Annotated in this window: 49 protein-coding genes, 1 tRNA gene and 1 pseudogene (1 of these 51 running past the window's edge); 23 read left to right on the top strand and 28 right to left on the bottom strand. The window is 56.4% G+C overall.

Annotated features, from left to right (window positions below):
• Both COA65_07165 and COA65_07160 read right to left on the bottom strand, forming a co-directional pair.
• Positions 1-118: the 5' end (the start) of a nuclease gene (locus COA65_07165; protein PCJ58939.1), read on the bottom strand. 398 nt of this gene lie to the left of the window's left edge; only the first 118 of its 516 coding nucleotides appear in the window; the start codon lies at positions 116-118; its stop codon lies beyond the left edge, outside the window.
• Positions 119-309: 191 nt separating this feature from the next.
• Entirely contained in the window at positions 310-504 is a 195-nt protein-coding gene (locus COA65_07160; protein PCJ58938.1) for a DUF1674 domain-containing protein, read from the bottom strand.
• Positions 505-558: 54 nt separating this feature from the next.
• Here COA65_07160 and COA65_07155 point away from each other — a divergent pair, with 54 nt between their 5' ends.
• From COA65_07155 to purH, 9 genes are all read left to right on the top strand, one after another.
• The gene (locus COA65_07155) at positions 559-1,860 is read left to right on the top strand and encodes an MFS transporter (protein ID PCJ58937.1); all 1,302 of its coding nucleotides are present in this window, start codon (positions 559-561) and stop codon (positions 1,858-1,860) included.
• A 79-nt stretch (positions 1,861-1,939) separates the two neighbouring features.
• Positions 1,940-2,626: a ribulose-phosphate 3-epimerase gene (locus tag COA65_07150; protein ID PCJ58936.1), complete on the top strand. Its 687-nt coding sequence runs from the start codon at positions 1,940-1,942 to the stop codon at positions 2,624-2,626.
• Positions 2,604-4,331, top strand: a complete 1,728-nt coding sequence (locus COA65_07145) for a hypothetical protein (GenBank protein ID PCJ58935.1) — start codon at positions 2,604-2,606, stop codon at positions 4,329-4,331. The genes COA65_07150 and COA65_07145 overlap by 23 nt, the downstream gene beginning before the upstream one ends.
• A complete protein-coding gene (locus COA65_07140; GenBank protein ID PCJ58934.1) occupies positions 4,331-5,152 on the top strand; it encodes a hypothetical protein in 822 nt (273 codons plus the stop codon). The genes COA65_07145 and COA65_07140 overlap by 1 nt, the downstream gene beginning before the upstream one ends.
• Complete coding sequence (locus COA65_07135; GenBank protein ID PCJ58933.1) at positions 5,149-6,375, top strand: hypothetical protein; 1,227 nt, start codon at positions 5,149-5,151, stop codon at positions 6,373-6,375. Before COA65_07140 ends, COA65_07135 begins: the two co-directional genes overlap by 4 nt.
• A 72-nt stretch (positions 6,376-6,447) precedes the next feature.
• Positions 6,448-7,461 (top strand): hypothetical protein, encoded by a 1,014-nt coding sequence (locus COA65_07130; GenBank protein ID PCJ58932.1) that lies wholly within the window; start codon positions 6,448-6,450, stop codon positions 7,459-7,461.
• The gene (locus COA65_07125) at positions 7,461-8,426 is read left to right on the top strand and encodes a hypothetical protein (protein ID PCJ58931.1); all 966 of its coding nucleotides are present in this window, start codon (positions 7,461-7,463) and stop codon (positions 8,424-8,426) included. Before COA65_07130 ends, COA65_07125 begins: the two co-directional genes overlap by 1 nt.
• 75 nt (positions 8,427-8,501) lie before the next feature.
• Positions 8,502-10,445, top strand: coding sequence for a nucleotide sugar dehydratase (locus tag COA65_07120; protein ID PCJ58930.1), 1,944 nt, complete (start codon positions 8,502-8,504; stop codon positions 10,443-10,445).
• 81 nt (positions 10,446-10,526) lie between these two features.
• On the top strand, positions 10,527-12,113 hold the full coding sequence (gene purH, locus COA65_07115) for a bifunctional phosphoribosylaminoimidazolecarboxamide formyltransferase/inosine monophosphate cyclohydrolase (GenBank protein PCJ58929.1): 1,587 nt from the start codon (positions 10,527-10,529) through the stop codon (positions 12,111-12,113).
• Positions 12,114-12,146: 33 nt separating this feature from the next.
• Here purH and COA65_07110 read toward each other — a convergent pair whose 3' ends face one another.
• On the bottom strand, positions 12,147-16,988 hold the full coding sequence (locus COA65_07110) for an NAD-glutamate dehydrogenase (GenBank protein PCJ58928.1): 4,842 nt from the start codon (positions 16,986-16,988) through the stop codon (positions 12,147-12,149).
• 242 nt (positions 16,989-17,230) lie between these two features.
• Here COA65_07110 and COA65_07105 point away from each other — a divergent pair, with 242 nt between their 5' ends.
• From COA65_07105 to COA65_07090, 4 genes are read left to right on the top strand one after another with little or no spacing between them, the layout of a single operon-like run.
• Entirely contained in the window at positions 17,231-18,412 is a 1,182-nt protein-coding gene (locus COA65_07105; GenBank protein PCJ58955.1) for a branched-chain amino acid ABC transporter substrate-binding protein, read from the top strand.
• Positions 18,413-18,416: 4 nt separating this feature from the next.
• On the top strand, positions 18,417-19,391 hold the full coding sequence (locus COA65_07100) for a hypothetical protein (protein PCJ58927.1): 975 nt from the start codon (positions 18,417-18,419) through the stop codon (positions 19,389-19,391).
• Position 19,392: 1 nt separating this feature from the next.
• The gene (locus COA65_07095; protein PCJ58926.1) at positions 19,393-20,142 is read left to right on the top strand and encodes an ABC transporter ATP-binding protein; all 750 of its coding nucleotides are present in this window, start codon (positions 19,393-19,395) and stop codon (positions 20,140-20,142) included.
• A complete protein-coding gene (locus COA65_07090; protein PCJ58925.1) occupies positions 20,139-20,942 on the top strand; it encodes a multidrug ABC transporter permease in 804 nt (267 codons plus the stop codon). The genes COA65_07095 and COA65_07090 overlap by 4 nt, the downstream gene beginning before the upstream one ends.
• On the opposite strand, the gene COA65_07085 is transcribed toward COA65_07090, so the two are convergent.
• From COA65_07085 to COA65_07075, 3 genes are read right to left on the bottom strand one after another with little or no spacing between them, the layout of a single operon-like run.
• Entirely contained in the window at positions 20,939-21,679 is a 741-nt protein-coding gene (locus COA65_07085) for an ABC transporter (GenBank protein ID PCJ58924.1), read from the bottom strand. The two genes, COA65_07090 and COA65_07085, sit on opposite strands and share 4 nt — an antisense overlap.
• On the bottom strand, positions 21,667-22,416 hold the full coding sequence (locus tag COA65_07080; protein ID PCJ58923.1) for an ABC transporter permease: 750 nt from the start codon (positions 22,414-22,416) through the stop codon (positions 21,667-21,669). Before COA65_07080 ends, COA65_07085 begins: the two co-directional genes overlap by 13 nt.
• 3 nt (positions 22,417-22,419) lie before the next feature.
• Positions 22,420-23,547, bottom strand: a complete 1,128-nt coding sequence (locus COA65_07075) for an ABC transporter substrate-binding protein (protein ID PCJ58922.1) — start codon at positions 23,545-23,547, stop codon at positions 22,420-22,422.
• Between COA65_07075 and pqqA the strand changes: the two genes are divergently transcribed.
• The 6 genes from pqqA (at position 23,360) to COA65_07045 (ending at position 27,246) form a co-directional block, all read left to right on the top strand.
• Positions 23,360-23,671, top strand: a complete 312-nt coding sequence (gene pqqA / locus COA65_07070; GenBank protein PCJ58954.1) for a pyrroloquinoline quinone precursor peptide PqqA — start codon at positions 23,360-23,362, stop codon at positions 23,669-23,671. The two genes, COA65_07075 and pqqA, sit on opposite strands and share 188 nt — an antisense overlap.
• Before the next feature lie 59 nt (positions 23,672-23,730).
• Entirely contained in the window at positions 23,731-24,663 is a 933-nt protein-coding gene (locus tag COA65_07065; protein PCJ58921.1) for a pyrroloquinoline quinone biosynthesis protein PqqB, read from the top strand.
• Positions 24,660-25,412 carry a pyrroloquinoline quinone biosynthesis protein C gene (locus COA65_07060; GenBank protein ID PCJ58920.1) on the top strand — a complete coding sequence of 251 codons (753 nt, stop codon included), beginning with the start codon at positions 24,660-24,662 and terminating at the stop codon, positions 25,410-25,412. The genes COA65_07065 and COA65_07060 overlap by 4 nt, the downstream gene beginning before the upstream one ends.
• A complete protein-coding gene (pqqD, locus tag COA65_07055) occupies positions 25,409-25,696 on the top strand; it encodes a pyrroloquinoline quinone biosynthesis peptide chaperone PqqD (GenBank protein ID PCJ58919.1) in 288 nt (95 codons plus the stop codon). The genes COA65_07060 and pqqD overlap by 4 nt, the downstream gene beginning before the upstream one ends.
• Entirely contained in the window at positions 25,693-26,781 is a 1,089-nt protein-coding gene (locus COA65_07050; protein PCJ58918.1) for a pyrroloquinoline quinone biosynthesis protein PqqE, read from the top strand. Before pqqD ends, COA65_07050 begins: the two co-directional genes overlap by 4 nt.
• A gap of 81 nt (positions 26,782-26,862) precedes the next feature.
• Entirely contained in the window at positions 26,863-27,246 is a 384-nt protein-coding gene (locus COA65_07045) for a cytochrome c family protein (protein ID PCJ58917.1), read from the top strand.
• A 96-nt stretch (positions 27,247-27,342) separates the two neighbouring features.
• On the opposite strand, the gene COA65_07040 is transcribed toward COA65_07045, so the two are convergent.
• Positions 27,343-28,041, bottom strand: coding sequence for a hypothetical protein (locus COA65_07040; GenBank protein PCJ58953.1), 699 nt, complete (start codon positions 28,039-28,041; stop codon positions 27,343-27,345).
• A gap of 329 nt (positions 28,042-28,370) precedes the next feature.
• Here COA65_07040 and COA65_07035 point away from each other — a divergent pair, with 329 nt between their 5' ends.
• On the top strand, positions 28,371-29,390 hold the full coding sequence (locus tag COA65_07035) for a hypothetical protein (GenBank protein PCJ58916.1): 1,020 nt from the start codon (positions 28,371-28,373) through the stop codon (positions 29,388-29,390).
• A 465-nt stretch (positions 29,391-29,855) separates the two neighbouring features.
• Here COA65_07035 and COA65_07030 read toward each other — a convergent pair whose 3' ends face one another.
• Positions 29,856-31,130 carry a hypothetical protein gene (locus COA65_07030; protein PCJ58915.1) on the bottom strand — a complete coding sequence of 425 codons (1,275 nt, stop codon included), beginning with the start codon at positions 31,128-31,130 and terminating at the stop codon, positions 29,856-29,858.
• A 172-nt stretch (positions 31,131-31,302) separates the two neighbouring features.
• Here COA65_07030 and COA65_07025 point away from each other — a divergent pair, with 172 nt between their 5' ends.
• Positions 31,303-31,872, top strand: coding sequence for a hypothetical protein (locus COA65_07025; protein ID PCJ58914.1), 570 nt, complete (start codon positions 31,303-31,305; stop codon positions 31,870-31,872).
• Positions 31,872-33,452, top strand: coding sequence for a GMC family oxidoreductase (locus COA65_07020; GenBank protein ID PCJ58913.1), 1,581 nt, complete (start codon positions 31,872-31,874; stop codon positions 33,450-33,452). The genes COA65_07025 and COA65_07020 overlap by 1 nt, the downstream gene beginning before the upstream one ends.
• A gap of 21 nt (positions 33,453-33,473) precedes the next feature.
• Here the strand turns inward: COA65_07020 and COA65_07015 are convergent, their stop codons facing one another.
• The 10 genes and pseudogenes from COA65_07015 to COA65_06970 form a co-directional block, all read right to left on the bottom strand.
• Entirely contained in the window at positions 33,474-34,484 is a 1,011-nt protein-coding gene (locus COA65_07015) for a hypothetical protein (protein ID PCJ58952.1), read from the bottom strand.
• 119 nt (positions 34,485-34,603) lie between these two features.
• On the bottom strand, positions 34,604-35,149 hold the full coding sequence (locus COA65_07010; protein ID PCJ58951.1) for a hypothetical protein: 546 nt from the start codon (positions 35,147-35,149) through the stop codon (positions 34,604-34,606).
• Positions 35,150-35,209: 60 nt separating this feature from the next.
• Positions 35,210-35,311: pseudogene (locus tag COA65_07005) on the bottom strand (cytochrome C peroxidase).
• Positions 35,312-35,701: 390 nt separating this feature from the next.
• A complete protein-coding gene (locus tag COA65_07000) occupies positions 35,702-36,859 on the bottom strand; it encodes a methyltransferase (protein PCJ58950.1) in 1,158 nt (385 codons plus the stop codon).
• 404 nt (positions 36,860-37,263) lie between these two features.
• Complete coding sequence (locus COA65_06995; protein ID PCJ58949.1) at positions 37,264-37,473, bottom strand: cold-shock protein; 210 nt, start codon at positions 37,471-37,473, stop codon at positions 37,264-37,266.
• A 303-nt stretch (positions 37,474-37,776) separates the two neighbouring features.
• On the bottom strand, positions 37,777-40,194 hold the full coding sequence (fadE, locus tag COA65_06990) for an acyl-CoA dehydrogenase (GenBank protein ID PCJ58912.1): 2,418 nt from the start codon (positions 40,192-40,194) through the stop codon (positions 37,777-37,779).
• A gap of 63 nt (positions 40,195-40,257) precedes the next feature.
• Positions 40,258-42,585, bottom strand: coding sequence for a 3-hydroxyacyl-CoA dehydrogenase (locus COA65_06985; GenBank protein ID PCJ58911.1), 2,328 nt, complete (start codon positions 42,583-42,585; stop codon positions 40,258-40,260).
• Positions 42,582-43,721, bottom strand: a complete 1,140-nt coding sequence (locus tag COA65_06980; protein ID PCJ58910.1) for an acetyl-CoA C-acyltransferase — start codon at positions 43,719-43,721, stop codon at positions 42,582-42,584. The genes COA65_06985 and COA65_06980 overlap by 4 nt, the downstream gene beginning before the upstream one ends.
• An 18-nt stretch (positions 43,722-43,739) precedes the next feature.
• Complete coding sequence (locus tag COA65_06975; GenBank protein PCJ58909.1) at positions 43,740-45,422, bottom strand: dicarboxylate--CoA ligase PimA; 1,683 nt, start codon at positions 45,420-45,422, stop codon at positions 43,740-43,742.
• Between the two features lie 135 nt (positions 45,423-45,557).
• Positions 45,558-47,867, bottom strand: a complete 2,310-nt coding sequence (locus COA65_06970; protein ID PCJ58908.1) for an alpha/beta hydrolase — start codon at positions 47,865-47,867, stop codon at positions 45,558-45,560.
• Between the two features lie 150 nt (positions 47,868-48,017).
• On the opposite strand from COA65_06970, the gene COA65_06965 reads away from it, so the two are divergent.
• Entirely contained in the window at positions 48,018-48,446 is a 429-nt protein-coding gene (locus COA65_06965) for a histidine kinase (GenBank protein ID PCJ58907.1), read from the top strand.
• An 82-nt stretch (positions 48,447-48,528) separates the two neighbouring features.
• On the opposite strand, the gene COA65_06960 is transcribed toward COA65_06965, so the two are convergent.
• From COA65_06960 to COA65_06915, 10 genes are all read right to left on the bottom strand, one after another.
• Complete coding sequence (locus tag COA65_06960; GenBank protein PCJ58948.1) at positions 48,529-49,797, bottom strand: DEAD/DEAH box helicase; 1,269 nt, start codon at positions 49,795-49,797, stop codon at positions 48,529-48,531.
• A 316-nt stretch (positions 49,798-50,113) separates the two neighbouring features.
• On the bottom strand, positions 50,114-50,395 hold the full coding sequence (locus COA65_06955; GenBank protein ID PCJ58906.1) for a transcriptional regulator: 282 nt from the start codon (positions 50,393-50,395) through the stop codon (positions 50,114-50,116).
• 1 nt (position 50,396) lies between these two features.
• Positions 50,397-50,717, bottom strand: coding sequence for a hypothetical protein (locus COA65_06950; GenBank protein ID PCJ58905.1), 321 nt, complete (start codon positions 50,715-50,717; stop codon positions 50,397-50,399).
• 206 nt (positions 50,718-50,923) lie between these two features.
• Positions 50,924-51,559, bottom strand: coding sequence for a hypothetical protein (locus COA65_06945; protein ID PCJ58904.1), 636 nt, complete (start codon positions 51,557-51,559; stop codon positions 50,924-50,926).
• 241 nt (positions 51,560-51,800) lie between these two features.
• A tRNA-Lys gene (locus tag COA65_06940) sits at positions 51,801-51,876 on the bottom strand.
• An 85-nt stretch (positions 51,877-51,961) separates the two neighbouring features.
• Positions 51,962-53,113: a rod shape-determining protein RodA gene (locus COA65_06935; GenBank protein PCJ58903.1), complete on the bottom strand. Its 1,152-nt coding sequence runs from the start codon at positions 53,111-53,113 to the stop codon at positions 51,962-51,964.
• On the bottom strand, positions 53,110-54,984 hold the full coding sequence (mrdA, locus tag COA65_06930; GenBank protein PCJ58902.1) for a penicillin-binding protein 2: 1,875 nt from the start codon (positions 54,982-54,984) through the stop codon (positions 53,110-53,112). The genes COA65_06935 and mrdA overlap by 4 nt, the downstream gene beginning before the upstream one ends.
• Entirely contained in the window at positions 54,984-55,496 is a 513-nt protein-coding gene (mreD, locus tag COA65_06925) for a rod shape-determining protein MreD (GenBank protein PCJ58901.1), read from the bottom strand. The genes mrdA and mreD overlap by 1 nt, the downstream gene beginning before the upstream one ends.
• A complete protein-coding gene (gene mreC / locus COA65_06920) occupies positions 55,496-56,389 on the bottom strand; it encodes a rod shape-determining protein MreC (protein ID PCJ58900.1) in 894 nt (297 codons plus the stop codon). Before mreC ends, mreD begins: the two co-directional genes overlap by 1 nt.
• 58 nt (positions 56,390-56,447) lie before the next feature.
• Complete coding sequence (locus COA65_06915; protein PCJ58899.1) at positions 56,448-57,491, bottom strand: rod shape-determining protein; 1,044 nt, start codon at positions 57,489-57,491, stop codon at positions 56,448-56,450.
• Positions 57,492-57,671 lie beyond the last annotated feature (180 nt).

Below are 57,671 nucleotides of genomic sequence, written 5' to 3'. Positions count from 1 at the left end.
CCGCCAGCGGACCGGGAAGGACGTCCGCCGCCAGCACCGGAAAAAACCCAGGCGGGAATCCACCAAGCCCGAAGGCCAGAAGGAACAAAAAAAAGAACCGCCGAAAAGCCGCGCCCATTTGTCGTGCCTATAGCCATGCAATGCACCTTGGACATTCGCACGTTACGGTTGTTTTTCACGCATGCGCGCGCATGAAAACAACCCTTACGCGAACAACTTCTCACGAGAACATGCACCAAGAACAGGTACAAAACAAGAACTTTAGGCTTAAAATCTTAATAAGGGAATAAAGGCCTATACCCTGCCGGCCTAGAAATCCGAGCAGCGGCCATTGCGTTCCCAGTCGCCATAGCGGGTCGGCTCTGGACCCTTCGGCCCGCCGATTTCCTTAATTACATCGTCCTTCGCCGGGGAAACGACCGCCGCCTGATCTTTCACGGCCTCTTTTTCCCCTTGGGAGGAGGCACCAGTCTTGGAAGAAGACGTATCGGGGCTTGCGGTCATGGGAAAGCTCTGAAAAAGATGGCGACCTGTAACTTAGCATGATCGGTCCTGCCCATGAGCACTTTTCCAAACTCGCGACAATGCGCCATTGAACTTCTTGGTGCCGTGCTTGCACGAAAAACGCCCCTCGAAGAGGGCTTCGCGAGCCATGGTGGCATTGCAGCGCTTGAACCCCGAGACCGGGCCTTTGTTCGCAACCTTGTCGGCACGACTCTTCGCCATCTTGGCGAAATCAACACCCTGATCGACCACGCACTCGAAAAACCATTGCCGCACAAAGCAAGGCCGGTGCAACACCTGTTGCAGATCGGCATCACGCAGCTTTGTTTTCTAGACACACCTCCCCATGCCACCGTCGATCAAAGCGTCACCCTTCTCCACGCCACGCCGCTTGCCTCTTACAAGGGACTGGTAAACGCCGTGCTTCGCCGCCTGACGCGCGAGGGAAAGGACTTGCTCGACAGCCTCGATGCCCCACGCCTGAACACGCCGGCATGGCTTTGGAAATCCTGGGAGCGTGCTTACGGAAAGACAACCTGCCGGGCCATCGCCAGCGCCCATCTTCAGGAAGCACCCCTGGATCTTAGCTTCCGAAAGGGAATGGAGGACCAGGCCGAAGCGCTTGGCGCGACACCCCTGCCGACGGGAAGCTTCCGGCTGTACACCCATGGCCGCGTAGATGCGCTGGCCGGCTACGCAGAAGGAAGCTGGTGGGTGCAGGATGGCGCGGCGGCAATCCCGGCAAAACTTCTTGGCGATGTGCACGGCGCGACTGTCCTGGACCTTTGCGCGGCACCCGGTGGCAAGGCGGCCCAACTCGCCGACCGTGGCGCACATGTTCTTGCCGTGGATCGTTCACGTTCCCGCCTTGTGCGCGTTCACGAAAATTTTTCCCGCCTTCATCTAAACCTTGAAACGATCGCAGCAGATGCGACCACCTGGCGGCCAGAAAATCCAGCCGCCTTTGTCCTTCTCGACCCGCCCTGTAGCGGGACCGGAACCCTCCGGCGCCACCCCGACATTGCCTGGCAGAAAACACCCGCCGACGTTAAAAAATTATGCGCCCTCCAGGCCCGGCTGCTGAAAGCCGCCGCCGCGATGACCGCACCCGGCGGCCTTCTCGTTTACGCGGTCTGTTCCCTTGAACCGCAAGAAGGTGTGGAACAGATCGACGCCCTGCTGGCGGGGGGTGCCCCATTCACGCGTGTGCCGATTGCCGCCGGGGAAGTTGGAGACAGACGCGAATTGCTCACGCCCCAGGGCGATTTGCGCACCCTCCCCTCACATTTCAAAGCGCTGGGCGGTCTCGACGGATTCTACGCCGTCCGCCTTCGAAAAGACCGCAAAACGCCGTAACATGCGGTTCGCATCCCCGGCCATTCCGACCTTGCCGCTGCGTCTTGCGAGCGCCCCTGGAAGCTGTTAGGAAAATGGCATGCAACACCCCACGCGGATCGCCCCATCCATCCTCTCCGCCGATTTCGCAAAATTAGGCGAGGAAATTCGGGCAATCGACGCGGCGGGGGCCGATTGCATCCACATCGACATCATGGACGGCCATTTTGTCCCGAACCTTACCATTGGCCCGGCGGTCGTGGCGGCATTGCGCCCGCATACGGATTTGCCTTTCGATGTCCACCTGATGATCCGCCCCGCCGATCCCTATATTGCGGCCTTTACCGAAGCGGGTGCCGACATCATCACCGTCCACCCCGAATCGGGACCGCACCTCCACCGGACCCTTCAACTGATTAAATCCTTTGGCAAGAAAGCCGGCGTCGCCTTAAATCCAGGCACCCCCATCGCAGCCATGGAAAATGTCTTTGAGGAAATCGACCTGGTGCTTGTCATGGCCGTGAACCCGGGGTTCGGCGGACAGGCCTTCCTTCGCTCGCAATTGAAAAAAATCCGTGATCTTCGGGAGAATATCGATGCCATTGGCCGCGATATTGCCCTTGAAGTCGATGGCGGTATCAATGTTGAAACCGCCGCCGAAGCCATCGCGGCGGGAGCCGATCTTCTCGTCGCCGGAACCGCCACCTTTAAGGGCGGACCCGACCATTACGCCACAAACATTCAGCTCCTGCGGAATGGGTCCGATGTCGCCTCCAGACGGATTTGAAGAAACCACCATTGAGCGGACGGCACGCTATACGCACACGGGTTCGGGGAAGCCGGTTTTCAACGGCACGTTCCATCGTTTCCTCCAAAGAATTCTGGGCAGCGTTGACCGCCTTCTTTACGGGAACCCCCTCTATTTTATTTTTCTGACAGGCAGAACACCAAGGCGACTAAACGGGATTCCGCCAGACCCATGGCCAGGCGACCGGGAACGCGGTGAAGCCATCCTGCAAAACACCTTCCCCTTCCTGGGCACCACGATCCGGGCCAAAACCAATCTCTGGAACAGGGATGATGTGGACACACGCTGGCTGGCCGAACTTCATGGCTTTGCCTGGCTTCGCGACCTGCGCACGATCGGCACTGACACCGCACGCCGCAGGGCACGCGACCTCGTCCTCGACTGGATCGCGCACAACCGTTTCTGGCATCCAACCAGCTGGCGGGCGGACGTGCTTGGCACACGCATGGCCGCCTGGGCAGGGCATGGTGATTTTCTCTGCGCCGGCGCACCCGACAGCTTTCGTGCAATTTTTCTGACTTCCTTTGCGCGCCAGGCACGGCATCTCCACCGCGTAGCTCCCGGGCACCTGCAGGGACCCTCCCTCTTCGCCGTTGCAAAAGGGCTGATCTACGCCGGAGCGGTTTCGGCAAAACACGAATTTGCCCTTCAAAACGGCCTGCAGCTTCTTGAAAAAGAGCTGCCCAGACAGATCTATCCAGATGGCGGGCACATTCTTCGAAGCCCCGAGGTCCAGCTTGCGGTCCTTCGCGACCTTGCGGAGATCCGCGCCCTTCTCATGGCTACCCATCGCGAGGTACCTGACATATTGCAATCGGCAACGGACCGCATGGGCGTCATGTTGCGTTTCTTTCGCCACGGCGATGGCGGGCTGGCGCTGTTCAATGGCACTTGCGAAGGCGAAAGCTGGTTGATCGACATGGTGCTGGGGCGTGCCGACGCCCAGGGCAGCCCCCCGGAAAGCACGCCTTATGCCGGTTTCGAACGCCTGGTTGCCGGGCGCACGCTTCTTCTCTTCGACGTCGGCGTGCCAGAGCCGGCCCCGCCCGGAACCCAGCAAACCCACGCTGGAACCCTTTCCTTCGAGATGAGCTGCGGCAAGGAGCGCCTCGTCGTAAATGGCGGCGCCTATGTTGGAAATAAAGATGCCTGGCGTGACCCCATCCGTTCAACCGCTGCCCATTCGACCGTAACGATCGACGATAAAAATTCATCCGAGATTCTCTCCGATGGCAGAATCGGACGGCGGCCCCACCGCGCAACCTGTTGCCGGGATGAAAAAGATGGCAACATCTGGATTGAAACAAGCCATGACGGCTATCAGGCGCTCTTTGGCCGCACACACCATCGGCGGCTTTACCTCTCGGCGAATGGAGAGGATTTTCGCGGCGAAGATTGTCTGGAAGGAGAAAAGGGATCAAAATTTGACATCCGCTTTCTCTTGCACCCAAATGTTTCCGCTTCACTGGCACGGGATGGCGTTACCGTTCTCCTGCGCCTTCCCAAAGGTGGTGGCTGGAAATTTCAGGCAGTTGGCGGCGTGATAAATCTCGAAAAAAATGTCTATCTCGGCGACGCGCGTGAAATGCATCACAGCGAACAGATCGTCGTCAGCGCCCCCCTGGAAAGCAATGCCGTCCGGGTGAAGTGGACGTTCAAGCGCATTCCTGCGCGCGCAGCCTGATGCGAGGCCGTCCCTTGTCGTCAAACAGCACCATCCAGACAAAGCTTGGCACGCGCATGCGGTCATGGATGGCAACAGCCCGCGTGATTTCCAGAAATCTTCGCCAGTATAAATTCGAACCCGAAGTCGCCTTTTTAAAGGACATGATCCGGTCAGAGGATATCTGCCTCCATGTCGGTGCCAGCGATGGCAGGCATAGCCTGATCATGGCCCGCCTGGCAGAGCGCGGGCATGTCTACTGTTTCGAACCCTCAAGCTACAGCTTTGAAATTTTAAGGCGCGTGCTCGCCTTTCATCGGCTTGGAAATGTAAGCTGCTTTCACGTTGCCGTCATGGATTGCCCGGGTGAGGTCAAGCTCGTCGTGCCGGTGAAGACAAGCGGTCGTCTTGGACATTCTTTTGGCCACGTGACCGAGGACGGGAACGAAGAAAACACCACGTCCTTTCCTGGCGTTCAGGCAAAAGACATGATAGCGGAATCCACGCAAGCGATCACCCTCGACTCCTTTTGCGAACGCAACGGAATCGAAAAAATCGATTTTCTACGGTGCGACGTCGAAGGTGCGGAATACAAGGTTCTGAACGGAGGTAAAAAAATAATTGACCGCGACCTTCCAAATGCCCTCATCGAAATCCATCCCCACGCCCTTGAAAAAAATTTCAACGCATCGAAGGAAGCGGTTTTTGATTTTTTCCTGTCACGCGGCTATGAAGCCTATTGCCTGAAAGACGGGAAGCCGCAACGCGTCGATGCCGTCATAGACGAGCCGTGGCGCGATTATTTCTTTCTTCACCCTTCCCGAGGGGCGCGGTTGTCATGAAACTGCAGGATCTGCACAACGGACATCTGTTGGCAATTTCGGCCTTTTTGCTTCCAACCCTTGCCGTCTATCTATCCGGCTTCTTGACGCCGCTTCTGATTTTAATGGCCTTGGCAATTCTCGGCCTTTCGTTCCGTCCGAACGCCAGGCGTTTGAAAATCTCATGGATTGGCGCGGCTTTTTTCGGCGCAATCGCCCTCTGGGGGGTTGTCACCGCTTTTTGGTCCGTCGCGCCGGAAAGAAGCCTCAGCCAGGCGTTCGACCTTATCAGTCTGGGTGCCTGCGGGATGGTACTGCTGGCCGGGGCCCGCGATCTCAAGCCTCATGAACGCAGCCTCCTTGGCCCTGCCCTGCTGGCCGGCATGGGGATTGCTACCCTGTTCATCGCCATCGAGGTCGTGACGGATCTCGCCACCTATCATCTATATAGTTCATCCTGGGGGATCGGCACCCCAGACAACACAATTTTCAATCGCTGGACCACGGTGTTTGCGCTGCTTGTCTGGCCGGTCCTGCTGTGGATCGACCCAAGGCATCGGTTCCGGATTGCGGCAGCGATTTTCGTCTTGTCCCTTGTGGTTCTCGCGCAGCTTGAAAACGCCGCGTCGCTGCTTGCCCTTCTACTTGGAATGCTTGTTTTCCTTCCATCCCTGCGTTTTCCAAAGCGGATCGCCATCGCGCTCATTTGTCTCACCATGGCGGGGACGGCCCTGGCGCCGTGGCTTCCACCACTGCTGCCGGATCCCAAGAAAATATGGGTAACGATGCCCAATCTTCCAACCTCGGCCATCCATCGAATATATATCTGGCGTTTCGTCGCCGAGCGCGTCGAGGAAAGGCCCCTTCTGGGATGGGGTCTCGACACATCGCGAAACATCCCTGACCGTACGCGACTTATCCAGAACGTCGGTGAAGGTAGTGATATTCTGCCCCTGCACCCACATAACGCCGCCATGCAATGGTGGCTGGAAACCGGGTTGGTTGGCGCTGTTATCTGCGGCCTCTTCATGGTCTGGCTGTTTGTGATGGTCTTGCGACGGCGAATGGCGCGCTATTCAAATGCTGTTTTCAATGGTGCCATGGTTACAGGCATTGTTGCCGCCTCCCTCAGCTACGGCATCTGGCAGGCATGGTGGATTACGACGCTTTTCTTTGTTGCCGCCATTCTTCTGGGCATTGCCGGGGAAGGGGATGCCACCCCCTCGCCAAAATCGGCACCCTAGGAAAACTCAAGCTTTCACCGCCACCGAACTTGCTTTTGCAGAAGGCCCGGCGGGCGAGCTATAACCCGTAGCATGGAATGGATTTTATACCTCCTGGCAGGAGGCGCCGCCGTGCTGGCCTCCTGGGCCAGCACGGGCCTTGCCCACCGGCTGCTGCGTCGCCATGCCATTCTCGACCACCCGAATCCGCGCAGCAGCCATGTCCTGCCCACCCCGCGCGGCGGTGGCCTTGGCGTCATGCTGGCCCTGCTGCCGATTTGGGGAATCCTTTTCACTTTTTTTCCATCCGATCCCGGCGTAACGCTTGAACGATGGGTTCTACTTGGCGCTGCCGGCTTTTTGGCGGTGATTTCCTGGGTCGATGACCTTCGCGGGCTGCCCCCCATCCCCCGCCTGTTGTGTCAGGCCATCGCCGTTGCCGCCGTGCTTTTCAGCCTGCCGAGCAACGCCGAAACCTTTCAGGGAATCTTGCCCCCGCTTCTCGACCGGATTGCCACCGGGCTTCTATGGGTCTGGTTTTTAAATCTCTTTAATTTTATGGACGGCATCGACGGCATCGCCGGCGTGGAAACTGCAAGTCTGGGGTTTGGCGTGGCGCTGGTGGCCCTGCTTGGCAGCCTGTCGCCGGATCTTTGTTATCTAGGGATCACCATCGCTGCGGTGGCGCTTGGCTTCCTGGCGTGGAATTGGCCCCCGGCGAAGATTTTTCTCGGCGATGTCGGCAGCATCCCGCTTGGCTTCCTGCTTGGCTGGCTGCTGCTTTCTCTAGCCACCGCAGGCCACTGGGCCGCCGCCCTGATTCTGCCGCTCTACTATCTCGCGGATTCGACCCTGACCCTGATCCGCCGCCTGTTCTCAGGCAAGCGCATCTGGGAAGCCCATGCCAGCCACTTTTATCAATTGGCAAGCCGCCGGGGACTTGGTCACGTTGGCGTCGTGCGAATTGTCCTGGCGACGAATGTCGGACTTCTCGGGCTTGCCGTTCTGGCTTCCACCGGCCGACCGTGGTTTTCCCTCATCGTCGCCATTCTGCTGGTCGCAATGGTGCTTGGAATTCTCCAAAATCCCTTTCGGGAAAAAAACTGATGCGCGTTTTGGTAACCGGCGCAAACGGAATGATCGGGCATGTGCTTTGCCCGGCTCTCGCCCTGGACGGGCATCAAGTTGTTGCGGCCATGCGCCGCCCGCAATCCCTTAACCCATCGGCCCCGGACCCAGCGATCTCGGTTCAGAAAATCACGGACATCGGCCCGGAAACGTCCTGGACAGCCCTGTTGAAGGGAGCCGACGCGGTCGTACACCTCGCCGCGCGCGTCCACATGCTGCGCGACCCTGCCCCAGACCCATTGGCCGCGCACCGAAGGGTGAACGTCGAAGGCACAAAGCGCCTGGCCGAACAGGCCGTTGCGGCCAGAGTCCGGCGCTTTGTTTTCCTAAGCAGCGTTAAGGTCCACGGGAAAGGCCCACAGCCATATCGGGAACAGGACGTTCCTCTGCCGGAAGACCCTTATGGCGTTTCAAAATTAGAGGCGGAAGAAGCCCTGCGCAAAATCACACACAACACAGGCGTCGAGCTTGTTATCCTTCGCCCACCTCTGGTTTACGGACCCGGCGTGAAAGGAAATTTTCGTCAATTGCTTCGCCTCTGCGAACTTGGCCTGCCCCTTCCATTCGGCAATATTTTTAACCGCCGCAGCCTGATTGGCACCGACAATCTTGCAAGCGCCATAGGCCGCTGCCTTACCCATCCGAAAGCGCCAGGAGAAACTTTCCTGGTTAGCGATGGTGAGGATGTCTCAACACCCGATCTGGCCAGAGCAATCGCCAAAAAAATGAAGAAGCGAATCGTCATGGCACCGATCCCCCCGGCACTGCTGGAGGCCATGCTTTGGCTGATCGGAAAAGGCGGCATGACGCGCCGCCTGCTGGGCTCCCTTACCCTGGATGGCCGCCATATTCACGACATTCTTAACTGGTACCCACCGCATTCCCTCGACGACGGCCTGCAAAAAACCGTCGCCTGGTATCAAAACCAGAGAAAATCCGAATAATAAAGACAATCTCCCGGGTGCGACACCGCACCCACCAGTATGCTTTCCCTAGCCATCTGTCATAGATTGAGAAACATGGCTGATTTTTTCCGACGCATTGGACATCCCTGGATCGCCTTCGCCCATGACACCTTCATGGCGGCGGCATCATTCCTGATTTCGCTCTATTTGCGGCTCGGCGATGGCGCGTTTAGCTACGCACGGGAATTTCTGCTTGAGGGAATGGCGATCTTCACTGTCGTTTCCGCAGGCGTGTTTTTGTCGATGCGGCTCTACCGCGGAATCTGGCGCTATGCATCGCTTGACGATCTCGTTGCAATTACGCGCGCCGTCACGCTTGTGATCCTGATTTTCACGCCGCTCATGTTCATGCTCACACGCCTTGATGCCTTGCCGCGGTCGATTCTTCTAATCAACTGGTTCGTGCTCATGGCTCTTCTTGGAGGGCCCCGCTTTCTCTACCGCCTGATCAAGGATCGGCGTTTTGATCGTTTTCTGGAACGAGATGGTTACCGTCGCGTGCCTGTTCTTCTTGTTGGAACCGGCGAGGGAACGGAAATGTTTATCCGCGCGACCGACCACGAAGCGGGTGCCGCCTATCGCGTCGTCGGCATTGTCGATGAGAAGGGAACCCGGGTCGGGCGAAACATTCGCGGCGTCCCCATTCTAGGCACACCGGAAAATTTGCCCGAGACTGTCGAACGGCTGACACGCCGGGGAGAACGACCGCAGCGCCTGATCCTTACACGACAAAACCTTGATGGCGCGAGAATCAGCGAGATTCTCAACATCGCCGATGGCCTTGGCATGCCCCTTTCGAGGCTTCCAAGACTGACGGATTTCCAGCGGAGCGACGCCAAAAGCCTTGATATCCGCCCCATCGCAATCGACGATTTGCTGGGCCGTCCGCAAACCGTTCTGGATCAGGATGCCATGCGCAAGATGATCGCTGGCCGGCGCATCCTGATTACCGGGGCCGGCGGCACCATCGGTTCCGAGCTTGTCCGTCAGATTTCCGATTACGCGCCGACGCATTTAACCCTGTTCGACAATTGTGAGTTCAACCTCTACCAGATCGATGGGCAGCTTGCGGAGCGCCATGGCAAGATTTCACGAAGCGCGCGCCTTGGCGACGTGCGCGATTCCAGCCGTCTGGCGAGCGTCCTTGCCCGCGAGACCCCGGATCTTGTTTTTCACGCCGCGGCCCTGAAACACGTTCCCATGGTGGAAGAAAACCCGGTCGAAGGTGTGCTGACAAACGCCATCGGCACCCGCAACGTTGCCGATGCCTGCCAAAAGGCAGGGGTTACCGCGATGGTCATGATTTCCACCGATAAGGCGGTAAACCCGACAAATGTCATGGGCGCAACGAAACGACTGGCAGAAAGTTACTGCCAGTCCCTCGATCTTGCCGCCGCAAATTGTGGCAATGGCACGCGCTTTGTGACCGTTCGTTTTGGCAACGTGCTGGGCTCCACCGGTTCCGTTGTTCCGCTCTTCCAGAACCAGCTGCGCCGGGGAGGCCCGCTAACCGTTACCCACCCTGAAATAAGCCGCTATTTCATGACCGTTCGCGAAGCGGTCGCATTGGTACTGCAGGCGTCTGTCCTGGGCACAAAGGGCGAAAAACATGGTGGCATTTTCGTCCTTGATATGGGCAAGCCGATTTTCATCCTGGATCTGGCCAAACAGATGATTCGCCTGGCCGGCCTGCAGCCGGAAAAGGATATTGCCATCGAATTTACCGGCCTTCGACCGGGTGAGAAACTGCATGAAGAACTTTTCCACGCCTCAGAAAAGCTCGTGGAAACGCCCTGCAAAGGCATCCTGCTTGCCGCACCGCGAACGGCGGATCACGAAATTCTTGGCCGTGCCTTCAACGAACTTGCCGGGCTCTGCCAGGCCCGAAAATCGGACGACGTAAAGGCGTTCCTCAACAAGCTCGTTCCAGAGTTCAAGGAACAAAAGCCCTTGCCGGAACCGGCCTTAAACGCCGTTACGCGCGAATCCGCATCCTGAGTGGTTGCCGCCAGAAATCCGCTCAGGCACACTCGCCTCCCACAGCCACCCAAGCCCAACCGCATCGGAGTAGAATATACCATGCCTGATCCCCGCCTTACCCCCATCCGTCGGGCACTGATTTCCGTTTCCGACAAGAGCGGACTGGAAGAATTCGGACGTTTTCTTAACGATTTTGGCGTCGAAATCCTCTCCACCGGCGGCTCGGCGAAAAAATTACGGGACGCGGGCATTCCGGTTACCGAGGTTTCGGATCACACCGGTTTCCCGGAAATTCTTGATGGCCGGGTGAAGACCCTGCATCCGCTTATTCATGGCGGGCTTCTTGGACGCCGCGACGATCCTGCCCACATCGCCGCGATGAAAAAACACGGCATCGCACCAATCGACCTTTTGGTCGTCAATCTCTACCCGTTTGAGGAGACGATTGCGAAGGACGCTTCCTTTGACGACTGCATTGAAAACATCGACATCGGCGGACCGGCGCTGCTTCGCGCGGCATCGAAAAATCATGCCTTCGTCACCGTCATCACCGACGCGGTGGATTATGCGGCGGTCATGGCAGAAATGACGGAGACGAAAGGCGCCACAACGCTGGCGCTGCGCCGCCGCCTGGCCGCGACCGCCTATCAGCGAACCGCCGCCTATGATTCCGCCATCGGCAACTGGTTCGGGAACGTGCTGTCTGAAGATTTCCCTCGACGGGTCACTTTCTCGGGCGAGCTGCGCCAGACGCTCCGTTATGGCGAAAACCCACATCAGCAAGCCGCCTTTTATGTCAATGGTGCCCCACGACCCGGCGTCGCAACGGCAAAACAGATTCAAGGCAAGGAACTCAGCTACAACAATCTGAACGACACGGATGCCGCCTTCGAGCTTGTCGCCGAATTCAACGTCCCCGCCATCGCCATCATCAAACACGCGAACCCCTGCGGCGTTGCCACGGCCGAAAACCTTAAAACGGCCTGGGACCTGGCGCTGCGCTGCGATCCCGTGAGCGCCTTTGGCGGCATCATCGCCACCAACCGCACTCTGGATGCGGCAACGGCCGAGGAAATCGTAAAACTCTTCATGGAAGTCGTCATCGCACCGGACATAGACGAAGAAGCCCGCGAAATCCTAAAGGCAAAAAAAAACCTGCGCGTTCTTCTCACCACGGACATGCCGGACCCAACCGAAGCAGGCTTTGCGTTTCGTGATCTTGCAAACGGCTTTTTGCTTCAAGGCCGCGACAATGGCCAAATTGACGAGAAGGACATCACGGTGGTGACAAAACGCCAACCGACGGAAAAGGAACTTGCCGACCTTCTTTTCGCCTTTACGATCGCCAAGCATGTCAAATCCAATGCCATTGTCTATACGAAGGATCTGGCGACCGTTGGCATCGGCGCAGGCCAGATGAGCCGCATCGATTCATCGCGCATCGCCGCCCACAAGGCGTCCGAGGCCGCACGGATAGCCGGGATGAAAGAAAGTCTGGCACAAGGCTCCGTCGTGGCATCCGACGCCTTTTTCCCCTTTGCGGACGGCCTGCTGGCGGCAGCCGAAGCAGGCGCCACCGCCGTCATCCAGCCTGGGGGCTCCATCCGTGACAAAGAAGTGATTGCGGCAGCCGACGAACAGGGGCTGGCCATGGTGTTCACGGGCATGCGCCACTTCCGCCACTAAGCGCAGACCCACGTAGCGATGGCGGGGGCCGGCTTATGCCTGAATGAGAGAGCGCATCTGGCGATTGGCGACCGTCAGCATCGCAAGGTCAAAGCTGTGCAGCGCACTTGCCGAGTGAATTTCATTTAACATCTGGCGCGTTCGTTCAACAGCGATCTTGTTAGCCAAAATCCATGAATCGAGAATGCCATCAAGGCGCGCCGCACCCTTCGCTGCCCGAACAATCCGACATGTAAGCGCCGCCTGTTGCCCGGATAGATCGTCCAAGATCGCCTCAATGGCCGTCTTCTGCCAATGGCTTTCCGGCAAAATCTGTCGCCCCTCGACACGTAGCCAATCAAGGCCGAAAACAACACCAACCTTGAAATAAAGCGTGCCAATCTCCTCGACGCTATGACTGGAACTCTGCGCCTCCACAACCACATCGAAGGCCGGAGCCAAATAATCCATGCTGGCCACTGCCGCCGCCAGTTTTCTCGGAACCCCCGCCGATACATAACGCGCCTCGCGTTTCTTGACCTCGTTGCGCTGTGCCTCCGGCAAAATCTTTCCAAGCGATGTCGTAAATTCACTAACGCCAGCGCTAAATTTTTTCAGATGGGCCGCAATTGCCAGAGACCGATCGCCATTTCGGAGGAACCAGAACGTCGCCTGCTCAACCAGCCGACCAATATCACCGAACATTTCCGTCTGTGTGCACACTGCAACCTTGTTATCAAGCGTCTCAACGCCCTCCCACAAATCAGAAAGGCCAAAGGCTTCGCGCACAACCAGATAGGCGTACGCAATGTTTTCCAGCGGCATGCCGGTGTTTTCAGCTAATTGCGCAACCATGGCGCCGCCCATGCGGCTTATGAGGCCATTTGCAACCTGCGTGGCGATAATCTCGCGGCGCAACCGATGGTTTGCGATCTGTCGTGCAAAACCAGCACAAAGCGGCGCCGGGAAATAGCGAGTGAAATCGGCGGCAAGGAAGGGATCGTCTGGTATGTCCGACTCGAGAAGTGCGCTGTACAGCCAATTCTTCACATAGGAAATAAGAACGGAAATTTCCGGACGTGTCAGCCCCTGCCGCGCCATAAGCCGCTCTTCGATAACGGCATCGCTTGGCAGAAACTCGATCTCTCGATCCAGCAGGCCTTTGTCCTCCAACGTTCGAATCAACGCCGCCTGACCGTCAAGAAAGTCCGACGCGCGCGAAGCAACATAGGTGATGGCTTGGGTGTGCAAATAATTGTCCCGAAGAACCAAATTCGAAACGTCCTTCGTCATCCGCACCAAAAGGGCATTTCGCTTTTGTTCCGTCAGTTTTCCGGACGCGACCACCTCGTTCAGAAGAATCTTGATGTTTACCTCGTGGTCGGAGCAATTCACGCCAGCGGAATTATCGACCGAATCCGCATTAAGATGCCCGCCCTCCAGGGCATATTCGACTCGCCCAAATTGCGTGATGCCAAGATTCGCGCCTTCACCAATAACCTTGCAACGCAGTTCCGTCGCATCCACACGAATCGCGTCATTTGCCCGATCGCCGGCATCAAGGCTGCTTTCACTGGACGCCTTTACATAGGTGCCGATACCACCAAGCCAAAGCAAATCAGCCTCTGCGCGCAAAAGATAGCGCATAAGATCGTTCGGCGTAATGCGTACCGAGGGAATCGCGAACCGCTTTTGAATTTCCGGGGAAAGCTTGACCGATTTTGCTGCGCGATCAAAGATCCCACCCCCCTTCGAGATTAGTTTTGCGTTGTAATCCGTCCAGCTGGAACGTGGCATTTTGAAAAGCCGCTTGCGTTCCAGAAAGCTCGTAGCCGGATCCGGGTCTGGATCAATAAAGATGTGTTGATGGTTAAACGCGGCGAGAAGACAGATGTGCCGGGAAAGCAGCATGCCATTGCCAAACACATCGCCGGACATGTCGCCCACACCCAAAACGGTAAAATCCGTTTTTTGAATATCGACACCGAGTTCCCGGAAGTGACGCTTGACGGATTCCCACGCGCCACGTGCAGTAATGCCCATCTTCTTATGATCGTACCCCTGGGACCCGCCCGACGCGAAGGCATCCCCAAGCCAGAAACCATAATCTTTCGAAATAGCGTTCGCGATATCCGAAAACGTGGCCGTTCCCTTGTCAGCGGCGACCACAAGATAGGGGTCGGCCTCATCCTTGCAGATCGTATCCAGCGGCTGGACGGCCTGGTTGCCATCAAGATTGTCCGTAAGGTCCAGCATGCCGCGAATGAGCATTTGATAACAGGCGATGACTTCGGCCATCAACGCCTCGCGCCCACCCTCCGCCGGCGGGCGCTTGACAACAAAGCCCCCCTTCGCACCAACCGGCACGATAACCGCGTTCTTCACCATCTGAGCTTTCATCAGACCCAAAATCTCGGTTCGAAAATCCTCACGCCGGTCTGACCAGCGAATGCCACCACGGGCGATGCGCCCCCCCCGCAGGTGAACGCCCTCCATGCGTGGTGAATAGACGAAAATTTCGAACATGGGCCGCGGCAGCGGCAACCTCTTGATGAGACGGCTGGCAAATTTGAAGGAAAGGTAAGGTTTTGGCTGCCCTTCCCCGTCTTGCTGAAAATAATTCGTCCGCAGGGTCGATTCGACAAGATTGTAAAACCGGCGAAGGATTCGGTCCTGATCCAGGTTCGGAACTTTCTCCAATGCCGCCTCAATCGCGTTGCGCAGCTTCACGACGCGCACTTCCGCACGATGCCGGTTTCGAGGGTCGAATCGCGCCGCAAACAAATCCATAATCAGCCGCGCAATGGACGCATTGCCTGCCAGGGTTTCCCCCATATAAGCGAGGCTGAACGGAACGCCAATCTGACGAAGAAATTTCCGAAAGGCACGTAAAACGACGACCTCCCGCGACGTCAGCCCGGCAATCAGGACCAGGCGATTGAAGACGTCATCCTCAACGCGGCCTTTCCAGACGTCCAGAAAGGCTTCTTCAAAATTTTCCTTGATGTCATCGAGTGGAATGTCGATCCCACCCTCCGTTACCATGTGAAAATCATGGATGAAAACGGGCGCGCCTCCCTTTGGTGAAATTTCGAACGGCACTTCGCCAATCACGCGAAGTCCCATATTTTCAAGCATGGGCAGCGCATCCGAAAGCGGCACGGGCTTGCCATAATTGTAAATCTTGAACCGGAGCGCGTTGCTTGCGGAGCCTTCCTTTCGGTAAAGGCTCAGAGCAATTTCCTTGTTTTCAAGAACGTCTGAAATTTTTTCGATGTCGTCGATTGCTGCGCACGCATCAAAATGCTCACGATAGGAGGGCGGAAAGCCCTTCCCATATTTCCGAAGCAGGCTTAAGCCCTGGGATTCCCCTTCTACTTCGATCAACGCATCGCGAAGGTCCTCCTCCCAGGACCTGGCGATCACGATCAACTGCTTCTCAATCGCGGCATCGCTAAGTTTCAGCGCCTTGCCAGGCGTTATGCGGATGAGAAAGCGAAGACGCGCAAGTACCGAATCGCCGACTTTTGTGTAGTAGTCGGTTGTCTCACCACCATAAGATTCTTCGAGAACCTTCTCGATGCGCTCGCGCAATTCCGTGTTGTAGATATCGCGTGGCAGATAAACAAGGCAGGAAACAAACCGTTGAAATGGATCGTGACGGCAGAAAAGCGCCACATGCTTGCGTTCCTGAAGCGCCAAAATGCCCATGCTGATACGGGAAAGATCAGCTTCCGATATCTGAAACAGCTCGTCGCGTGGAAAATTCTCCAGAATATGGAGCAACGCCTTGCCACTATGGCTTGCTGGAAGAAACCCGGCGCGCGCAAGGGTGGCTGCGACTTTGTGGCGAAGAATAGGGATTTCCCTAGGGCTGCGGCTATAGGCGGTCGAGGTGTAAAGCCCAAGAAAGCGCCTTTCCCCCGTCACATTGCCATTCGCATCAAAAATGCGGATGCCAATATATTCCATATGCGCAAGCCGATGGACCGTGGAAAGCGCCGTCGTCTTCGTAACAATCAACAGGCTGTCTTTGCGGTCCACGCTTGCCGTTTTCAACGGCGCAGGCGACTTACTTCCGGCAATAAATTTCGGTGACGGTTTTCGTAAAATGCCAAGCCCGGATTTTGCCACCGGTTTCAGATACGCCTTGTTGCCCTTTTTCTCCAAATGGTATTCGCGATAGCCAAGAAAGGTAAAATGGTCGTCAAGAAGCCACCGGAAGAAGGCCACGTCTTCGGCGACCGCCTCCATCGGAAGCGGCGGCGGCGTTTTATCGGTTTCGCTAATGATTGCGTGCATCTGGCTCCGCAATGGTGCCCAGTCCTGAACGGCAAGCCGCACGTCTTCCAAAACACTCTCCAAGCCCGCCTGGAGGGTGCTTATGAAATCCGGGTTCATTTGCTGATCGACCTCGATATGCATGAACGATTCGCGGCACGCCTTGTCACCACCATCCTTAAGGCCGTCAATACGAGAGAGTTTCCCGCCCGGCGTACGCAGAACGTCAAAAACGGGGTGAACAATATGATGAACGGTTAAGCCATTCCGGTTCAGCTCCGCCGTCACGGAATCCACAAGAAACGGCATATCGTTGTTTATGATTTCGATGACAGTATGGGAAGATTCCCAGCCATCCTGCTTCACACTGGGGTTGAAAATCCGGATGCCGATCTTTCCAGACGCACGAAGTTGCCCGAGGCTCCAAACTGAAAGCGCCGCACAAGCAAGGGCGCCTGTCGAACAAGCGGCCATATCCGCCAACAAAACGTCCCCATAATAGAGACGAATAAACCTCGCAAGAGAGGCGTCTTTTCCGCCGCATTTTTTCTTTGCAGCAGCACGCACAACGGCATTAATCAAAGCCGTCTGTTTGCGCGGTGATTTTTTTGACATGTTCTTTTCTCCCTGCGAGACAGGAGGATCCCACCTGCGTAGGCTATCCCAGTCTGTACCTATTCCCAAAGACTCCCTTCCATGTCGTGCCAAGGGAGGTCTAATCTGAGAACAGAGATACCTTGACGGAAAAAGGATCTTTTCGACAATCCGATCATCCGGAGGAAGTCCTGATAAAACGTAAAAAAATTACGGCGTGGTTGCCTGGGATATTTTTGCATCGCCAACGCTGGCTGGCCGTCATGGTGTTTGCACTGCTGCCCCTGGGAATCGTCGAAAACCGGGCATTTTCCGGGGAAGTGGCGACGCCCACGTTGCGCGTCGCCTTTCTCGCCATGAAGAACACCGCCGGGCCGGCGCGTTCGAATCTTGAGGCGGAACCCGGCGATCTTGGGCTTCAGGGCGCGCAATTGGCAATCGGCGACAACGGCACGACAGGAAAATTCCTGAACCAGGCCTTTCATCTTGAAGCTGTTATCCTGCCAGCGGATGGCGATGCGACTGCCGCGTTGCGCAAGCTTATCGCCACCGGCCTTCGCCACATTGTCACCCGGCTTCCAACCGACAGCCTTCTTGCGCTGGCCGATTTACCCGAGGCCAGGGATGTTCTTTTTTACAACGCAGGCGCCCCGGATGATTCGTTGCGAAATCAGGCATGTCGGCCCAACCTTCTGCACATCCTGCCAAGCCGCGCCATGTTGGCCGATGCGCTTGCGCAATATCTTGTTCGCAAACGCTGGTCACGATGGTTTCTTGTGGTTGGCCCCAGGGAAGCGGACCGGGATTTTGCCAGCGCTGTGCGCCGAGCCGCCAAACGCTTTGGCGGCCGCATCGTGGAAGAGAAGGATTGGACCTACACCCATGATGCCCGACGGACGGCAATGGCCGAAGTACCGCTGTTCACGCAAAACGTGAATTACGATGTTTTGATTCTTGCCGATGAACGCGGGGATTTCGGCGAATATTTTGCCTACCGCACCTGGGAAGCGCGGCCGGTTGCCGGCACGCAAGGATTGCGCCCGACGGCCTGGCACTGGACCCATGAACAATGGGGCGCCTCCCAGCTTCAGCGGCGCTTTCAAAAGGCTGCCGGACGCGCGATGCGTGCAGAAGATTATGCGGCATGGCTTGCCGTCCGCGCCATCGGCGAAGCGGCGACGCGGACGGGTACAACGGATCTTGCGCCCCTTCGAAGCTATCTTTTAGGGCCTGATTTTTCCCTCCAGGGGTTCAAAGGGCAAAAGCTGACCTTCCGTCACTGGAACCGGCAATTGCGCCAGCCGATCCTGCTTGCGGCCCCAAAAGCCCTCGTCGCATCGGCACCCCAGGCGGGCTTTCTGCATCCGAAAACCACCCTCGATACGCTAGGCTATGATGAACCGGAAAGCGGTTGTACGGCTTCATACCTAGGGGAAGGAAAATAGAGGCATGGACAGGCGGAAAATTTTAAGACATGCGATCCTTGCTTTCATCCTTGCCATTCCAAACGGCGCCTTGGCAACAACCGTTTACGTTTCCAATGAAAAGGACAACACAATCGTCCTTCTTGATGGCGAAACCGGCGCATTAAAAAAAACCATTCCGGTGGGCCGCCGTCCCCGTGGAATTGTCCTAAGCCTTGATAAAAAGTCGCTTTATATCTGTGCCAGCGACGACGATATAATCCAGGTGCTTGACCTGGAAACGGCAAAGGTGACCCATACGCTTCCTTCCGGAGACGATCCGGAAACCTTCGCCCTTCATCCGAATGGCCGGGTTCTTTATGTCTCGAATGAAGACGACAACCTTGTCACCGTGATCGACGTGAATACGCGTAAAATCCTTACCGAAATTCCGGTCGGCGTCGAACCGGAAGGGGTGGGAACAAGCCCGGACGGAAAATGGGCCGTTGTCACGTCTGAAACCACAAACATGACCCACTGGATCGACACCGCCACGAACACCCTTGTCAAAAACGTGCTTGTCGACAGCCGTCCCAGATACGTCGCCTTCACCCCAGATGCCAAAGAGGCGTGGGTTTCCGCCGAGATCGGCGGCAATGTGAACATCATCGACAGCACATCGCATGAAATCACGCATCGCATTGCCTTTGCCATCTCCGGTATCGAAAGCGCGAAGATTCAGCCGGTCGGCATCGCCCATATGAAAGACGGCCCATGGGCGTTTGTCGCGCTCGGCCCGGCGAACCACGTCGCCGTCATCAACCGCAAGACCTATGCGGTTGAAAAATATCTTCTTGTCGGCAGCCGGGTCTGGAACCTCGCTTTTTCACCCGATGGGAAACGGCTTTACACGACGAACGGCGTCAGCAACGACGTCTCCATCATCGACGTGGCCGCCCTGAAAGTTGAAAAATCCGTCGCCACGGGCCGCTTTCCCTGGGGGGTTGCTGTTGGGCCATAGCATGCACGACGCCGCCACGCCCGCGCTTCAAATAGACGGGGTAAGTTTTCGCTATGGTGCGAAGACCTCCTTAAGCAATATTTGTTTCACGATCGCGCCGGGGAGATTCACCGTGCTTCTAGGGCCGAACGGCGCCGGAAAGACGACCCTTTTTTCCCTCATCACCCGTCTCTATGCCTCGAATCAGGGGCGCATTTCCGTTGCTGGCTTTGACCTTCAAAAAACACCCCTGCCCGCAATGGCCGAAATGGGCGTCGTTTTTCAGCAGCCGACACTCGACCTTGATTTAAGCGTGCTTCAGAACCTTCGCTACCACGCCGCCCTTCGCGGCATGGGGAAAAAGGATGCCGTTCAACGGATTGAAACCGAACTGCGGCGTTTTGACATGGATGAACGGAAACAGGAGAAAGTCCGCGCCCTAAATGGCGGACATCGGCGACGGGTTGAGATCGCGCGCGCCCTTCTTCACCGGCCACGCCTTCTGCTGCTGGACGAACCGACAATTGGCCTGGACGTGCCAACACGCCTGGCCATTGTCAATCACATCCACGGGCTGTGCAAAACGGAAGGCATTGCTGTGCTTTGGGCAACGCATCTTATCGATGAAGTTGCCCCCGACGACCACATTGTCCTGCTGGATTCGGGCCGCGTTCGCGCGCAAGGCACAACCGCCGACATCCTGCAGACGGCAGAAGCGACAACCCTTGGCGACGCGTTCACAAAACTGACGGCGAAGGACGCCCCATCATGAACGCCATGCATTATCTACGTGGGTTTCTGGGCATTCTCACCCGCGAGGCGCTGCGGTTTCTACAACAACGCGAACGGTTCCTGGCCGCCCTTGTGCGCCCGCTGATCTGGTTGCTGGTTTTTGCAGCCGGCTTTCGCGCGGCGCTTGGGATTGCGATCATGGCGCCTTATGAAACCTACATTCCCTATGAGGTCTATATCCTTCCCGGCCTCATCGGCATGATCCAGCTTTTCAACGGCATGCAAAGTTCGCTCTCCATGGTCTATGACCGGGAGATGGGAAGCATGCGCACCCTGCTTGTAAGCCCCCTTCCCCGCTGGTACCTGCTAATCTGCAAGCTGGCAGCGGGCACCTTTGTTTCCATCCTGCAAGTCTATGCCTTTCTTGGAATCGTCTTTCTGTTCGGTATCGAGACGCCGCTTCTTGGCTATTTCACAATCCTGCCCGCGCTCATTCTTTCCGGCCTCATGCTCGGCGCGCTAGGGTTGTTGTTTTCTTCGGTCATTCACCAGCTTGAAAATTTCGCCGGCATCATGAATTTCGTTATTTTCCCAATGTTCTTTCTGTCCTCGGCGCTTTACCCACTTTGGAAAATGCGGGAATCAAGCGTGCTGCTTTATGAAATCTGCCGCTTTAACCCCTTTACCCATGTTGTCGAGATGATCCGTTTCGCCCTTTATGGCGATTTTAACCCCTGGGCGATTGCCATCACCCTGGGCTGCTTTGCATTGTTCATGGGCATGGCCGTCCTTGGCTACGACCCGGCACGGGGTATGATGCAACGAAAAGGCGGCGTTTAAGGTTTTTCCAGCAACTGGAGTCGCTGGCGAAATTCCGCCAGCACCTCGGCCGTCCGCTCGTCTCGCGGCACCGCAATCGGCACATCGGCAAGAAGCGTTGCCGGACTGTCTGAAAGAACAAGCACGCGATCGGCAAGCACGATCGCTTCATCCAAATCATGGGTGACGAACAGAACCGTTGTCGGACGCGCGCCCCATATATCCAGCAAAAGCCGGCGAAGCCGTTCCGCCGTTGGCCTGTCGAGGGAAACAAACGGTTCGTCCATTAGAAGCAAATCCGGCGCGATGGCAAGGGCGCGCACGATCGCGGCACGGCGCTGCTGGCCAAGGGAAAGCTTCTCCGGATACGCGTTCCGAAATTCCGTCAACCCGGCCTCGGCAAGCAGTTTTTCCACAAAGCCATCTTTTGGGGCCGGCTCCTTCAGGACAAGGCAGACATTCTCGAACACCGTCCGCCAAGGCAGAAGGCGCGGCGTTTGGAAGACGTAGCCGATATTCGGCATCGCCTTTTCGGCCATCCCCTCACGCGCAATGTTGCCCTCATAATCCGCATCCAGCCCGGCGACCAGGTTCAAAAGCGTCGTCTTGCCGCAACCAGACGGACCGACAATCGCAAGAAATTCCCCCTTCTTGGCGGAAAAGCAAATTTTACCCAGGACCTGCCGCCGACCCTCTCCAGACATGTCCGGGAAATACTTTTTGCGAAGGTCAACCTGCATTCCGCTCATCGCCGCCACCGCATGGCCCGACGGTCAAGGGGGCGTAAAATCACAGCTTCGATTACCAGCACGACAGCAACAAAGGCAAGCGTGTAAGCAAGGATCGAGGCCACATCGAACAGTTGAAAATAAAGATGCAGTTGAAAGCCGACCCCATTGCTGCGTCCAAGCAATTCAACGACCAGAACAATTTTCCAGATCAGCGCCAACCCCGAACGGGCGGATGCCAGAAAATAAGGGGAAAGTTGCGGCAGCACGACATGACGAAAGGTCCGAAGGGAGCCCAGGCGGAAACTGCGCGCCATTTCAAGACAGTCCCGGTCAAGCGCGCGCGATCCTTCCCGAAGCGTCACGGCCACGTTTGGAATCTTGTTCACCGCGACAGCCAAGATCGCAGCGGATTCAACCAGCCCAAACCAGACATACGCCAACAGGATAACGACCAGTGCGGGAATGTTCAGAAACAGAACCAGCCAGGAGTCGAACAGCCGGTCAAGCAATCGGGATCTTCCCATGGCAATGCCGATGGCCGACCCGATCGTCATCGCCAGAACAAAACTTGCCGCCACGCGCCCAAGGGTGATGCCGATGTGGTGGGGGATTTCGCCACTTTGAAACCCGTCATACAGCACGGCAAATACAATTTCCGGCGGTGGCAGAAGGCGGCTGTCAACGACCACCGCCCCGTATTTCCAGAGGAGAAGAAGGAGGAGGAAGGAAACAATTCTCGGCCACATCTCTTTTAGGAAACCCATGGGTTAAAAACGGTCCTCCGCCCAGAAGGTTCCCGGTGCCAGGCGGGTTTGCCCACCGGTCAATGGCGTCCCAGCCACCCCCGAAAGAACGCCGAAAAGGGCTTCGGCGGCGTGACGTTCCTCCTCGCCCCAATGTTCGAGAAGCCCCCGCCGGTAGGCGTCGCGTACCGTGTGAAGCTGGGTTGCGCCGTCCGTGCGCGTAAGGGGGGCAAGACGTTCCCATTCGGCATCCGAGTGACGAAGGATGGCCTTGGCCTCACGCGATGCCGCAAGAAAGCCCCGCAGCGCATCGCGGCGCGACTCTGCCCAGGCGGACGAAAAAACATAGCCCAAAAATGGAACACGCCGGGAAACGCCCAGGCGCCTTGCCACCTCTGCCGTGTCGATCATGCGACGAAACCCGATCGTCTGAAGCATGGCTGCGTCCTGCCAATAGGTCAGCACCGCGTCCAGACGCCCGGTCTGCATTTCCATCCGCAAAAGCGGCGGGGCCGCAAAGACAATTTCCATTTCATCGGCAAGGCGCAGGCCCTCTTCCTTTGCCGCCAGGGCTTGGAGAAGCAGCCAGTTCTTGTTGATCGGCCCACCGGCAACGCCAATGCGCAAGCCCGCAAGGTCCCCCAGCGTCCGCGTCTTGGAAGCCGCCGGAACCATGAGCGCACCGGCCCAGGCGCCATAGGGCGCGAACGTTACGTCCGAGCCGGATTGGCGAATCCGCGAAACCCAAAGCCAATCGGCAAGAATGACATCCACCCCACCGGCCTGAAGGGCAACCTTCAGGGCCTGGGTACTGGCAAGCGGAACAATGTCCAGAGAAAACCCGTGTTTGCGATCCAGCCTGTGATGGGCAATGACATCAAATTCCCAGGCAACGGAGCCGAATTTCAAAGCCCCAATCCGGATCGACTGAGCCAGACTCGGCTGAGCCAGACTCGGCTGAGCCATGGCGGGCGGAGCATGCGTCACGGCAGGCAGCAAGAACAGGGCAGCCGCCAGGGTCATGCCCACCTGCCATCGAATGCTTCGTCGTCGCAACACCCCGGCATCCCTTCTTCGTTTTTCGCCGCCTTCAAACCACCGGCTTCGATTAAACCCTTGCCTGATAGCAGACGGAGAGGCCATACTTTGCATGGAAAGACCAGTTTCGAAAAGAAAACAAGGTTCAATGGATATGCGGAAGCAGTGGAAAAAGCCTCGGATTCAAGTAATCCGCATCGGCCTTGAGATCAATGCCTACGCCTGCTCCGAAGGCTAATCTCCACTTTTTTTAGTCACCACCCACGATAAAAATCATCCCACAACGGGAGAAACCGGTTGTTGCAGATTCTTGTCCTGGGATCGGCGGCCGGCGGCGGCCTTCCCCAGTGGAATTGCGGTTGCCATGTCTGCCAGCGCGCGCGCGCAAAAGACCCAATGGTCCGCCCAAGAACCCAGTCTTCCCTTGCCGTACGGGCAGATGACGGGCCATGGTTCCTACTGAACGCATCGCCCGATCTGCGCCAGCAATTAAACGAAACCCCCGCCCTTCATCCCCCCGAGAAACACCGCAGCAGCCCGATTGGTGGCGTCGTGGTGACCAATGCCGACATCGACCACATTGCCGGTCTTTTAAATTTGCGGGAAAGCCAGCCGCTTAGCCTTTACGCGACGGGACGGGTCCAAGACACACTGAATGCGAACCGTATTTTTCACGCCCTGAACGAGAAATTTGTGCAACGGCGAAAATTCACGCTCAACACGCCAACGCGCCTTGAAACGGCCGACGGTGCCGCCTCGGGCATTACAGTCGAAGCCTTCACCGTTCCTGGGAAAGTAGCGCTTTATCTGGAAGACCCGACGGCAGGCCCCAATTTCGGCAGCGTGCCAGAAGATACGATTGCCCTTCGGGTGGCATCGGCGACCGGCAATTCCCATTTCTATTACATACCTGGCTGTGCTGCCTTCCCCGACGAACTGGCGCAACGTCTTCGCGGCGCCCCGCTGGTCTTGTTCGATGGCACCCTTTGGCAGGACGATGAAATGATCACCTCCGGCGTCGGGGTGAAAACGGGAAACCGCATGGGGCATATGAGCATCTCGGGCGAAGCGGGTACGTTGGCAGCCTTCCGGACGCTGGGCGTCAAACGGAAAGTCTTTATTCACCTGAACAACACGAACCCCGTTTTGATGGATGATTCACCGGAACAAAAATGCGTCACCGATGCCGATTGGGAAGTCGCCTATGACGGAATGGAAATTCGACTATGAAAAACGCGCCGGACAATGCGCTGTTAACGCCGGACGCGCTTGAATCCGAATTGCGGGCAATCGGTCGCGAACGCTATCACGACCGGCACCCTTTCCACGCCCTTCTCCACGGCGGCAAGCTGCGAAAGGGGCAGGTGCAGGCATGGGCGCTTAACCGCTATTGCTATCAGGCGCATATCCCGATCAAGGACAGCACGCTGCTTGCGCGCATGACGGACCCGGCCCTGCGACAAATCTGGCGCGTACGCATCGAAGATCATGACGGAACCCCGGAACGCGAAGGAGGCATCGCGCGCTGGCTGAAACTGACGGACGGCCTTGGCCTTCCCCGAAGCGATGTCATCGCCATGAAAGGTGTGCTGCCGGCCACGCGGTTTGCCGTCGAGGCCTATGTGCATTTTGTTGGCGAACGTCCGCTTCTCGAAGGGATTGCGTCGTCGCTAACGGAACTTTTTGCGCCGAAAATTCATCGTGAACGGATTTCTGGCATGCTGGAGCATTACGATTTCATCGATGAAGCGACGCTTTCCTATTTCCGTGGGCGGCTTGATCAGGCGACGCGGGACGCCGATTTTGCTCTTGATTATATGAAGCGCGAAGCCAGAACGGTCGCAGCCCAACAACGCGTCCTCCAGGCGCTCTATTTCAAATGCAATATGTTGTGGGCACAACTGGACGCGCTGATGCACGCCTATGTCGAACCTGGCCACATTCCGCCCGGTGCCTTTCAACCGGAAGACACCCCATGAAGGCACGCTGCATCCTCGACAGCGAAGCCCTGCCGCGACTGGCACCCCATGTGCGGTTTCGCTTCGATGAAACGCGCGCGCGATGGGTTGTGCTGTCACCGGAACGGCTTCTCATACCCGATGCGATCGCCGTCGAAGTCCTGAAGCTTTGCGATGGAAAGACCTCCATCGCCGCGATGATCACCGCCCTTGCCGAACGTTACCAAGCCCCCCACGAAACGATCGAAGCGGATGTTCTGGAACTTCTGCAAGACCTGACGGATCAGAGAATCCTTACCCTATGAGCACGCCGGCACCGCCCCTGGCCCTCCTTGCAGAGCTTACCCACCGATGCCCCCTGCAATGCCCGTATTGTTCGAACCCATTGGCCCTTGAAGGCGCGGAGAACGAACTTTCGACAGAAGAATGGTGCCGGGTTCTGGACGAGGCGGCGGCACTTGGCACCTATCAGGTCCACTTTTCCGGGGGCGAGCCCGCCACGCGCAAAGACCTTTGCCAGCTTGTCCGCCATGCAAACGCTGCCGGGCTTTATACGAATTTGATCACGTCCGGCATTCCCCTCGACGCGGCAAAGATCAAGGCCCTTGCACATGCCGGCCTTGAACATGTCCAGCTAAGCCTTCAGGGCAGCGTCGCCGAGGCCGCCGACCGAATTGCCAACATGAAGGGCGCGCACGCAAAAAAACTGATCATCGCAAGACTTGTCCATCAGGCCGGGCTTGCCCTTACGATCAATTGCGTCTTTCACCGTCAGAATCTGGAGCATCTCGACGCGATGATCGACCTGGCCGTTGAACTTGGCGCCGGGCGGCTTGAAATCGCCCATGCCCAATATTACGGCTGGGCCTTTGAAAACCGGCAAGCCTTGCTGCCAAGCCGCGACCAGATCGAAAAGGCAAGTGCCCTCATCGCCGAGGCCGAGGTGCGGCTGAAAGGCATTCTCCTCATCGATCACGTGCCGCCAGATTACTATGCGAAGCGCCCGAAGGCCTGCATGGGCGGATGGGGCAACCAATTTCTGAACGTCAGCCCGTCGGGCAAGGCCCTGCCGTGCCACGCCGCCGAGCAGATCCCAGGCCTTCAATTCGACAATGTCCGGGAGCGCGGCCTGGCCGACATCTGGCTGAAATCAACCGCCTTCCAGCATTTCCGCGGCACCGACTGGATGCCGGAGCCCTGCCTTTCCTGCGAGCAGCGTGAAATTGACTGGGGCGGCTGCCGTTGCCAGGCGCTGCTGCTGACCGGCGATGCGGCAAGGATGGACCCCGTCTGCGAGCTTTCCCCAGACCACGACCAGATCCGTCAAATGACGGCAAGCGAAGCCAGCCATCCGGTTTCCCCCTTCCGTTACCGCCGAAAAGGGAATTAAGAACCAGTTGCAAGTCGCCGCTATCTTTTGGATACTGCTGGCGAATTCACACAGCCCCGTGGAACGCTCTGGAGAGAATAAATGAGATCATCGAAGATTCTAGGCCTCGGCGTCGTATTTGCCTTTGCGTTTACGCTGGTTAGCGGCGTTGCAATGGCAGGCGACGTAAAAAAAGGCAAAAAGGGTTTCAAAAAGTGCAAAGCCTGTCACACGTTGGTCGCCGGTAAAAATAAAGTGGGCCCGTCTCTGGCTGGCATCTTTGGCCGCACCTCTGGGACCGTGGAAGGGTTTAAATATTCAGCCGCAATGAAGGACGCCGGCATTGTCTGGAATGAGGAAACGCTTGATGCCTTTCTTACCAAGCCGAAAAAATACATCAAGGGTACCAAGATGGCCTTCCCCGGCCTGAAGAAAGAAGCCAAGCGCAAGGATCTGATCGCCTATTTGAAAGAAGCCACGAAGTAGCCTTTTCGGACAATTTCAGTTAGATGACCTTTACGGTGCCGTTCTCCCATAGGGGCATAGGAGACGGCACCGTTTTTTATTGGCACCCGGCTAATTTCAATCCAAAATCGCTTCGAGTTGCCGCAGCTTGTCATCAACGGAAATTTCTATTTCCGAAGTCGTCTCAAGCTCTCGATCCTCAAAAACATTGCCATCTGGATGCTGTTTCTTCCACGCCTCTACCGACAGGTCGCGGCGAGCAATCAGGTCGCATATTTCAGGCTCAAAAAACTTCAGCATCGCCGTAATCCAACGATTGACCAGCAAGGACGGACGCGCCTGGTCCATTTTAAAACACGCAACCATCCGGCACACATCCTCCCCCGCATACCAAGTTTCGCCGGTCACCCAGCGGTTTGCTGTAAACAGGCAGCTTGGATGGCCAAAGGCATCCATCGAAATAGCAATCAAATGGCTTAACGCGACGTTGTCATCTGCGGGGGGCTCGAAATCCGGCAAGGGCGTCGGTCGTATGCCAGGGGGCATTCCCTTTGGCCGCAGGAAGACGTGAAAATGCCCATGCTCATCCCGATGTTCCCGGTGTGCATGGTAGTAATACTGGGAATGGGTTTCCCCATCATAGGCGTCTCCCTCGGGATAGTGATCCCACTGATAAAAGGTTTTATGCCCGCGGATTAGCTCACCAACGACGTTGTCCCCCGTCTTGGCAAGAAGCCGGTAGCACTCCAGGACCTCGCGGCCGGCTGTCCACTGCGCCTTAAGCTTGGGATGCGAAATCGCAGCCAAATCCGTCATTTTGCTTTGGTCACCCCAGGCAAATCGCAAAAATTCCGTGCAAAAATAAAATCAGCCATGTTTATTCATTTTAATCAATGGGTTAAGAAAGCATGCTTGGGGGAAGGTGCGAAGATAGGCAATAAAAATGCGCGATACTGACTGGCTTTTTTATCCTGTTGAAAATATGTTAGTCCATTCAATGGGGCAGCATAACGCCAACGATAAAAATAACGAATCCCCAAACTCGATACACAGACAAACAGATACACAGCTACACAGACGGTGAGGAAGCCATGCGCTCAAGTTTCGTGAAATCCCTTCTGTCATCCGGGGCAATCCTTCCACTTATGGTCGGGGCCGCAACAGCCGCCGCACTTGCCATGAGCAATCCCGCCAAGGCGGAATCGCCGGAAGCGCCGGAGACCTTTCTACGCGGGGGCCATGAATACAACATCCCCAAATCGACCTTTGACGGAGAACCCGCCCTTCAGAAATTTATCAAGATTGAAAAAAATCAATATCGCTTCTATCCGGATCCGGTAGACAACCCCGGAAAGTTCTATGCGCCAAAAAGTTGGCCCATGAAGAATGGCGAAGTTATTAAGGAACTGCGCGTCGAGGGCACGGAACTTCTCGAGGAAGGTTTTGCCAGACGTTACATTCTGGGTGAAGACCATGCCAAGCGCACGCGGCCCGGCGAAGCTTTTGACAAGGACTTGTTCGTTCTTGCCGTCACCTCCCTTTTTGCAACGGGCATGTACTGGGAAATTATCGTTTCCACGGAGGGCGACACGCTGGTCGTCCATGCCATTGAGTCCCCGGTCGTACGCGGCGAAGTGGTTGGCCGGGAAGACTTGATGTCGGCGGAAGAAAAAGCCGCCCTTGAAGCACATAACAAACTCGACATGAAGGAAGCAAATGCGCTTTACGTGGCCCTTCTCCCTAACATGCTCGAAATATGGGAAAAATCGCAGAATAAGGTCGTTTCCGAATATTCCGAATGGAAACGCTACAACGTTGTCCCCTTCCAGACCGGGAAATTTAGGGACAGCGAGTACATCAACCTTTACGCAAATGATAAGGTCGAAGCTTGGGGCAACTTTAATCGGATGCCGATCGGMACGGTTCTCGTGATCGATAGTTTCCACGGCGATGCCGATCGCACCGGATACGCAGCCCGGTGGAAGACTGGCGATGTCGTCATTTTCCGAAAGATGAAAAAAGGCTTCAACGCCGCAACCGGMAATTGGAAAATTACGAAAATCGATAGCAARGGCAACRCCCARGACATCACCGGAGAGAAGGGCGTGAAATCAGCCTATCTTTTCGCCGTACCGGATCAATACAAGAAAACACTTTATTTCTAGGCTGAGCCCTGCGTTCAGCTTCCAGACTTCTTTCTGGATAAAAATTTGGGGGGGTGCTTTTGCACCTCCCTTTTTTTGTGCGATCTTCACCCGCAACCCTGCGCCCATTGCCCCCGTTACGGCCCTCCTAACGGTAGATTGTCCACAAGCTACATATGCTTATCAAAGAAAATGCCAGCTTCTCCGATAAGAAACCTTTCATTCCCTGGGAGCAGTAAAACCTACAACGCGCTCCGCCAAGGCTGTGGTTGGCCAGCGGCCGAGGCCGGCAGCAAAAAACATAGATTTCTGCATGAACGCCACAAGAGGGCAAAACAAGATGGTTTGCGCTTCGATACTCAGGAGGAATGGGGAACATCGGCCCAATTAAGCTTCGCGCCTGAAAAACAACGGCAACAGCACATCCCATAAAAAAACGGGCGGGGCCTTTCGGTCCCGCCCGCATTTACATGGCCGCGCTGGCGCTTACCACCTTGCCTTTTTCACAGCCTTCAGATTGACGTCCGAGGGTTTCAAATCCGTATTGAATTTGGTGTCCTTGCTGGTTATCAGGACGCTGGCATGATTGACGAGGAAGTCTGAAAGCACCGCCCATGTCGCCCACAGAACTACGCCCTCCGGATCGTCCTCGGTTGGAAAGACGTGATGGCCCTGGATCTGCGTTTTCCAAAGCTTCCCCTTTGGCGTGAAATATTCAGCCAGATACGGGGCCCATTGCTCGACATCGACATAGACCACCTTGCGGCTATAGGGATGCCTTTCCGGCGTGATGCCCTCAATGACGTAGACTTCTCTTGGTTCCCACTCATCGACCGGGTTCCAATACGGCGCGGTCTTCAAATCAAAAACGGGGAATCGCTCCTGCGGCGTGTCGCCATTCTTTTTCCAAAAAGGCTTGGTGGAATTTGCAACAACAAGGATTTTCTTTTTCGCAATCACCTTGTAGTCGGAATACCAGGTCGGATGTGCGCTTAAAACCAGCACATCGTCGGCCAGAAAATCCGTGGAGCCCAGCTTATCCATCCAGAAATCCCCGGAGAAACGCCGCACCTTGCGCGCTGCCACGGCATAGGCCAGCAACCAGTCCGGATCCCCGTTCAGATAGCGGATAAGGACCAGCCCGTTCCCCTTCAGATCCTGAGGCGAGGTCTGAACAACGAGCGACTTTTCGATAATCCGCTTGTTTTCCCCGGCCCCATTGTCCCGACGCAGGGCACCTCTTACGAAGGACCGCTTGAAGAATTGCTTCTGGACGCGCTCAAGCCCCGTTTTTCCGTTGATCATCGCTATGATTACCTCCGGAAATTCCTGATTGTCGCCCCGCTGTTTGCCAAGATACATGTTCCACATGACCTTTCGGCCAGCCTTGGGGTCCTGCAAATCTATTTCCGGAAAGGGGGGGCCCGCCGCCCAGCCATCTAGAAGATTGGCGTCATCCAGGGTCACCGCTTCGCGATTGTGCTCCGCCGCCGCCACCCATTTCGGATCCTTGGGGTGGGGTTTTGTGTGCGCAAGCTTCATCGTCAGACCCTTCTCCCGAATCTGCCACTGAAAATTCTCAGGGATAAGGCTCTGAATGGTTTCGCCCTCGAAGGTTTTATCAAGAAGCGATTTCAGATTTTTGGCGCTGATAACCGTTCCCTCTGGAACTTCTTCCCCATAAGCCGGAACCGTGAAAATCAGACCGGCAGCCAGAAGAATCCCGCCTAAAATCCCCCCCCTTTTTCTTTCTCGCATCATCTTTTGTGACTCCAAGTAAATTCATTTTTGCCCCTATTTTTACTATACACAGGGCACTGAAAAATAATAGGCGGGTCCAGGGCCATTTGCCATAATCCATCGACGAGACCTTTCCGGCCCCAAGCCTGAAAGGCCGCACAAGACAGGAACACCCAGCACGCTTAGAGCCGCCATGATTGCAAACAACATACCGCCAAAAAACCCAGGGCGTCGCCGTTTTTTAAAATTCGGCCTTGCCGGAACCGGCCTGCTCTTTCTGGCCGGGCTCTGGCGTTACACCACCGACAAGGCCCGCCCCCCAGTGCCGAAAGGCTTTCGCTTTCTTACCGCCCAGGACCAACGGATCTTTGCGGCGCTGGCACCTGCCTTGATCGGCAAGGCGCTTCCAACCGGCGACCGGGATCGCCTGATTGCTGAAATTCTCGCCGACATTGACCGGTTAATAGCGGCGATGCCGCCAGGGATGCAGGACGAGCTACGCCAACTTTTTGACCTTCTGGCTTTTCCCCCGGCACGGATAGCCCTCACAGGCATCTGGAACGACTGGGAGGCGGCCACGGAAAAGGAAATAGAGGCTTTCCTCGACCGCTGGTCAATGAGCGCGCTGACGCTTCTGCAACTTGCCTATGCCGCCATCCATGACCTCTGCATGGCCGCCTGGTACGACAACCCACATGCCTGGAGCTGGATCGGATATGACGGCCCCCCGGACATCCCCGACGACGTGCGAAAGATCGTGTGATGGCCGAACGCACCCATATCGACGCCGCAAGGCTGGAAAAGGACAAAAGCTATGCCGCCGATGTTGCCATCATCGGCAGCGGGGCCGGTGGCGGCGTGGCGGCAGAAATTCTTGCCCGCGCCGGATTGCAGGTCGTCCTGATCGAAGAAGGCGGATATTGGACAGCCAAGGACTTTACCGGCCGCGAGGGGGATGCCTACCGCACGCTTTATTGGGACGCCGCCAGCCGCAAAACAAAAGACAAGGCGATCACCCTTCTTCAGGGGCGCGCCGTCGGCGGCGGCACCGTCGTCAACTGGACGGCAAGCTTTCGCACACCACCAGAGACGCTTTCCCATTGGGCGGAAATGTTTGATGTAAAGGAAACGAACGCAGAAGACATGACCCCATGGTTCGAAAGAACCGAACGCCGTTTCTCCGTCGCCCCTTGGGAGCACCCTCCAAATGAAAACAACGCGGTCCTTGCCAGAGGATGCGAGCGCCTTGGCTGGCCCCACGGGATCGTTCCAAGAAACGTACGCGGCTGTTGGAACATCGGCTATTGCGGTTTTGGATGTCCGACCAACGCCAAACAGTCCATGCTGGTTACAACAATCCCGGCAGCGCTTGATCGTGGTGCCATCCTGATCAGCCATGCCCGGGCACATACCATCGAAACCGATCGCGGGCGCGCCGCAAATGTGCAGTGCCTTGCCATCGATTCGGAAAGCCTTCGCCCGACCGGCCGAAAGATCCGCGTTCACGCAACCCATATTATCGTGGCCGGCGGCGGCATCAATGGCCCCGGATTGCTTTTGCGGTCCAGGCTGCCAGACCCACATCAACGCCTTGGAAAGCGCACCTTTCTTCATCCTGTCGTGGCCTTGGCCGGCGAATTACCGGAGGAAGTAAAACCCTTTGAAGGCGCACCCCAATCCGTCTATTCGGATGCGTTTCTTTGGCGTGACGGCGTTACCGGCAAGGCCGGCTATAAACTTGAAGTACCGCCCCTTTTCCCCGTGCAGGCGGCAATTTCCATTCCGTTATTTGGCAACACGCATGCACAAAGCATGGCCCGGCTTCCTTACACTCATGCCGTCATCGCCCTTGTACGAGATGGCTTTAGTCCAGATTTCACCGGCGGTCGCGTCGTGCTTCAAAACGACGGCAGTCCCGTGCTTGATTACCAGACGACCGCGTTTCACTGGGAAGGGTTTCAACACGCGTATCTTTCCATGGCAGAGCTTAGTTTTGCAGCTGGCGCAAAATCCGTTTTCCCGGTGCATCGGGAAGCGAGGCCTTATCAAAGCTGGCGAGAAGCGCGACAGGCAATTCGCGAGAGCCTCTCGATGCGACCGCCGCGCGCGCTCATCTTTTCCGCTCATATAATGGGCGGCTGTGCGATGTCTAAGGATGCCCGCCTTGGGGTGGTCGACTCATTCGGTCGCCATCACCAGGTCGAAGGGCTGTCCGTCTTCGACGGGTCCGTGTTTCCGACAAGCCTCGGCGTCAATCCACAGATATCGATTTATGCCCTGGTCGCGCGAAACGCGGCACGGCTCGCCGAATCGCTAACCGGCCAACCCGTTGATCTTTCCTAACCTGTTAAAAGGTTATCCGTTCTATTCAACGTGAATAGCGCTGTTGGGATAGAAGGCGTGAAAGGCGAAGGCAAAGCTTATGTCGTGAACGACATCTTCCAGGCCATCCGCCGTCTTCCGTTGAACAATCACATTGCCAATATCGCGCCCCTCACTGATACGCTCCACATCAAGCGCCGAGTTCTGCCCCGATTCCCAGGTAAGCACCAGATCCTTGGCCACGATTTTTCCGCGATCGCGAAGGAAGTTTAAGCCCCAGGCCTCACCTCCCACCGAGACGACCCTTTCCAGGGGTGCAATATTTGAGGGAAGTTTTCCCCGGTAAAGAAACGGCAACTGGCTGCTGTCATAGCCGGCATAAGGCGTGTAGCCATAGGCCCGCATGCTCGTGGAATTTGGAACGAGCACTTTTCCCTTTGGAGACCGTTTCCGAAATCTCGCGAAAGATTCGACTCGCGAAGGAAGCATTTTTAAACTTTCGCCCGTATGCGTCCCGACAATTCCCTCGCCGGTAAATTGCTGCCACCAGCTTTCCGTCTGGCGGTCATACATAACAAGATCCGAATTGCGAAGCTTTCCCGTAGTTCCAAAATCAAGGATGGCACCCTTTAACCGACGATCAAAAACGATCGCCGAATTGCACAGCGGGCAAAACGTAACGGTAACCGGCACCTCGCCAATTTGGTCGTTCACGATCTCGTGCCACATAAGAATCTGCAAAGGGTACGCACGCGCTTCGCCGTTCACGACGATGCTTACAACCGGTTCGTCATTGCCAAGCGTTGCAATCGAAGCGGCCAATTCAAACTTTGGATTGTCTATTGCAGGAATGCCATCCTTCGATGGCCCACCAGACATAATTTCATCGAAGTCGATCGACGTCTTTGAAAAATCCGTCTTGTGCCACTCCCCGCGCCAGCGCCTGACGTCGCTGGCTTCGGCTCCACTCCCAAAAAGAAGGGGGGTGAAGGCTATGAAAAATACAAAAAGGCCCGCCTTAAACAAGAAAACTTTTGCCAAATCCTTACGCATCACTTGTCCCCAGCCATCGTTTGCCGGCCCCACCAGGCAATGCATCGCGACGCCGTGCATCGAGACACAAAACCGCAACGGCCGAGCCAAAACATTTCTGAACAATCGGATTCTGCTTATTACTTCCGGTATTCTTCCGGAAGAAACATCAGGTGATCGACATCTTCCGCAGACGCATGACAAGCGATGCAAAATTCAACCTTGTCGGAGCCTTTGCCATTCGTCGTGCCCAGAATATGTCCGTTCGGCAAAACCATCGTATAGCGCCAATCCCCACTGGCAGAGTTAAAGCCGGAAGCCATTTTCTCCATAACGAAAAGCGGGCCGATAGGCGATGAGGAAGAAGCCGCACATGGGTTCTTTGCCGCACATGGGTTCTTTGCTGCGCATGGGTTTTTGGCCGCGCATGGGTTTTTGGCCGCACATGGATTGCACGGGTTGCCGCCCTTCGCCGTAACATTTGTGAAGCTGTCCTTCACAAGTAGGGAGCCCTCTGGGAAACGCCCGGCTTTTTCGTATTTACCGTAAGCGCTTGCCTTGGCGTTGGCGTAATTGTTCACATAGCGGCCGCCATGAGTGTCGGAAATATATGGGGCCGTGTTGTAGTGTTTCCACGTCTGATAGGTTGCGGCATAAGAAAGGCCGGATTTTTTGTAGGCCGTCATCATCGCGTGCTTCTGCTTTTTATAAAAAGCAGAAGCCTCCGCATCTGAAAGTTCCGGGCCTTCCGCAGCGGCACACGGGTTGGCCGCACACGGGTTGGCCGCACACGGGTTGGCGGCACACGGGTTCTTTGCCGCGCATGGGTTCTTTGCCGCGCATGGGTTCTTCTTCTTGTCGTAATAACCTGCCACCTGCTCCGCTTGCGCGGGGGCCTCGGCCAACACCACACTCACTGCGAGAACGCCCGCCCCAGCCATCAAGGGGAATACGGCCCCGGACAGCAAAACGGATTTGAGGGATTTTGAGTAACTGATACGCATCGAATTCTCCTGCTTGTTAAACGTTGAAAAACGAACTTTCAACTTCCCTTCCTCCCTTGGCTGCGTTCCAGCTTGGAAGACCCTCATTGATCCGTAAACAAAGCGGCTTTTATAGCGAATGAAAACCCATCCGCACCTGATCCTATCGATAGGAACTTTCCCGTTCAAACGACCGGCGATCACAACTTTGTGAAAGTTTGGGCAGTGTCCTGAAACGCCCCCCAGGAAGCGCCTTTAGCAGCAACCCTCTTCCGGCCCGCAGACACCCGCCTCTTCCGTGGTGGCGTCGTAATCCACCCCTTTTGTCTCTTTTGGATGGCGCACAAGCGTGCGCGAACAATCGAAAGGCTTGGCATCTTCAAGGGCAACCGCCATCCGGGGTGGCACCGGATAAACATCTTCTGCGTAAGGCTGTGAGGTGAAAATCCGATAGGTCTTGTCGCAAACGGCCGCCGGCACCCCACGTTGCAACACATGGCCGTCATCGTCGCGCACTTCCTTCCAGGGGCCTTTGTAAATGACCGCCTGATTGCGCTCCCAGCACGCGCCGTCTTTCCCTTTATGGGCCGTCACGGTAACGGAACGAAATTCGATCCCTTCCACCGTCTGCCAAGGCTCCGGATCGCGCTTCACAAGGGAAATTCCATGGAAGCCCGCATCTTCAAACGCACGCAGGAAGGCTGCCTCTTGAAAAGCGCCGGAAATGCAGCCGGACCAAAGCTCCGCATCCTCACAAAGCCGGGCCGGAACGTCCTCGTCCGATACGATGTCGGAAATTGCAACACGCCCGCCCACCTTCAGCACCCGGTACATTTCCCGAAAGAGTTGCTTTTTTTCATCCGGATGAACCAAATTCAGCACACAATTTGAGACGATGACATCAATGGAATTGTCTGGAATAAGCGGCTTCATTTCCTCGCAACGGAAACGTTCCAGCGCGCTGAAATCCTCGTAATTTGCAATTGGCTTGCCCGCGATCTTTTTTTCAAGCTCGGCAATGTTCGTCCGCAAGTCCTGAATCCGGCCGCGATAAAAAGTGACGTTGTCCCAGCCGATGCGCCTGGAAACTTCCAACCGGTGCTTTTCCGCCAGCGCCAGCATGTCGAGATTGAAATCAACGCCAATCACGTGGCCCTTGGCGCCTACAATCTGGGAAAGAATGTAGCAGGCCTTGCCGCCACCGCTTCCCAAATCGAGCACGGTTTCTCCCTCGCGGACGAAAGGCGTCGGGTCCCCGCAACCATAATCCCTCTCCAGAATTTCTTCCGGAATGACCTTGAGATAGGCGGGATTGTAAGCAATGGGACAGCAGAGAGCTTCTTCGCGAACCTTCGAAGCATCCCCATAACGGCGCAAAACTTCCTGATCCTTATCAAGGGCGGTTGTCGTCATCGCATTGGTCTCCAAAATCTCAAGGAGATGGTGTCGTGCCTGATCATCAAACACCATCGTTCAGCAAAGGCGGAAAATGCTCTTATAGAAAATTCGCAGCCAGCCACCATAGAATGGCAAAAATCGCAGCAAAGATCGTAAATCGAAATCGGGATGTCATCAAAACCTCATACCTTGCCGCCACCATCCGAAAAATACGCAGCCATTTTCTTTAGTTTTATCAGGAAAATGCCGTCAAAGGCGGATGTTCAACAACCTCTTGGAATGTCTTTCGGATTTCCGAGCGGCTCGGAAAAATGGATCGAACGCTTCAGCCCCCTGCCCAGGAATGCGAAAGAATCCATCCGCCAATAAAAAGGCCCGCACATGGCGGGCCTTTTCATTTCAGCTTTTCTTCTGCTGCGTCAGCCGACGAGCCTCAGATTACCGGCATTGGTCTTACCATTCTGCCCGCTCTCGAGATCGTACTCGACTTGCTGGCCCTCGTTGAGGCCTTGCAGTCCTGCGCGCTCTACCGCCGAAACATGGACGAAAACATCCTTCGAACCATCCTCAGGCGTGATGAACCCATATCCCTTGACGGGATTGAACCATTTAACGGTTCCTGTACTCATTGATATATTCCTTCTTTCATTGTCGTATCCGCCCCGCACACCATGCACGTAGACGCGTCCTCGTTCAAAAAAATTCCTGGGGTATAGCAGCTAGGTCGGCACGACAAAGCGAGATACGTCCGGGTCTTCGAAGACGAACGAAGTGGTATAAGCCCAGACTTATAGAATTTCAAAGAATTTATAAAAAACCTATATAAATCATATGTATAAAGATGGTCTCTTGCGAAAAACGCATGCCTGAACCAAGCAAATTCAACGGCGTGGAACGCTTTTTTTAGAAGCAACACCTTACGCTTCTTTTTCTTAGCCCTTTAGGGCGCCGTAAACCTCCGGCTCAAAAAAATCGACCTGGATTGCCGCGTTGCGTGCCGCGTCTGCGTCTTCGATGCTTTGGTATTCGGCATCGGTAAGAATTCCCGCCGCAACGGCAGCACCAAGTTCATCGCCGCCACCGCCCGCAAGCCTGCCATCGCGCACGGCCTCACGAAGCCTGGCCCTGGCCGGTTGCGCCGCGACGACTTTGGCAAGCGCGAATTCAAGAACACCCAACCCGTCCTCCCGGGCATCGGGGATATAAATGTCGGAAGTCAGGTGCCGGCGTAATTCGCCATCCCCCAAAATTGCCGTTGCCACCTTGGCGCCAAGCGCGTCGGATGGCGGTCGCATGGAAACGCCAAAAGGAAAGATCGCGCGCCTGAGCAACCACCCTGCCGGACGGTTGGGAAGGTTGTCGAGAACACCGCCAAGGGCTTCCTCGATCTTTACCAGGGCCTGAGTTGCCGCATAACGCATCACGGCCTCGTCGCGCGGCATCTGGCCCTCATCAAAGAAACGCTTGAGAAGCGCCGCAGCCAGATATTGCCAGGCCAGAGCATCGGCAAGGCGGCCACAGATTTTTTCACGCCGTTTCAACTCACCGCCAAAGATTGCCAGCGCCGAATCGGAAACCAGGGCGAAGGCGGCACTCCATCGCGACAGCGTCCGATAATATTCCGCCGAAGGACCGCCGACCGGTGCCGCCACAAAACGGCCGCCGGTTAGGGCAAGAAAGAAGGCTCGGACAAAATTCTGGAAAAAGAAATTAATGTGGGCGAAGAAAGCCCGATCGAACCGGCCCAGGTCTTTCCGCTCTACGGCCTCCATTTCTTCACGAACAAACGGGTGTGCCCGAACCGCACCCTGTCCGTAGATGATCAGGGACCGGGTCAAGATATTTGCCCCCTCCACCGTGATCGCAATCGGAACCGCCGTATAGGTGTGGCCAAGGATGTTTTTCGGCCCACGACAGATTTCGGCACCGGCACGAATGTCCATGGCATCGTTTAGAACGCCGCGCATAAGCTCGGTCAAATAGGCCTTAACGATCCCGGTAAGCACCGCCGGTTCTTCGCCAGCATCCACGGCCCCGCAAGTCAGCTTGCGCGCCGCATCCATCAGATAGGTATGGCCGCCGATCCGGGCAATGGCTTCCTCCACGCCTTCGAAACGTCCGATCGGCAGATTGAATTGTTCGCGGACCGTGCCATAGGCGCCAACGATGCGGGTCGCCATCTGGGCCGCGGCAATCGACAGCGATGGCAGCGAGATCGAGCGACCAGCTGCCAGCGCTTCCATCAGCATCCGCCAGCCCTGTCCGGCCTTATCCGGACCGCCAATGATGAAGCTTAAAGGCACAAAAACGTCTTTTCCGAAAATAGGCCCGTTGGGGAACGGCACGCCCATGGGATCGTGACGCTTACCGATTTCAAGGCCAGGCAGATCCCTTGGAAGCAAGGCACAGGTAATCCCCAGGTCTTCCCGGTCGCCGAGAAGCCCGTCCGGGTCGTAAAGCCGAAAGGCAAGGCCGATCACCGTGGCAACCGGCGCCAGCGTGATGTAGCGCTTCTCCCAGTTCAACCGCATGCCCAGCACGTCTTCCCCTTCGTAGGTGCCACGACAAATGATGCCGGTGCTGGTCGTCGAAGCGGCGTCGCTGCCAGCCGTCGGCTCAGTCAGGGCAAAACACGGGATTTCCTCGCCGCGTGCGAGGCGGGGAAGGTAATAATCCTTCTGCGCGTCGGTCCCATGATGGAGCAGAAGCTCCCCCGGACCGAGGGAGTTTGGAACCATCACGGTCACGCCGGCGGCGACACTTCGGCTGGAGATTTTGACGATCACGGCGGAATGCCCGATGGCTGAAAAGCCAAGCCCGCCATATTTTTCGGGAATAATCATGCCAAGAAAACGATGCAGCTTCAAAAAATCCCAGACATCCTGGGAAAGTTCCCGCGCCTGAGTAATTTTCCAATCGTCGATTTTGGCGCATAATTCTTCAACAGGGCCGTCCAGAAACGCCTGTTCCTTCTCTGTCAGGGGCCGCACTTCAAAATCGATTAATTTCTGCCAATCGGGATTTCCAGAAAAAATCTGGCCATCCCACCAGACGGTTCCGGCCTCAAGGGCAACCCGTTCCGTGTCGCCAATGCTTGGCAACACCTTGGTGATCAACCGCATCAGAAGAGACGAAACAAACATCTGGCGGATTCCAGGAACGCCGAAAAGAAGCGCAAAGATAACAATCGCACCAACCGTCACGGCAAAGGCGTCCGACGATTGCACCCCGCCGACAAACCAGGCAAGAAGCAGGGTCGCCGTCAGGGCAAGCCACGCCCAATAACCTCTTCCAGCATAGAGAAGGCCGAAAAGAAGAAACACCCCGACCACAACAAGCAACGTTCCCATGACAACATCCTTTGCTTCTCTGTACGTGCAAACTGCCTTGCCGCTCGCGGCCTTGCGGCTCGATTAGTTGCGCAATGGCTTGCCCGTCATCAACATCTGTTTAATGCGCGCAATGGTGCCCGACCGGCACGCCAGTCTTGTAAACGCCCGGCGCTCAAGCGCCAACAAATCGTCTTCGCACAAGGGTTCCGTCACATCACACGCGCCACCGCTAAGCACGCGTGCCAACGCATCGGCCACAACCGTGTCGTAGGGCGTTGCCAGGCCGCGCCTGCGGAAATCCTCGACCGCCATCTTCATCCCAGCCCACGCACCGGCCCCCGGCAGCGCTAACGCGACCGGTTCCGGGGCCGCATAATCTGCCACCATGGAAAGCGCGCGCGCCTTGGCGTCGGCAAGCAGCCGATAGCGGTTCATGGTGATCCCATCTTCGGGACGCAGGAAAAGGTAATCCTTTGCCTCATCCGCCGATTTGGCGACGGTGGCCACGCTGATGATTTCGAACGCCTTGCGAACCGGCGGCATGGGGCCACCGGGGCGGTCAGGATTGACCGACCACCGCGTCAGCATCTCTTTGCATCCGCCCCATCCCGGGATGATCCCGACGGCGGTTTCCACCAGGCCGATGTAGGTTTCGGCATGGGCAGACACGCCATCGCAATGCAAAAGCACCTCGCAGCCGCCCCCCAGCGCCATGCCGGACGGCGCGCCAATGACTGGAAAGGGCGCATATTTCAGAGCTTTTAATGTCTTCTGGCCATTGCCGATCAGCCAGCCGATCGCGAACCCTGCGCGCAGAAAGGCCGGCAACAGCAACAGCGCCAAATTCGCACCAACCGAAAAATTGCTGCCTTCGTTATAGATCACCAGGGCCTTGTGGCGCTTGGGCACCAAATCGATGGCTTTGCGCAGCATGGACAGGATGCCGAGGTTGAGCGCGTTCATCTTGGAATGAAACTCAAGGCAGACCACCCCATCGCCAACGTCCCACAGGCTGGCCGACCGGTTGGCGGCAAGGGGCTGCGAACGCAACTTGATGTCGGACAGCATCTCGACACCCTTGGGGCGAACCAGGTCTTTGTACACGCCATCGACGGTCAGATATTGCCGCCGCCCCGCGTACACCCGATAGAACGAACGCCCGCCTGCTTGGGCAAGCAAGGGCGGAACGGGAAGGCCGTCAGCGCGCAGCCGCGTGGCGAACCAGGCCGGGCCAAGCTTGTCGATCATCTCGAACGGGCCGGTTTTCCAGTTGTAACCCAGCCGCATGGCTTCATCGACCGCACAGATATCATCGGCAATCTCAGGCACCAGCGAGGCGGCATACCCAAGGGTCTTTGACAGGACGCGCCAGGCGTATTTTCCGCCTTTGTCGTCATGGGTGACCAATGCGCGCAGCCCTTTTTTTCGCGCCGCCTTCATGCTTGCAAAGCGTGGCTTGCGCGCCGTGTGATATTCGCCGCTCACAAGATCCATCGCTTCCTTGACCCGTTTGCCCGTAGACGTGTTCAGGCGATAGAACCCGCCCTTGCCCTTACGGCCGGTATAGCCGTCGGCAATCATGCGCTCGATCAATTCCGGCTTGCGATAAATGGTATGGAAGGCGTCTTCCTTGGGCAAGGCACCGGCAAGTTCACCCAGGACATGAGGCATCAGGTCCAGCCCAACCAGATCGAGAAGCCCGAAAACACCGGTTTTTGGAATGCCGACCGGACGGCCAAGAATGGCGTCCGCCTCTTCAACCGTCAGCCCCCCATCCATCGCCTCGACAACGCTGCATTGCAACCAGAACGTGCCGATGCGGTTGGCAATAAAGCCCGGCCTATCCTTGCAATCGACGACGCTTTTGCCGAGCACCACATCGGCAAATTCGCGCACGCGATCAACCGCCTCACAACGCGTTCTCTCGCCCGCAACAATTTCAAGAAGACGCATGTAACGGGGCGGATTGAAAAAATGCGCGATCAGAAAATCCTGAACAAAGCGATCCGGCATGTCCTTTGTCAAAACGGCAATGGGAAGGGTGGACGTGTTTGAAGAAACAATCGAACCGGATTTGCGAACTGCCTCGATCTTCCGGTACAGGCTTTGCTTGATTTCCAGTTTTTCAATCACCGCTTCGATGATCCAGTCGCATTCGGCCAGCAGGTTCAGATCGTCTTCGATGTTGCCTGGGGTAATGCGCTTTGCGTTGCGCTTGTGCATGAAGGGCGCCGGGTTGGCTTTTTGCATTTTTGCGATGGCTTCTTCGGCAATGACGTTGCGGTTCGCCGCATCTTTGGGAACGATATCCAGCAACACCACGCGCTTTCCGGCATTCGCCACCTGGGCCGCAATGCCAGCCCCCATAACCCCGGCGCCAATGACGGCAATGCGTTCAAATTCACTCATCGAACGGCCTCTAGAACGGTCGCGATGCCTTGGCCGCCGCCGATACATTGCGTTGCCAGTGCAAACCGGCCGCCTTCGCGTTGCAAAAGCTGCGCGGCCTTGCCGGTGATGCGCGCGCCGGTTGCACCAAGGGGATGGCCGATGGCAATCGCCCCGCCGTCCAGATTAACCGTCGCCGCATCGCAGCCCAACTCGCGTATGGAGGCCAGAGATTGCGAGGCGAAGGCCTCGTTCAGTTCGATCAGATCAAGGTCGCCAATGCCAAGCCCCGCGCGTTCCAGAGCCTTCCGGGTTGCGCCCACCGGGCCGATGCCCATGATCTCTGGCTGACACCCCGACACGGCGATGCTTTTGATCCTTGCCAGCGGCACCAGCCCCGCCTTTTCGGCGTAGGCTTCGCTGCATACCAGGACTGCGGCGGCACCATCGGTCAGCGGCGAAGACGTTCCGGCGGTGACACTTCCTTCCTGATCGAAGGCCGGCTTCAAGGCGGCCAGCGCCTCGCGCGTCGTATCGGGCCGAATGCAGCCGTCTTTTGCGACCGTGCCTTCCTTGGTAAGGATCGGCACAATCTCGTCCTGGAACCTGCCGTCTGCCTGGGCCGCATGCGCCTTCTTGTGGCTTGCTACGGCAAAAGCATCCTGATCGTCGCGGGAAATATCATAGCGCGCCGCGACCCTTTCCGCCGTCTCGCCCATGGATATGTAGGCTTCCGGGTAGGATTCATAGAGCGCGGGATTGAGCACCGGATTAAACCCCGGCAGCGGCACCCGGGTCATGGATTCGACGCCCGCGCAAAGAAAAACCTCGCCGGCATTCATCTGAATGGCCCCCGCCGCCATGTGGATGGCCTGCATCGAGGAGCCGCAAAAACGGTTCACCGTGACGCCAGCCATCGCAATCGGCAAATCGGCAATAAACCCGATCAGGCGGGCAACGTTCAGCCCCTGCTCCCCTTCCGGAAAGGCACAACCGACAATCAAATCTTCGATGTCCTCGACGCGAATCCCGCTTTTCTCAACCAACCCCTTGACCACCTGGGCAGCAAGATCGTCCGGCCGAATTTTGGTGAACCCGCCCTTGTTCGCATAGGTGAAGGGGGATCTCGCATATCCAGCGATAACCACGTTTCTCATGGTGTTTTCCTCGTCGGTTCAATCGCCCGGCTGTTTGGTTTCCTCATCAGCGACCAATTCTTTCTTGGAAAGTTTGCCGATCATCGTCTTTGGCAATTCGTCACGGAACTCGACAGATTTTGGCCTCTCGATTGGAGACAGCTTGTCTACGAGAAAGGCCCGCAAAGCTTCTTCGCTTAAACGTGCCCCGTCGCGCAGTTTAACGAACGCTTTTGGGCTTTGCCCACGGTAACTGTCGAAGACCCCAATCACCGTTACCTCGGCCACATCTGGATGAAGGTAGATGGCTTCTTCGATAACCCTTGGATAGACGTTATAGCCGCCACAAAGGATCAGATCCTTCACCCGGTCGATCAGAAACACATAGCCATCGTCATCTATGTAACCAACGTCACCCGTATGCAGCACGCCATCGCGGAAAATTTCCTCGGTTGCTTCCGGGTGCTCCCAGTAACCCGCCATCACCTGGGGGCCGGACACACAGATTTCGCCACTTTCCCCCTGGGCCAGCTTTTTTTCCGGATCCTCAAGCGAGCGAATTTCAACCACGGTGTCCTGCAATGGCAGCCCAATCGACCCTTCCTTCACAAGACCGCCGATTGGGTTGCACGTCACCACCGGGGAGGCCTCACTAAGGCCATAGCCTTCAATCAGGCTACATCCCGTCAATGATTCAAACGTCCTCTTGACCTCGACCGGCAAGGACGCCCCGCCGGAGATGCAGACTTTCAGGCTGGAAAGATCATAATCCGACGTGTTCGCATAGCCGTTGATCGCGTTGTAAATGGTGGGAACCCCGGGAAAGGCTGTTGGTCGTTTCGCAGCGATAACTTTAAGGGTCTGCTTCAAATCGAACCGTGGCAGAAGAATAAGCTCGGCCCCCGCCGCGATGCCCTGGTTCATGATTACCGTCATCGCAAAAACATGGAACAGTGGCAAAACGGCCAGAAGCTTCAAAGGTTCTTCGATAACGCCTTCGATAACCTGTCCCGTCTGACGCGCATTGGTCATCAGGTTGTGGTGGGTCAGCATGGCCCCTTTTGGCTCGCCCGTGGTGCCACCGGTGTATTGAAGAACGGCAATATCCTTGCCCGCATCAATTTCGACCCGCTCTACCTTGCCATCGTTTTGAACAAGCATGCCGAACGGCACATGTTGCAAATCTGCTGGAATTTCCAGAACCTCACTTCGCCTGAAGACCGAGAACAACAGCCCCTTAACGGGGGGAAGGATGTCCCGCATCGGACAAATCACAATTCGCTTGAGACACGAGTCCTCTAACGCCGCCGCAATCTTTGGATAGAGCTGCCGCAGATCAAGGGTCACCATGATTYCGGTGCGGGAATCCTCAATCTGACGCACAACTTCCCGCTCGACATAGAGGGGATTGAAATTGACGACCGTGCCGCCGGCCTTAAGGATGGCGTAGTAGCAAATCACATAAAAAGGTGTGTTGGGAAGGAACAGCCCCACTTTGACGCCCTTCCGGACCCCAAGAAGCTGAAAACCCACAGCCGCGCGATTTACAAGATCGCCAACCTCATCATAGCGATAGGTCTTGCCAAGGAAATCCAGACARCGACGCTCYGGAAACCGGGCAACRGCCTCGTCCATCAAAGAAAACAGGGGCGGCCCGGCTGGTTTTTCACCRACGGCCCGGCGACCAAACGGATCGCCCCCRRTGYGTTCCGTCAWTTTCATGCCTTATTATATGGCGTTTTGTCCTTTGATTTACATTAACGCGAAGAGAATACCGGCAACGCTACGCATAAGAGGTGGCCGCAATCCGATGGCAAAGATCAACAGAAGAGGTTGATTTTAAATAAGAAAAGCTTCTCACTTGGAAACATCCTTGGGAAGAAGGGCGGCAAGGGCGGAACAAACGATTTCCTGGGTGTCGCCGATGTTTTCGTTCAAAATCCCATGCCTTGCGGAGGAAACCAGCTTTGCCGTCTTCACCTTGGTGGTCAGTTTTTCATAGATAATATCCAGGCTTTTCGGATTGACGACCCCATCGCCGTCCCCCTGCACAAGCGTGACGGGGCAGTTGATCTCGGGAAGTTGCCGGTCCAATTCATCGACCATACGGCGCAGTTCAAACAACCCGCGGATCGGCATATTTCGATAGTTGATGTCGGGATGTTCTGAATCGTTTTCGCGGAAAGGCATCACGCCCTCCAGAGTCGGAATCCACTGAGCCAATTTGTTGACGCCGTGGAGCAATGGCACAAACTTCATGTTCCGGTTCATGAATTTCATCGGCGTCGAAACGGCGACAATCCCGGCAAGCTTGGCCGGTTTTTCGGCACCAAAAATCAACGACAAGGCCCCACCGCTGGAAAACCCAACCAGGCATATCCGCTCGGCAAAGGCCGAAAGAATGCGGTAACCTTCCCGGACCGGCTCCATCCAGTTCTGCCAATCCCGCCCCCGAAGATCCCAGGGGGACGTTCCGTGCCCGTTCAAGCGCACGCCGATTACGGGGTGGCCGGCATCGAACAGGCGTTGTCCAAACGCCCGGAGCTCCGCCGGTGACGCCAGAAACCCGTGAACCAGCACGACACCAAGGCCGTTGCTGTTCTCCGGAACAAGAAGATAGGGTTCGGCGCTTGCCGTTGCGGTTTCCTGTTCGTTAATCGCATCAAAACGCGGACCCGAAAATCGCTTCTTCTCCCAGGCGAAGCTTCGCCCCGCGTCATCAAACATCGCTTCGGCCCATTGTTGCGGGGTCAAGCGCTCCTCTTCGTCCAGCGCGTCACCAAGCGCTTGCACCGTTTCCGCAATGGGAGCCGCTTCATTGGCGTAAACGGCAATGGGATTTTCGATGCGGATTTCATCAAAATCATGCTCTTCACAAAGTTTTGGAAGAAAATGATAGCAATCGTCATCCACTTTCAGGAGGCCGGCACGAACTGACGAGGAGATAAACTGATCCAACCCGTCGCACCGATTTTCCAGGATGCCGCCATAATCGTCTGGATTAAGCAGGCTGTGATGCAGGTGAACGTCCGGCTGTTTCTGAATTTTTTTAATTGCCAGATACAGAGTCTTGCAGAAAATCTGCCGTGTAATTTTCGGTTCCCCGTCGTCAATCAGACCCAGGATAAGCTCGGACGCAAGATGGGACAAATTGACGGTGAGATTGGCATACATCTCATGCATATAGGCATCGCGAGCGGGTGAAACCCTGCGTTCGATGCTCATTCTGAGAAGGCGATCCAGAGGCGTACCCTTCTTGCCCGTTTCCCTGCGGAAAAACTCCTCCATCGATGTGACGCGCCGCAACAGGTGCCCAAGCAGTTTCCGCTCCCACCAGCTCCAGGACTGCCCGTGGCGAACGGGTGCGCCAAGCCGGATGTCCATGTCGGTATCCTTCAGCAGAAAATTGCCTTCGATCAGCAGTTCTTCGGCAAATTTCTTCGGCAGCCCGGCATTGAAGAATTCGGCAGCTTTTGTGACAAGATTGTCGCTGATCCGAATGGGATAAAAGGTAATGTTGGATGGCATGATCTCGGTAGGACGCTTGGCCTCCGTCATCAGCGCCGCAACGCTCTCAACCCTAAGCGTGTCGGCCCATCGCGCCAAATGATCGGCGCACCCCGCCTTCTCAAGTTCCAGAAGGCCCGTTTTAAAGGCGTCGAGCGTCAGCCCCAAAACGGCGGCCCCGGCGTGGTGCTTTCGCCGCTCCTTCGCAACCCTCGAATAGACGCGGTATTTCCCTTTTTTACCAAGCACCCGCCGATCCTTGACGATGCCGCCCTCGGGAAAGACGATGACCTTTCTCCCCCGAAGGATTTCAGCCGCCAGAAACGGGAGCAACAGCGGGTAATCATTGGGAACCGCGCCGAGACTAAGGAGGTAATCGGACAAAACGCTATCGTCAGAGAAAAATTCCTGCGACGCGATGGAGCGGCAATAAGCCCCGGTCTCTTTGTAAATCAGATATTGGGGAATAAACGTCTCAAAACGCGCGAAATGGTTGAACAGAAATATCTGGCCGCTTTTCACGCGATGGTCCGGATCGTGCCAGTTGATGTTTATGCTTAGCCGCGACTCCAGAACAGACATGGCGCGCACCGTCCACGCGCAAGCCTTTTCGCTGATGGCAAAGGTCTTTTCAGGATCTGACTCTGGGTCCGCATTCATCAAAACGGTCCGGTTCCGGAAGGAGGCAAGCCTACTCTATATTGGCCCGCTCCTGGCATCAAAAAGTGGCCAAACCAGGCTACGCAGACTAGGCTGTGAAAAGTCTATAAATAGTTATGAACCTTGCAGCACCTTTTGGGGAAAACGCCAATGACAGTCGCACGGATCATTAAGCAAAAGGGCACCGACACGGTAAGCGTGCGCCCGGACACCCCTCTTACAGAAGCAATCCAGCTTCTTTCCAAGAACAACATCGGCGCGTTGGTGGTGAGTGAGGACGGGTTTTCCGTAGCCGGAATCCTGTCCGAGCGAGACATCATACGCGGGCTTGCCAAATCGGGGGCGGCGTTCTTGGAACAGCCGGTCCGCACCCTCATGACCAGCGCGGTGAAGACCTGCTCACCACAGGACACAACCATGAACCTGCTCGCGCGAATGACCGAACAACGCATCCGCCACATGCCGGTTGTGGAAGATGACCACCTTGCCGGAATTGTCAGCATCGGCGACGTCGTCAAACTGCGCCTCGACGATCTGGCAACGGACGTTGAATCACTGCGTGATTACATCACGCAGTGAGAACCGCAAACGGCAAGCCGATGCAAGATCACAGGGTCATCCCCGGGGGATAAGCCCCGGGGGATAGGCCTGTCCTCGGCGGCTATGCCGCCTTGCCTGCCGTTCGCCTGCCGGAATGCCGTGGGTTGTTGTTGCGGCGACGCTGTTGATGCTGACCCGCATGCTTTTTCCGCTGGGAGCCAGACTTGGTCGGCCCCATATAGTTCGCTATATCGGCGGCATGATAGGGGTGATCCTCGACCACCTTCACGCTTTTGCGGATGGTCTTCTCGATGTCGCGCAAATAGCCACGCTCGTCATGGGCGCAGAATGAAATGGCGATGCCGGTGGCACCGGCGCGTGCCGTACGGCCGATGCGATGCACATAGCTTTCGGGCTCATTTGGCAGCTCGAAATTAATGACATGGGTTACGCCATCGACGTCGATCCCGCGCGCGGCGATGTCGGTCGCCACCAGGGCACGAATGTTCCCGGAACGAAAGGCCTTAAGAGCCCGTTGCCGGGCGTTCTGGGCCTTGTTGCCGTGAATGGCATCCGATTGAACGCCGATATGCTCCAGATGCTTGGCAACACGATCGGCCCCATGCTTGGTGCGCGTAAAAATAAGCACCCGCTCGAGGCTATTGTCGCTCAACAATTCACTGAGCAACGCGCGCTTCTTCTCCTTGGCCACGAAAAAAACCTGCTGCTCCACCCGTTCGGCCGTGGTTGCGGCCGGCGCCACCTCAACCTGCACAGGGTTCTTCAGCAAGCCGCCGGCGAGACCCTGAATAGCTTTCGGCATGGTGGCCGAAAACAGTGCCGTCTGGCGACGGTCCGACATGGTCGCGGTAATCTTCCGCACGTCGGGGATGAAGCCCATGTCAAGCATGCGGTCCGCTTCATCAAGGACAAAGACCTCGACCGCATCAAGGCGTACGTGGCGCTGGTTCATCAGATCGATCAACCGCCCCGGCGTGGCAACCAACACGTGAACGCCATTGGCCAGGGTTCTGATCTGGGGACGGATAGAGGTGCCGCCAAAAACCACCGCCGTACGCAGGCGCATATGGCGAGCATAGCCCCGCAGGCTTTCACCAATCTGGGCCGCCAATTCGCGGGTCGGTGCCAGAATCAAGGCGCGCGGCTGGCGGCTGTTCGGCTTGCTCTCGTCTTCTGCCATATGGTGCAACAGCGGCAGAGCGAAGGCAGCCGTCTTGCCAGTGCCGGTCTGGGCAACGCCCAGCAAATCGCGCCCTTCAAGCAGCGGCGGAATGGATTTGAGCTGAATGGGGGTAGGTGTGGTGTAACCTTCGTCCGCAATGGCGCGAAGAATGGGCTGGGCCAATTTGAGGTCCGCAAAATTTGTCATGCGTTCTTTTTCTTTCCAAATAAATATCATAACTCGCCGCCCCGAAAAACGAGGTGGCGAGCGTGCAAGCACGATGCAAGCTTTCGACACGGCCAGCCTCGGCACACATAAGGTGCCAATGGCAAAAGCCCGTCTAACGAAACGCCCACATATAATCGGAGAGAAAGACGACCGGCCCTTAAAAGGGTTTTGGGCCAATAAGCGATCGAAACGCGATCTTGAAGGGAGTGTCGTTGGCGCTAATAAGGGGTCCAGAAACCCGGAAGTCAAGCCATTTTGGCGTTTTCAAAGGCCCCTGGGGGTTTGGAGGCCGCGCCTAAACGGGCTCCAGCTCAAACTTTGCGCGTGTATCGGTTGCCTTCGCAACACGAAGAAACGTCTTCATCGTAGGCAACACGGTCCCATTCTCAAGCCGGGCAATATACGACTGCGAGGTGTTCATGCGCTTGGCAAGCTGCGCCTGTGTCAGCCCACAATCATTACGTGCCTTGATAACGGCGCGAGCAACAGCATATTCGGGAACGAGTTCCTCGTAAGCTTTGCGCACGCCCTTCTTGGCAAGGAGTTGCGCCTTAAAGGTCTTCAGTGCCTTCGTCATCTCAGAGACCTTTCATTCGTTGTATCGCAAGATCTATCTCGCGATTGGGCGTCTTTTGTGTCTTCTTGACGAAGGCTCGGACTACGACCAGTCGCCTGCCCGTAGCGGCAAAATATATGGCCCTGGCAATGCCGTCCCTACCTTTCATCCGCATTTCCCACAATTTCCCCCGCAGTTTCGTAACATGGGGCTTGTTGACCCGACTTGGCCCCAATTCCTCAAGCATTTCAGCTACATGAAGAAAACGGGCCTGTAGATCATCCGCAAGGGCCGCTATTTCCCTCTGCGCATCGGGGGTTACCTCTACCTTCCATTTCGACATCACATTATACCTTTTAAGATATAATTACAAGCTAGCCGATTCCGCCAACTTTGCATTACCAAGCAACAGCAACAGCCGATTTCAGATGGTTAACAGCGGGTAACAACGCGCCTGGCGTCCTAATCAGGGGGCACCCAAATCAGAGAATCTGAAATCTTTAATGGTGGGCCGCCGAGAGAGGTTAGGTGGCAGGAACGAGGAATAGATCATTGGGCATCACCGGCATCGTCTTTCTTGGATACCGAGACAGGAAGAGCTCTTTTGCCATCGAGCAACTGCTGTAGCACAACTCTGATCGCTTCCTGTTCAGCCAGCGCCTGCTCGCTAACAGGAAAGCTAGTGACGTTCATTTTCAGCTCAGTCTTTCCGTACAAAAGGTCAAGAAGGCCGCGACGGATCCGCGTGTTCTCGTCCTCCAGCCGACCCTGGGCCACGGGAGCGTAAACACCCCTCTTAACGTGCACCTCATCAAATTCGTAACCGAGAGCACGTCCCATCGCCAGCAATAAACTTGTCAGAAGATCGACTCGTCGCCCGTCCCAAACCGGCTGCTGCTTTTCGTCGTCCTTTGGATAACTACTGAGGTGGTCGAGGTACATTTTCCATGCCGCGGCGACCAGACGATAGCGCGTTTTGCGGAATTCAAGATCTATCATATTTAGCGCTTGTACGTGCTCCGGTGATACGGCGGCGGCTCTCGTGGCCATAAGGGCTTTGAATATCCATAACTTCCGTGCCCTGTCCTCGCGTGATTTCTCTAGCCATTTCTGAACTTGAACAGCGACGACCGGTGCCAGCAGGATTGCCACGATCATCAATATTTCGGAGAGTTTGATTTCCATAACTTTATTCCGTGTCGTTCTGCCTCAGACATTCCCGGGCCCTACAAATACTTTAACACCGTCCTGCGTGCGCCGTCGCAATTTGGTTCCCATAATTGACAACGCCGCGCGTCGGTATCGCCAGACTCTGACGTTGGATCGGTCGGCGCGCATTGCCATCGCCGCCGCTCAGACGAACGCCCCCCGCACAAATACCGCATAAAAAAGGCCTAGCTGTTTCCAGCTAAGCCTTTGAAAAATTTGGTGGGCGCACACGGACTCGAACCGTGGACCCGCTGATTAAGAGTCAGCTGCTCTACCAACTGAGCTATGCGCCCCCAAGGGAAGGCCCCTATAGCAAAGCCACCCTGGCTTGTCGATAGGCTTGCCGGAATTGGGGCGGTCGCGCCCGCTTTCCATGCGCTACCCATCGTCGTCACCGCCACGGCGGCTTATCCGTACGTCACGATGGATATGAATGCTCATCAAAAGGCCAAACGCGAACAGCAGCATCAAAAGCGCCGTCCCCCCATAGGAAATAAGCGGAAGCGGCACGCCAACGACCGGGATAAGGCCGGTAACCATGGCGATGTTGACAAAGAAATAGAGCGCGAAGGTCATGGTCAGGCCCAGGCCAAGCAAACGGCCGAATTGATTACGGCTGCGAAGGCTGATCATAAATCCGCAAAAAACAAGCAACAGGTAAAGCCCAAGCAACAGGAGCCCACCGGCAATGCCGAATTCCTCGGCCAGCATGGTGAAGATAAAATCCGTCTGCTTTTCGGGCAGGAAATTCAGATGCGCCTGAGTCCCCTGAAGAAACCCCTTCCCCCAAAGCCCGCCCGAACCGAGGGCAATCTGCGATTGCAAAATGTGATACCCGGCACCGAGAGGATCGCTTTCCGGATCGAGAAAAACGAGGACGCGCCGCTTTTGATAGCCGTGCAGGCCCATCCAGAGGAGTGGCATCGTTGCAAGGGCACCACCGATCAGCAGAGCGAATTTCCAAATTCGGACCCCCGCCAGAAAAAAGATCGAAAGGCCACCGATAATCAACATGAGCGCCGTTCCTAAATCCGGCTGCCGCAGAACCAGAAGGGCCGGAAAAACCAGCATCAGAAAAGGTGCAATCAAAAAACCAGGCCGGGTGACGTCCTCAAGACTGGCACCATGAAAATAGCGGGCAAGAGCCAGCACCAGCGTCATCTTGACGACTTCGGAAGGCTGGAGCTGAAAATAGCCGAGGTCCAGCCACCGTTGCGCACCCATCCCAACGATGCCGGTGAAGCCAACGATGACAAGGAGAAAAAGCGAAATCCCGTAGATCGTATAGGCATGGCGCAACCAGAAGCGGATGTCAGTCAAGCCGACGGCAAAAAGAACCACAAGGCCAATGGCAAAACGAACCGCCTGGCGGCCAGCCCAGGGTGAAAAATTTGCGTTGCCGGCCGAATAGAGCATGGCAACGCCGATGCCCGAGATCAGGCAGAGAAGCAAAACCATGCCCCAATGGATTTGCCGGAGCTTGTAGCTGAAACGAAGGGAGCCGTCTTGAAAGTCGCCCACGCCGCTCATGACGCCACCCAACTTTCAGGCGTTCCCTTTGCACGCGCCGCCTTTGGAACATCCCGCCGCTGAATTTCGCGCAAGATATCCCGGGCGATGGGAGCGGCCGCAGAAGATCCACTGCCCCCATGTTCGACAATGACGGAGACCGCATATTTTGGCGCATTCACCGGCGCAAATCCTACGAAAAGCGCATGGTCGCGCTCCCGCCAGGGACGGTTCTTGTTTTTACGAACCCCTTCTTTCCGCTCCCGCTCTGAAATGCGTCGTACCTGTGACGTACCGGTCTTGCCACCCATCGCCATTTTCGCGCTCCGAATACGCGCGCCATAGGCCGTGCCTCCGGGCACATTTATTACGGCAGCCATTGCGCTGCGAATATGCGCAAGGGTCGCCTGACGAATGCCGAGCGATTTGAAATTTTCCTTTGGACGCACGCCAATGCCTTCCGGCAGAACAGCCTCCTTCGTGAGATGGGGAAAGACCTCGTCGCCTCCGTTCACCATCCGGGAAATCATGACGGCCAGTTGCAAGGGCGTCGCCAGCACATAGCCCTGGCCAATCCCCGTAATCAGGGTTTCGCCGCCCTGCCAGGCCGCACCGAACGTCGCCCGCTTCCAATCGGGATCCGGCACGAGGCCACGCTGCTCACCAGCTAAATCCTCAATCAACGTCTGCCCCAGCCCAAACCGGCGCGCCATCTCGGATATCCGGTTTATTCCGCAGCGCCGCGCGATCTCGTAAAAATAAACGTCGCAGGATTTCTGAATGGCCTCATGAAGCCCGACATGACCATGCCCTTTGCGCTTCCAGCAATGGAACCGGTCGCCGCCAAGTTCGATATAACCTTTGCAGAAGACTTTCTTCTCCGGCGTAACAAGACCGGCTTCAAGTGCGGCTGTAGCAACGATCATCTTGTAGGTCGAACCGGGGGCGTATTGCCCCGCTATGCATTTGTTCGTAAGCGGTGCCCGGCGATTGGAAAGCAGCTTTTGCCAATTTTTCTCGCTTAACCCGGTTACAAATTCATTTGGATCAAAGCCCGGGGTCGAGACCATCAACAACACTTCCCCCGTATACACATTCATCGCGACGGCGGCACCGCTCAGCTCCCCAAATCGCTTGCCGGCAAATGCCTGCACACCGGAATCCAGCGTCAACGCCACCTGGTAACCGGATTTCCCTTCCTCGCGCGAAAGCTCGCGCACGACACGCCCAACCGAATTCACCTCCATCTGACTGCTACCGGCTTTTCCCCGAAGCGCCAGATCGTAATTTTTTTCGATCCCACTCTTGCCGATGCGAAAATCCGGCAGTTGAAGCAACGGATCTTCCGTAAGTTCCTTTTCCGTTACCGCCGCCACATAACCAATCACATGCGCCGCCGCTGCACCCAAGGGATAGTAACGGCTTTGGCCAACGTCGATGAGCACCCCGGGCAGGTCCGGCGCGTTCACCTCAAGGCGCGCGACTTCTTCCCAACTAAGGTTTTCCCGAACCGTGACCGGAACAAAGCTGCGCTTTCGCTTCATTTCATGTAGAACGCGGCGAATTTCGGTTGCGCCAATCGGAACAATCAAGCCAATTCGATCAAGGACGGCCCGGATATCCAACGTCTGTTCCGGAATAACGACGACGCGGTAATTTTCCCGGTTTCGAGCCATCGGCGTTCCGTGACGATCAACAATCGAGCCTCGCGATGGCTGAATCAGGCGGAGGTTGATCCGGTTTTCCTCCGCCAATGTCACATAACGGTCTGATTCAATAACCTGCAAATAATAAAGGCGACCGACAAGCGCCGATGCAAGCACCAGCTTCCCCCCCGCCAGCATGGCGGCGCGGCGGCTAAACACACGGTAACGGCCGCCCTCCCGATACATCAGGCTTGCCGAAGGATGATTTTCTGGGTCTGCGCGTAGACCCAGGCGAGGCACGGATAAAGGGCCACGGTGAGAAAATATTGGAAGATTCCAGGGCTTGGATCACGCAATGTCCAGGCAAGCAACGACAACCCTGCCCATTGCAGCGCCGAGGCACCCGCCGCCACCACCATGAAGCTTGCCCAGGCGATGGAAAAAGATTCGTGAAGGAAATAGCGACGCTGCGAAACAACCGTTTCATAAACAAGAAGAAGAATAGCTGCGTTTAGGCCGATCGGCGCGCCGGAAAGAAAATCCTGTAGAAGGCCGACAACAAACACAGCCGCTGTCGGCAGCAGATCGGAACGGTGAAGCCCCCAGTAATAGACCGCCGTCAGCGGCAGCATGGGAACGATCACAGCGTAAGCGGGAATATGAAGCGGAATGACGGTGAGAAGCAAAAGGATAAGCAGGCCAAAAAAGGGCACCAGATTGCGTAAATGATGTTCCAGACGCTGCCAGAATGGAGCCATCACTTGCGAGATGTCCCCTTGGCGTTCGCGTTGGCCGGCAGCAAGTCCGGGAGCACACCTTCCAGGCCGTAATTGACAACGCGGACAAATTCGAGGCGATTCCAGGTGACAAAAGACTGCACGCGAATTTCCTCTTCGCCAATGGAACCCACCGTGCCGACAGGAAGGCCGGGTGGAAAGATGCCGCCATGGCCGGAGGTGACAATCCGGTCACCCGGCGCGAGGACGGCTGTCGCCGGCAAGTAAAGCAAACGCGGGCGATTCGTATTATCCCCCGTCAAAATAGCTTTTTCCCGCGACGATTCCACAAGCACAGGAATGCGTGAGTTCCAGTCCATAATCAGGAGCACGCGGGACGTGTGATTGCCAGCCTGGGAAATTCGGCCAACGACTCCTTCGCCATTGATAACCGGATCGCCTTTTTTCACGCCATCGCTTTTTCCCGCATTGATGAGAACACTGCGGACGAACGCGTTTCCTGAATCCGCAATCACACGTGCGGCAACAAAAGAAGCCGGGGCGTCCGGAACAAATTTTAAAAGCGCGCGCAAGCTTTCATTTTCGCTCGCCAGTCGTTCCGCTGTCAGACTTGATAGCTGAAGGGTGGCGATCTTTACACGCAACTGTTTATTTTTCTCACGGAGTGCAGCCAAATCCGAGATTTCGCTGAGAAGGCTCTGGGTCGCCACGACCGGGCGGGAAACAAGATCGATGAGCGGCGCGGTCATGTCCGTAACGGTTGTCCGCAACCGCTCTATCAAGGACGTGTCCAGCCGCCCTACCGCAATGAGAGCGACCGTCGCCGCGATCAAAATCAGAAATGGGAATCGATTGGCAAACAGCCTCGCCGGCATCGCAAGACGCAGGAACGACCCAGCGCGAAATCTTGCCATCCCCCTTCTCCTTCAACCGCCAGCTTCACCCGAAAATTCTGGCCTGAACCAAACCCGGTTAGTAACTGCTCAACAAAACATCCTTCATGGTCTTCATTTCTTCCAGCGCACGGCCTGTGCCAAGGACAACACAGGACAGCGGCTCGTCGGCAATGGAAACCGGAAGCCCCGTTGCCTCGCGGAGCACCTGATCAAGGTTGGTGAGCAACGCGCAACCGCCCGTAAGGACGATTCCCTTATCGACGATGTCGGCGGCCAGTTCCGGCGCCGTATGCTCCAAAGCCACTTTTACGGCTTCGACGATGGCCCCCACCGGCTCGGAAAGACTTTCCGCAATCTGCCGCTCGGAAATGACCAGTTCTTTTGGAACGCCGTTCATCAAATCGCGCCCCTTGATCTCCATCACCCGGCCATCGCCTTCATCAGGCGGACAGGCGGACCCAATTTCTTTCTTGATCCGTTCGGCACTGCTTTCCCCCACAAGAAGATTATGGTGGCGCCGGATATACGCGATGATCGCTTCGTCCATTTTATCGCCCCCGACACGGACAGATCGCGAATAGACGATGCCACCAAGGGAAAGCACAGCAACTTCCGTTGTGCCACCCCCGATGTCGACAACCATCGAACCGGTAGGCTCGGTAACGGGCAGGCCGGCACCGATTGCCGCCGCCATCGGCTCCTCGATAAGAAAAACCCTGCGCGCGCCAGCGCTTTCCGCCGATTCCTGAATGGCGCGACGTTCCACAGCTGTCGAACCCGAGGGCACACAGACAATAATCTGGGGCGACGCAAATGTGCGCCGGTTGTGCACTTTACGGATAAAATGCTTGATCATTTCCTCGGCAACGTCGAAATCGGCAATCACCCCATCGCGCAGCGGGCGCGTTGCCTCGATGTTTCCAGGCGTACGCCACAACATCATTTTTGCTTCGTCGCCAACGGCGAGAACATGCCTGCGGCCTTTCACATTGGTAATCGCCACGACGGAGGGCTCGTTCAACACGATGCCCTGGCCCCGTACATAGACCAACGTATTCGCCGTCCCCAGATCGATTGCCATGTCCGAAGATAGTGCGCCAAATATTTTAGAAAAAAACATTCTGTCTCACTCTTGTTTCTGTCATGCGACGAACAATGGCGTTCCCCGCAACATTTCCGTGATGCGTCACCTAGGCTGTAAGAGCCGCCGGAGCAGTCTTCTCCCGTTTGACGAGCAACTTATTCAACGCATTGATATAGGCGCGCGCGGAAGCTACCAGCGTATCCGTGTTTGCCCCCT

The organism is Rhodospirillaceae bacterium (assembly GCA_002746255.1).
Classification (GTDB): Bacteria; Pseudomonadota; Alphaproteobacteria.
This window is presented reverse-complemented; position numbering and strand designations above follow the sequence as displayed.

Bases quoted from the DNA above. Each gene is read 5' to 3' on its own strand.
- COA65_06985 (PCJ58911.1), bottom strand. From the start codon at position 42,585: ATGAGTGAATTTGAACGCATTGCCGTCATTGGCGCCGGGGTTATGGGG.
- COA65_07125 (PCJ58931.1), top strand. From the start codon at position 7,461: ATGCGCGTTTTGGTAACCGGCGCAAACGGAATGATCGGGCATGTGCTT.
- mreD (PCJ58901.1), bottom strand. From the start codon at position 55,496: ATGGCTCCATTCTGGCAGCGTCTGGAACATCATTTACGCAATCTGGTG.
- COA65_07155 (PCJ58937.1), top strand. From the start codon at position 559: ATGAGCACTTTTCCAAACTCGCGACAATGCGCCATTGAACTTCTTGGT.
- COA65_06980 (PCJ58910.1), bottom strand. From the start codon at position 43,721: ATGAGAAACGTGGTTATCGCTGGATATGCGAGATCCCCCTTCACCTAT.
- COA65_06995 (PCJ58949.1), bottom strand. From the start codon at position 37,473: ATGAGTACAGGAACCGTTAAATGGTTCAATCCCGTCAAGGGATATGGG.
- COA65_06915 (PCJ58899.1), bottom strand. From the start codon at position 57,491: ATGTTTTTTTCTAAAATATTTGGCGCACTATCTTCGGACATGGCAATC.
- COA65_07015 (PCJ58952.1), bottom strand. From the start codon at position 34,484: ATGCGTAAGGATTTGGCAAAAGTTTTCTTGTTTAAGGCGGGCCTTTTT.
- COA65_07020 (PCJ58913.1), top strand. From the start codon at position 31,872: ATGGCCGAACGCACCCATATCGACGCCGCAAGGCTGGAAAAGGACAAA.
- COA65_07105 (PCJ58955.1), top strand. From the start codon at position 17,231: ATGGTGTTTGCACTGCTGCCCCTGGGAATCGTCGAAAACCGGGCATTT.
- COA65_06950 (PCJ58905.1), bottom strand. From the start codon at position 50,717: ATGTCGAAATGGAAGGTAGAGGTAACCCCCGATGCGCAGAGGGAAATA.
- COA65_07000 (PCJ58950.1), bottom strand. From the start codon at position 36,859: ATGACGACAACCGCCCTTGATAAGGATCAGGAAGTTTTGCGCCGTTAT.
- purH (PCJ58929.1), top strand. From the start codon at position 10,527: ATGCCTGATCCCCGCCTTACCCCCATCCGTCGGGCACTGATTTCCGTT.
- COA65_07040 (PCJ58953.1), bottom strand. From the start codon at position 28,041: ATGACGGATTTGGCTGCGATTTCGCATCCCAAGCTTAAGGCGCAGTGG.
- COA65_07130 (PCJ58932.1), top strand. From the start codon at position 6,448: ATGGAATGGATTTTATACCTCCTGGCAGGAGGCGCCGCCGTGCTGGCC.
- COA65_07110 (PCJ58928.1), bottom strand. From the start codon at position 16,988: ATGTCAAAAAAATCACCGCGCAAACAGACGGCTTTGATTAATGCCGTT.
- COA65_07095 (PCJ58926.1), top strand. From the start codon at position 19,393: ATGCACGACGCCGCCACGCCCGCGCTTCAAATAGACGGGGTAAGTTTT.
- COA65_06965 (PCJ58907.1), top strand. From the start codon at position 48,018: ATGACAGTCGCACGGATCATTAAGCAAAAGGGCACCGACACGGTAAGC.
- COA65_07060 (PCJ58920.1), top strand. From the start codon at position 24,660: ATGAAAAACGCGCCGGACAATGCGCTGTTAACGCCGGACGCGCTTGAA.
- mreC (PCJ58900.1), bottom strand. From the start codon at position 56,389: ATGGCAAGATTTCGCGCTGGGTCGTTCCTGCGTCTTGCGATGCCGGCG.
- fadE (PCJ58912.1), bottom strand. From the start codon at position 40,194: ATGGGAACGTTGCTTGTTGTGGTCGGGGTGTTTCTTCTTTTCGGCCTT.
- COA65_07075 (PCJ58922.1), bottom strand. From the start codon at position 23,547: ATGCAAAGTATGGCCTCTCCGTCTGCTATCAGGCAAGGGTTTAATCGA.
- COA65_07150 (PCJ58936.1), top strand. From the start codon at position 1,940: ATGCAACACCCCACGCGGATCGCCCCATCCATCCTCTCCGCCGATTTC.
- COA65_06935 (PCJ58903.1), bottom strand. From the start codon at position 53,113: ATGAGCGGCGTGGGCGACTTTCAAGACGGCTCCCTTCGTTTCAGCTAC.
- pqqD (PCJ58919.1), top strand. From the start codon at position 25,409: ATGAAGGCACGCTGCATCCTCGACAGCGAAGCCCTGCCGCGACTGGCA.
- mrdA (PCJ58902.1), bottom strand. From the start codon at position 54,984: ATGTATCGGGAGGGCGGCCGTTACCGTGTGTTTAGCCGCCGCGCCGCC.
- COA65_07140 (PCJ58934.1), top strand. From the start codon at position 4,331: ATGCGAGGCCGTCCCTTGTCGTCAAACAGCACCATCCAGACAAAGCTT.
- COA65_07080 (PCJ58923.1), bottom strand. From the start codon at position 22,416: ATGGGTTTCCTAAAAGAGATGTGGCCGAGAATTGTTTCCTTCCTCCTC.
- COA65_06955 (PCJ58906.1), bottom strand. From the start codon at position 50,395: ATGACGAAGGCACTGAAGACCTTTAAGGCGCAACTCCTTGCCAAGAAG.
- pqqA (PCJ58954.1), top strand. From the start codon at position 23,360: ATGGCGGGCGGAGCATGCGTCACGGCAGGCAGCAAGAACAGGGCAGCC.
- COA65_07145 (PCJ58935.1), top strand. From the start codon at position 2,604: ATGTCGCCTCCAGACGGATTTGAAGAAACCACCATTGAGCGGACGGCA.
- COA65_07025 (PCJ58914.1), top strand. From the start codon at position 31,303: ATGATTGCAAACAACATACCGCCAAAAAACCCAGGGCGTCGCCGTTTT.
- COA65_06945 (PCJ58904.1), bottom strand. From the start codon at position 51,559: ATGGAAATCAAACTCTCCGAAATATTGATGATCGTGGCAATCCTGCTG.
- COA65_06960 (PCJ58948.1), bottom strand. From the start codon at position 49,797: ATGACAAATTTTGCGGACCTCAAATTGGCCCAGCCCATTCTTCGCGCC.
- COA65_07050 (PCJ58918.1), top strand. From the start codon at position 25,693: ATGAGCACGCCGGCACCGCCCCTGGCCCTCCTTGCAGAGCTTACCCAC.
- COA65_07160 (PCJ58938.1), bottom strand. From the start codon at position 504: ATGACCGCAAGCCCCGATACGTCTTCTTCCAAGACTGGTGCCTCCTCC.
- COA65_07045 (PCJ58917.1), top strand. From the start codon at position 26,863: ATGAGATCATCGAAGATTCTAGGCCTCGGCGTCGTATTTGCCTTTGCG.
- COA65_07090 (PCJ58925.1), top strand. From the start codon at position 20,139: ATGAACGCCATGCATTATCTACGTGGGTTTCTGGGCATTCTCACCCGC.
- COA65_07100 (PCJ58927.1), top strand. From the start codon at position 18,417: ATGGACAGGCGGAAAATTTTAAGACATGCGATCCTTGCTTTCATCCTT.
- COA65_06970 (PCJ58908.1), bottom strand. From the start codon at position 47,867: ATGAATGCGGACCCAGAGTCAGATCCTGAAAAGACCTTTGCCATCAGC.
- COA65_07135 (PCJ58933.1), top strand. From the start codon at position 5,149: ATGAAACTGCAGGATCTGCACAACGGACATCTGTTGGCAATTTCGGCC.
- COA65_07120 (PCJ58930.1), top strand. From the start codon at position 8,502: ATGGCTGATTTTTTCCGACGCATTGGACATCCCTGGATCGCCTTCGCC.
- COA65_07030 (PCJ58915.1), bottom strand. From the start codon at position 31,130: ATGATGCGAGAAAGAAAAAGGGGGGGGATTTTAGGCGGGATTCTTCTG.
- COA65_07010 (PCJ58951.1), bottom strand. From the start codon at position 35,149: ATGACGGCCTACAAAAAATCCGGCCTTTCTTATGCCGCAACCTATCAG.